Source organism: Pseudomonas sp. DE0157, assembly GCF_007678615.1.
Lineage (GTDB): Bacteria > Pseudomonadota > Gammaproteobacteria > Pseudomonadales > Pseudomonadaceae > Aquipseudomonas > Aquipseudomonas parafulva_B.
On sequence record NZ_VEJN01000002.1, the window covers coordinates 230,687 to 287,752 of the forward strand.

Below are 57,066 nucleotides of genomic sequence, written 5' to 3' on the forward strand. Positions count from 1 at the left end.
TGTGGCGTGCCACCGGCATGAAGGACGAAGACTTCAAGAAGCCGATCATCGCCATTGCCAACTCCTTCACCCAGTTCGTGCCGGGCCATGTGCACCTCAAGGACCTGGGCCAGCTGGTCGCTCGCGAGATCGAGCGCGCCGGTGGCGTGGCCAAGGAATTCAACACCATCGCGGTCGATGACGGCATCGCCATGGGTCACGACGGCATGCTGTACTCGCTGCCCAGCCGTGAAATCATCGCCGACGCGGTGGAGTACATGGTCAACGCGCACTGTGCCGATGCCATCGTCTGCATCTCCAACTGCGACAAGATCACCCCCGGCATGCTGATGGCTGCCTTGCGCCTGAACATTCCGGTGATCTTCGTCTCCGGCGGCCCTATGGAAGCCGGCAAGACCAAGCTGGCAAGCCATGGCCTGGACCTGGTCGACGCCATGGTCATCGCCGCCGACAGCACGGCCTCCGATGAAAAGGTCGCCGAATACGAGCGCAGCGCCTGCCCTACCTGCGGCTCGTGCTCTGGCATGTTCACCGCCAACTCGATGAACTGCCTGACCGAGGCGTTGGGCCTGGCCCTGCCGGGCAACGGTTCCACCCTGGCCACCCACTCGGACCGCGAGCAGTTGTTCCTGACGGCCGGCCGCACCATCGTCGAGCTGTGCAAACGTTACTACGGCGAGAACGACGCATCGGTCCTGCCGCGCAGCATCGCCAACTTCAAGGCGTTCGAGAACGCCATGATGCTGGACATCGCCATGGGGGGGTCGACCAACACCATCCTGCACCTGCTGGCTGCGGCGCAGGAAGGCGAAGTGGCATTCGACCTGCGCGACATCGATCGTCTGTCGCGCAAGGTGCCGCAGCTGTGCAAGGTGGCGCCCAACATCCAGAAGTACCACATGGAGGACGTGCACCGCGCCGGCGGTATCTTCAGCATCCTGGGCTCGCTGGCCCGTGGCGGCCTGCTGCACACCGACCTGCCCACCGTGCATAGCCGCAGCATGGAAGAAGCCATCGCCAAGTGGGACATCACCCAGACCGACGACGAGGCAGTGCACACCTTCTTCAAGGCTGGCCCAGCTGGCATCCCGACCCAGACCGCGTTCAGCCAGTCGACGCGTTGGGAAACCCTGGATAACGACCGCGAGAACGGCTGCATCCGCAGCTTCGAGCACGCGTATTCACAAGAGGGTGGTTTGGCCGTGCTGTACGGCAACATCGCCCTGGACGGCTGCGTGGTGAAAACCGCCGGTGTCGACGAATCGATCCATGTGTTCGAAGGCACGGCCAAGATCTTCGAAAGCCAGGACAGCGCCGTGCGTGGCATCCTCGCCGACGAAGTGAAGGCCGGCGACATCGTGATCATCCGCTACGAAGGCCCGAAAGGTGGCCCGGGCATGCAGGAAATGCTGTATCCCACGTCGTACCTCAAGTCCAAAGGCCTGGGCAAGGCGTGCGCCCTGCTCACCGACGGCCGCTTCTCGGGAGGCACCTCGGGCCTGTCCATCGGTCATGCCTCGCCGGAAGCCGCAGCAGGCGGCGCCATCGGCCTGGTGCGTGACGGCGACAAAGTCCTGATCGATATCCCCAACCGCTCGATCAACCTGCTGGTGAGCGATGACGAGCTGGCCGAGCGCCGCGCCGAGCAGGACAAGAAGGGCTGGAAACCGGCTGAGGTACGCCCGCGCAAGGTGACGACAGCCTTGAAGGCCTACGCCCTGTTGGCGACCAGTGCCGACAAAGGTGCCGTGCGCAACAAGGCGATGCTCGAAGGGCTGTGATACCCATCCAGCATGACGAGAACCGGCGCTTCGAGCGCCGGTTTTTTATTGCCAAGACAGCGGCCTCGCGCATCCATCACGGATGCAACCTGCTCACTGAATCTGTTCAGGCGTCACGATCACCCAGTTCTTGTCTGCCGTCACCGGCAACCCTTCCTTGGCCTGGGCCGCTGCCTGCCTGGCGATCATTCCTTCGAGCTGCTCCAGGTACTTGGGCTTGCGGTTTATCCACAGGTGGATCCCGCCCTTGCCGACATCCACGCCATGAAACTGCATGTAGCCATCGCTGGTCGGGGTATCGCCGCCCACCAGCACGGGCTTCTTCCATTCATCGATGTAGGTCAGGATCGCCGCTTGCTTGCCCGCCATCCACGTGGCGGGCGTCCACAGGTAAGGGGTCAGTTCGAGCCCTTCATTAGCCTTGGCATCGTAGTGCCCAGCGCTGATCTGCTTGCGTGCCGTGGTCAATTGCCCCGTGGCACGATCCTTGAGCAGCAGGCTGACCCCGATGACGTTCTGCGGCTTCACGTTGTAGCCGTACTTGGGGTCGGAGGCGACCATGCGCACCAGCTCTTCGGAAGCGGCTGACACCACGTAGACTTCAATGCCGTTCTCCATCAACTTGTTGTACAGCTCGGCCTGGCCCTTGAAGACCTTGGGCGGCTGCACTTCGATGGCCTTGACCTGATCCCCGTCGTAGTAGGTGCTGGGCACAGGCTTGCCGGATGCCATGAGCGCGTCTACCTGTTCTTTCAGTTCCTTGAGGGTGAAGCCGGAAAACACTTGCGCCACCCAGGGGTAGCAGACCATGTCGTCGATCTCACACAGCCGGTAGTAGTAGCTGAACAGGCTTTCCTTGTGCTCGGCGCTGTCCTTGAAGGGGATGAGTTTCAGCGAAGGGTCCAGCTTGTCACGGCTCAGCAGCCCTTTGTTCTCCATGAATGGCAACAACGCTTCTTCAAGGTCGTAGCGGTAACTGGTGTTGTCCATGTCGAACACCGCGTAGTTACCTTTATGGGCGTTGGCGGTGATCATGCGGTCGAGCTGTGTGGCGGCTTCGGCTGGCCAGTGGTCAAGCTCGGTAGCGGAGGTTTGCCAGCTGAACAGCAGGGACAGGCCGATGGCGGCGGTTTTGAGCGCAACGTTCATGTACGAATCTCCTGAAACGACTGACAGACGCTATTCGAGTGAGCCCTGTCAGCACCGCTCGATTGCGACCTTTACACCCCAGTAAACGCCTCGCTCATTACAATCCACGACGCCTCTTTATTCCATTTGCGACTATATAAATTCGATTTGGATATAAATTCGTTTGTTTTCAGGCTGTTAGCATTTCCGTTCGCAATCGCACATAGAGGCGGCGCCTCATCTTCTCGTTTTCGGAGCTTCAATGAACCTGCCACTGCTGCTAAACCTGCTGGCGTTCCTGGCCTTGTTGCTAGGACTGGCGCAGACCCGCCGTACCGACTGGAGCCTGGCCAAGAAAGTGCTGCTGGGCCTGGCACTTGGCGTGGGCTTCGGCTTGGCCCTGCATACGATCTATGGCGCAGGGCACCCTGTGCTCAAGACCACCATCACCTGGCTGGACCTGGTCGGCAACGGCTACGTGGGCCTGTTGCAGATGATCGTCATGCCGCTGATCTTCGCCTCCATCCTCAGCGCCGTGGCGCGTCTGCACAATGCCTCTTCCCTGGGACGCATCAGCGTCCTGAGCATCGGCACGCTGCTGCTGACCACGGCTATCGCTGCCCTGATCGGCATCCTGCTGACCAACCTCTTTGGCCTCAGTGCCGAAGGCCTGGTGGCAGGCGCCCAGGAGAGCGCACGCATGCAGGTGATCCACAGCGACTATGCAGGCAAGGTCGCCGATCTCAACATCCCGCAACTGCTGCTTTCGTTCATCCCCAGCAATCCGGTTGGTGATCTGGCGCGGGCCAAGCCGACATCGATCATCAGCGTGGTCATCTTTGCCGTCTTCGTCGGCCTGGCCGCCTTGCAGTTGATCAGGGACGACGCCGAAAAGGGTCAGCGTGCACTCTCGGCCATCGATACCCTGCAAGCCTGGGTGATGCGCCTGGTGCGCGTGGTCATGAAGCTCACGCCTTATGGCGTGCTGGCATTGATGACCAAGGTGGTGGCCAGCTCGAACATGGAAGACATCCTCAAGTTAGGCAGCTTCGTAGTGGTGTCCTACCTGGGCCTGGCGCTGATGTTCGTGGTCCACGCCATCATCCTGGCGGCGATCGGGGTCAGCCCGCTGCGCTTCTTCCGCAAGGTATGGCCCGTGCTGACCTTCGCCTTCACCAGCCGTTCGAGCGCTGCCAGCATCCCGCTGAACATCGAGGCCCAGACGCGTCGCCTGGGCGTGCCGCAGTCTATCGCCAGCTTCAGCGCCTCATTCGGGACCACCATCGGTCAGAATGGCTGTGCCGGGCTTTACCCTGCCATGTTGGCGGTGATGGTCGCGCCAGCGGTTGGCATCGACACCTTCGATCCGCTATGGATCGCCACGTTGGTGGCCATCGTCACGCTCAGTTCGGCCGGTGTGGCCGGAGTTGGCGGCGGCGCTACCTTCGCCGCGCTGATCGTGCTGCCGGCCATGGGCTTGCCGGTGGAGCTGGTGGCCCTGCTGATTTCGGTGGAGCCGCTGATCGACATGGGCCGTACGGCGTTGAACGTGAACGGTTCGATGACGGCTGGCGTGGTAACCAGCCAGCTGCTCAAGGAAACCGACAAGCAGGTACTGGCCGATGATGAACACGCAGCATTAAGCCATACCTGAGTTCACGGGGGGCCGCACGGCGCGGCCCTTTCCTCGCGCAACAGGCGTCAGGCCTTGTCCCACACCTCGAAGTGATACAACGGCTTACCTTCCTCAGCCTGCGCCTGACTGGACAGCAGCGTCCACTGCTTGCGATCGAAATCCGGGAACCAGGCATCGCCCTTGGGCGACAGCTCGACCCGCGTCACGTACATCCGGCTGACGAGTCCTTGCTCCAGCGCCTGCCCGTAGAGCTGCGCACCACCGATCAGCATCAGCTCGTCGACACCTTGCTCGCGCGCCCACTGATCAGCCCGCACCAGCGCGTCTTCCAGCGAAGCGAAAACTTCGGCACCGGCCAGTTCTAGCCCGGGCTGCCTGCTGACCACGATATTCAACCGCCCAGGCAGCGGCCGTCCCAGCGAGTCCCAGGTCTTGCGGCCCATGATGATGGGCTTGCCCAAGGTGGTGGCCTTGAAATACTTGAAGTCCCCCGGCAAATGCCAGGGCATGGAATTGTCGATGCCTATCACGCGGTTGTCGGCGCAGGCCACGATCAGGCTTAAGGGCAGTAATGTCTTCATGCCGGCGAGAATAGCACCGCGCGGGTGAGTTATGCTGCTGCCACGACCTGTGCAATGGAACACCCTGTGACTGCACCTTCTTTGCTGGACAAGCGCTGGCTCACCGAGGCGATACGCCTGCGCGAAGAACATGCCGGCCCTCTCGAGGACCAGGAAGCGAACCGCCGTGCCCGCCAGCAAGGCGGCAGCCTGGCCCTGCGCATCGAGACCCGCGCGCTGCTGCTGGCCGAACGCGACGGCTTGACCGCCGCGTTGCGGCGTTGGAAGCAAGGGGCACGCCTGGCGCTGGTGGCGATGGTGTTGATGGCCGTGCTCAGTGGCGGCGGCCTGGCGTTGGCCGCACTGGGTGACGGGCAGCGGCCGGTGAATGTGTTCTGGGCGCTGGGCAGCCTGCTGGGGCTGAACCTGGTCATGTTGCTGGGCTGGTTGATCGGCTTGTTCCTGAGCGGTGAGCACGGCGCGCTGCTGGGGCGGCTTTGGCTGTGGTTGAGCGAACGCTTTGCCCGCGACGCCCGTGCCGCCCACCTGGCGCCGGCCCTGCTGGTGCTGCTGCAACGCCAACGCCTGGGCCGTTGGTTGCTGGGTTTGCTGGTCCACAGCCTGTGGGTGGCGGCCATGCTGAGCGCGGTGGGTGTGCTGCTGACATTGCTGGCCACCCGGCGCTATGGATTCGTCTGGGAAACCACGTTGCTGGCGGCCGAGCCTTTCATCGCCATGACCCAGGCCCTGGGCGCCCTGCCCGCGCTGCTGGGCTTTGCGGTACCTGACCCGGCCATGATTCGGGCCAGCGGTGACACCGCACCGGCCCTGGCCATGACGCGCCAGGCATGGGCCAGCTGGCTGCTGGGCGTGGTAGTGGTCTATGGCGTGCTGCCGCGTCTGCTCCTGGCTGGCGTGTGCCTGTGGCGCTGGCAGCAAGGGCGCCAACGCCTGGCGCTGGACACGGACCTGCCAGGCTACATGCCGCTGCGCGACAGGCTGATGCCCAACAGCGAGCGCCTGGGCGTGCAGGACGATGCGCCCGACACACTGCCGCAATTCAAGGCTCAGCCGTCACTCATTGAAAATGCCGGCGCACTGCTGGTCGGCGTCGAGCTGGATGATCAGCGCCCCTGGCCGCCGTCATTGCCCGACAATGTCGCCGATGCTGGTGTGCTGGACAGCCGGGAGTCGCGGCATCGTCTGCTTGAGCAACTGGGGCGTTTTCCACCCGCGCGCCTGACCATTGCCCTCGATCCTGAGCGCTCGCCGGACCGCGGTAGCCTGGCCTTGCTAGCCGAGCTGGCGCGCAATGCAGGCAGTACGCGTATCTGGCTGTTGCCTGCTGTCGCTGATCAGCTTCGCGACGAACGGCGCCTGAATGACTGGCGTGAAGCCCTGGATCGCCTGGGGCTCCCTCATGCTGACACTTTACCGTTGGCTTGGTTGGAGCACGGTCATGACTGAGCCCTTGAAGCTGGCCGTGGTAGGCCACACCAACGTGGGCAAGACCTCGCTGCTACGCACCCTCACGCGTGACGTCGGTTTCGGGGAGGTCTCGCATCGCCCCAGCACCACACGCCATGTGGAAGGGGCTCGCTTGTCCGTGGACGGGGAGCCTCTGCTGGAGCTCTACGACACACCGGGCCTGGAAGACGCCATCGCCCTGCTCGACTACCTCGAACGTCTCGAACGCCCTGGCGAGCGCCTGGATGGCCCGGCGCGGCTGGAGCGCTTTCTGCAGGGCAGCGAGGCGCGCCAGCGCTTCGAGCAGGAGGCCAAGGTGCTGCGCCAGCTGCTGGCAAGCGATGCCGGGCTCTATGTCATCGACGCCCGCGAGCCGGTGCTGGCCAAGTACCGTGACGAACTCGACGTGCTGGCCAGCTGTGGCAAGCCACTTCTGCCGGTGCTCAACTTTGTCTCCAGCCCCCAGCATCGCGAACCGCAGTGGCGTCAAGCCCTCGCCCGGCTTGGGCTTCATGCATTAGTGAGATTCGACACCGTAGCCCCACCAGAAGATGGCGAGCGCCGCCTGTATGAGAGCCTCGCCCTGCTGCTGGAAGATGCACGCCCTAGCTTGCAGCGCCTGATCGACGATCAGCAGGCCCAACGGGTGGCCCGCCAGCAAGGTGGCAAACGCCTGATCGCCGAATTGCTGCTGGACTGCGCCGCCTGTCGTCGCAGCGTGGAAGGTGATCCTTCTGCCCAGGCACAGGCCATCGAGGCGCTCCACCAGGCCGTGCGCCAGCGCGAACAGCGCTGCGTGGAGGCTCTGCTCAAGCTCTATGCGTTCCGGCGCGACGACGCGCATGCCAGCGACCTGCCGTTGCTGGACGGGCGCTGGGGGGACGATCTGTTCAATCCTGAAACCCTGAGGCAGCTTGGAGTGCGTGTAGGCGGCGGTGTAGCGGCAGGCGCGGCGGCCGGGGCCGGCGTGGACCTGCTGGCAGGTGGGCTTACCCTGGGCGTCGCCGCCTTGGCCGGGGCCATCGCCGGCGGCGCCCTGCAGACGGCACGCGGCTATGGCGCGCGCCTGATGGGCAAGCTCAAGGGCAAACGCGAGCTGACCGTCGACGATACCGTCCTGCGCTTGCTAGCCTTGCGTCAGCAACAGCTGATGGTGGCACTGGACCACCGTGGGCACGCCGCTCAGGACAGTATTCGCCTGGGCCCCTTGGATGAAAAGACCTGGCGTCAGGGCAAGCTGCCCGAACCGCTGGTGCGGGCTCGCGCACACCCGCAATGGTCCACGCTCAACCCAGGTGCTAAACCGAACCAGGCCCAGCGTCAGGAGCAGCTCGAAGCGCTGGTGCAGCAACTCTAGGCCTGGCCTTTCAGGCGGTGGTCACTTGCGCAACAAGCGCAGACCGTTGAACACCACCAGCAGGCTCACGCCCATATCGGCGAATACGGCCATCCACATGGTGGCCAGCCCGGCGAAGGTAATGCCCAGGAAAATCGCCTTGATCGCCAAGGCCAGCACGATATTTTGCTTGAGGATCGCTGCGGTGTGCCGCGACAGCCTGATGAACGCAGGGATCTTGCGCAGGTCATCGTCCATCAGCGCCACATCGGCCGTTTCGATGGCAGTGTCGGTGCCAGCCGCCGCCATGGCGAAGCCGATTTCGGCCCTGGCCAGCGCCGGCGCGTCGTTGATGCCGTCCCCGACCATGCCGACGCGATGACCTTGGTCGTACAGCGCCTGGATGCTACTGAGCTTGTCGGCTGGCAGAAGGTTACCTTCGGCCCGATCAATGCCTACCGTACGCGCGATGGCCGCGGCGGTGTGCGGGTTGTCACCGGTCAGCATGGCTGTCTGGATGCCCAGTGCATGAAGCTCGGCAATGGCTTGCCGGCTGCTTTGCTTGACGGTATCGGCCACCGCAAACAATGCCAGGGGGCCTGATGCGTTGAGCAGCAACACCACCGTCTTGCCCTGCTGTTCCAAGGCATCGAGCTGGACTTCCAGTTCGGGTGAACACAGCCCCAGCTCCTCGACCAGGCGATGGTTGCCCAGGTGCAACACCTCACCCTCGATGGTGCCACGCACGCCACGGCCCGCGAGCGCGGTGAAATCCCGGACCTCACTGTGGGGCAGGTCGTTGTCCTGGCCGAACTGGGCTATCGCTCGCGACACGGGGTGATCGGAGCGTGCAGCCAAGCTCGATGCCAGGGCCTGCGCACGATGCTCGAACGCCGGTTGCAGGGCCTTGAAGTCTGTCTGGACCGGCTTGCCGTGGGTGATCGTGCCGGTCTTGTCCAGGGCCAGAAAGTCCAGGTGGCGCCCGCCTTCGAGGTACACCCCGCCCTTGATCAGGATGCCTTTGCGCGCCGCAGCCGCCAGGCCACTGACGATGGTGACGGGGGTCGAGATCACCAGTGCACAGGGACATGCCACTACCAGCAGCACAAGCGCACGATACACCCAGTCGAACCAGGTGCCGTCCAGCAGAAGCGGCGGGACGATCGCCACGGCCAGCGCAAGGGCCAGCACCGCCGGCGTATAGATCCGCGAAAACCGGTCGACGAAGCGCTGGGTTGGCGCCCGCGCCCCTTGCGCCTGCTCGACGGCCTTGATGATGCGAGCCAGTGTGGACTGACCGGCCACGGCGGTGGCTTTGATTTCCAGGGCACCTGCCTGGTTGATGGTGCCGGCGAAGACCTTGTCGCCCAGGCCCTTCTCCACCGGCAGGCTTTCACCGGTTATCGGGGACTGATCGACGCTGGACTGCCCGCTGATCACCTGGCCATCGAGCCCGATACGCTCGCCTGGCCGTACGCGCATCGTCGCGCCGACAACGACTTCACGTACGTCCATTTCGCGCCATTGGCCGTCGGCCTGTTGCACGGTCGCCATGTCCGGTGCCAACTGCATGAGCCCGCCAATGGCATTGCGTGCACGGTCCAGCGAGCGGGCTTCGATCAGTTCGGCCACGGTAAAGAGCACCATCACCATGGCTGCTTCCGGCCATTGGCCGATCAGCAACGCACCGGTGACCGCGATGCTCATGAGGGCGTTGATGTTGAGGTTGCGGTTTTTTAGCGCAATCCAGCCCTTCTTGTAGGTACCCAGACCACAACCCAGGATCGCCGCCAGTGCCAGCGCGGCCACCAGCCATTGCGGCGCGAGCTGGGCGAAGTGCACGATTTCGGCGCCCAGGGCTGCCAGGCCGGACAGCGCCAGCGGCCACCAACCCTGCTGGCGCGGCGGCGCTGGCACGGTAGCGCTGTCCGCATCACCCACGAGCGGCTCGGCTTTCATCCCCAGGCTGTCGATGGCCCGTTCGATGTCGGACGTGCCATCGAGCGTGTGCCTGACCCCCAGGATGCGACTGATGAGGTTGAATTCCAGCGCCTCGATGCCAGCCATCTTGCCCAGTTTGTCCTGGATCAGCGTCTGCTCGGTCGGACAATCCATGGCATCGATACGGAAACGGCTGAGCTGGGCCTGCTCGCTGGGAATGGACGTCAACTGCACGTGGGCAGGCGCGGCCTGCGTGCTGCAACAGGTATGACCCTGATCGCCATGGCGCACGTCGTCATGGGCATGGTCATGATTGTGCTCATGATGATGCGTGTGTTCAGGGCTGACAGACTTGTTCATGGGTCATCCTTAATTGAGTCTGTTGCCAAGTGAACACCCTGTAGCCACTATAGGGTCAAGCGAATGCCAGGAGTTTTCAACATGAAGATCGGCGACCTTGCCAAGGCGACGGACTGCGCTGTGGAGACCATTCGTTACTACGAACGCGAAAAGCTCCTGCCTGAGCCTGCGCGCAGCGAGGGCAATTACCGGATGTATACCCAAGAGCATGTCGAGCGCCTGACATTCATACGCAACTGCCGCACGCTGGACATGACGCTCGATGAAATCCGCAGCCTGCTGCAGCTGCGTGACAGCCCTCAGGCCTCGTGCGGCAGCGTGAATGCCTTGATCGACGAGCATATCGAGCACGTCCAGGCCCGGCTCGATGGGTTGGTGGCATTACAGGCGCAACTGATGGATTTGCGAAGACGGTGTAACGAGGAAGGCGCGCAATGCGCCATTTTGCAGCAGCTAGAAACCAACGGCGCTGTGACGGTGCCAGACATCGAGCATTCACATGTTGGGCGTAGCCATGGGCATTAGTGGGCGTGACTAGCCTGCCGGAACAATGGTCTTGCGCCGCATCCAAGGGCTAGCGGATTTCGGGTAGGAGCGTCCCGGCTAGGCCGCTCCTGTGGGGATCGTACACTGGGGGTATGAAAGGGATCCCTCAGACCGCCATCGGCGCCGTCATCGGGGCATGATGCTCATACCCTTCGAGCCAGAAATCACTCGGCTCGATCTGCTCAAGCCACTGCGGCTCGTACTTGCCTGTGTCGGCGAACGCCGGGACCCGATCGCTTATCACCAGTTTGGGCGCTTCCAGCGGCTCGCGCTTGAGCTGCTCGTTGAGCATGTCCAGGTGGTTCTCGTACACATGGGCGTCGCCGATGAAATAGGTGAACCAGCGCGGCGTGTAGCCGGTCAGCCGGCCGAACAGCGCCAGCAATGCCGCTCCTTCGGTGAGGTTGAATGGTGTACCCAGGCCAAGGTCGTTGGAGCGGATGTAAAGCGTCAGTGAAAGCTCGCGCGTTTCCACGTTGGGGTGGAACTGGTAGAGCAAGTGACAAGGCGGCAGGGCCATTTCATCCAGCTGGGCGCAGTTCCAGCCGTGGAACAGGATGCGTCGGCTGCCAGGATCGTTGGCGATGGTGTCCAGGCACTGGCGGACCTGATCGATGGCCTTGTAGAGGATGACAAACGCCACGCCACCCTCTTCATCCTGGGCAATCTGCCGGAAGCCGGCCTTTTCCGCCATCTCGATCGCGGCCTGATTGCTCAGGGCGATGCGCTTGTAGCCCGGCCATTGCCGCCACTGTACCCCGTAGATCTCGCCCAGGTCGTCATGGCCCTGGCGGAACGGGTTGGCCAACCACTGGGCATTTTCGTTGGCGTTCTGGTCCCAGACCTTGCAACCCAACTCACGGAATTGGCCGGCATTGCGAACCCCGCGCAGGAAGCCCACCATTTCGCCGATGGCCGACTTGAACGCGAGCTTGCGCGTGGTGATAGCGGGGAAACCCTTCTGCAGGTCGAAGCGCAGCATCGCCCCTGGCAGGCTGATGGTGCGGATGCCGGTACGGTTTTCCTGCAACGTGCCGTTTTCGATAACGTCGCGGACCAGGTCCAGATACTGTTTCATGGCTTACCTGTAGCTAGACGGCAGGGGATCGCCCCTGCCGGGAGAGTGATCAGGCGGGTGTCGCCGTAGGCTTGCGATTATAAGCCCACCAGATGAGCCCAAGGCCAGCCACGATCATGGGGATGCACAGAATCTGACCCATGGTCAGCCATCCCCACGCCAGGTAACCGAGCTGGGCATCCGGCACCCGCACGAACTCGACGATGAAACGGAAAATACCGTAGAACAACGCGAACATTCCGGAAACTGCCATGGTTGGCCGGGGTTTGCGCGAGTACAGCCAGAGAATCACGAACAGTGCCACGCCTTCGAGGGCGAACTGATACAGCTGCGAAGGGTGGCGCGGCAACTGCGCCGGGTCGCTGAACGGCGGGAAGATCATCGCCCATGGCACATCGGTCGGTTTGCCCCACAGTTCAGCATTGATGAAATTGCCGATACGCCCGGCACCCAGGCCGATCGGCACCAGCGGGGCGACGAAGTCCATGAGTTCGAAGAACGACTTGTTGTTGCGCTTGCCGAACCACAGTGCAGCCAGCATCACGCCAATGAAACCGCCGTGGAACGACATGCCGCCTTTCCAGACCTCGAAGATCAACGTCGGGTTGGCCAGGTACGCGTGCAGGTCGTAGAACAGCACATAGCCCAAACGTCCCCCTACGATCACGCCCATCGACAGCCAGAAGACCAGGTCGGAAAGCTTTTCGCGGCTCCAGGTAGGGTCGAACCGGTTGAGGCGGCGGGTGGCCAGTAACCAGGCCCCGCCAATGCCGATCAGGTACATCAGGCCGTACCAATGGATTTTCAGCGGTCCGATGGCCAGTGCCACGGGGTCTATCTGCGGGTAAGGCAGCATTTAACATCCTCTCGATTCAAATCAGAAAGCTCAGGCCTACACAGAACAACAGGGCCGCAAACAGGCGCTTCAACAGGCGCGGTGACAGTCTGTGAGCCAGCCGCGCCCCGTAACGTGCGAAAAACATGCTGGTCACGGCGATGCCGACCATCGCCGGCAGGTAGATGTAACCGACGCTGTGCGGCGGCAGCTGGGGTTCATGCCAGCCCAGCACCATGAAACCCGCTGCACTGGCGATCGCAATGGGCAGGCCACACGCTGACGACGTCGCCACGGCCTGCTGCATGGGCAGGCTGCGCCAGGTCAGGAAGGGTACAGTCAGCGAGCCGCCACCGATGCCGAAAATGGCCGACGCCCAGCCGATTACGCCACCCGCTGCCACCCGTGCAGCCTTGCCGGGCACACCGCGGCTGGCCTTGGGCTTGAGGTCCAGTGCCATCTGCGCGGCAATCACCAAGGCGAAGACGCCAATGATCTTCTGCAGCATGGGCCCCTGGATCAGCGACGCCGTCTTGGCCCCGACACCAGCACCCAGCAGGATCCCCAAGGTCATCCAGGCAAAGATCGGCCATTGCACCGCGCCTTTGCGGTGATGCTCGAGCACGGCGTTGATGGAGGTGAAGACGATGGAGGCCAGGGATGTGCCTACCGCTAGGTGCGTCAACACCGAGGCGTCAAAGCCCTGCAATGTGAAGCTGAACACGAGCACAGGCACGATGATGATGCCCCCGCCCACGCCGAACAGGCCGGCCAGCACCCCCGCACATGCACCTAATACCAGATAGAGCACGAATTCCATTCGGCTTCCCCGAGAAATCAATCCGGCATGGTAACGGAAGCTGGGTTCGCGGCTCTAGTGAAGTCTGTGTCAGGTTGGATCTGTCCCGCTGCCTGGGTACAGTGGAAGAAAACACAGGACCCGAAGAATGTGCCTGATCGTATTCGCGTGGCGGCCAGGGCATGCCCTGCCCCTGATCGTGGCGGCCAACCGTGATGAGTTCTACGCCCGCCCTACCCTGGCGTTGGCACCGTGGGAAGAGGCGCCGCAGGTGTACGCCGGTAGGGACCTGGAGGCTGGCGGGACTTGGCTGGGGATCGGCCCGCAGGGACGTTTCGCCGCGTTGACCAATATCCGCGACCCCAGGCAGGCACTGGGATCGCGTTCGCGTGGCGAGTTGGTGGCCGCTTTTCTGAAGGGAGAGCAAACCGTGGAGGCGTATCTGGCTCAGGTGGCCAGCCAAGCCGACCAGTATTCAGGGTTCAACCTGCTCATCGGCAATGACCATGCCCTGGGTTACGTCAACGCCAGGGAAGCAGCGCCACGCCTGCTTGAGGCAGGGGTGTACGGGCTTTCCAATGCGCAGCTTGATACCCCATGGCCAAAACTGGTCAAGGCGCGCAGCCGCCTGGAGGGGTTATTGGAAAAGCCCGATCCAGAGCAACTGCTGGCACTGCTGGCCGATGACGAGCCTGTAGCCGACGCCCAGTTGCCGGAAACGGGTGTTGGCCTGGCAACCGAAAAACTGTTGTCGAGCGCGTTCATCGCCAGTCAGAACTACGGCACACGCGCCAGTACCGTGCTGATCGTCGATGATCGAGGACAAAGGCAGTTCATCGAACGCAGCTTCGGCCCGTTCGGGTCCCTTGTCGGGGAGGTGAAACGCTTGGTTTGATCACCCAAGCCGGCCTTGTGCGCAGGTCAACTACCAAGGCGCCAGCACACGCGGCGCTCAGAGCGGCTTGTTGGCCCCAGGCCCGATCATCCGTGCAAGCCCGAGGTTCTTCAGCGCCAGCTGCAGCGAGCTGTGGATGACCTGCGGGTTGTCATGGCTCAGCGCCTCTTGCAGCAGCTCCTTGGCCTTGCTCATGTTCACCTGGCGCAGCATCCACTTCACCTTCGGCAGGTTAGTGGCGTTCATCGACAGGCTGTCGAAGCCCATGGCCATGAGCAGGATGGCAGCGGCCGGGTCGCCCGCCATTTCGCCGCAGATACTTACCGGCTTGCCTTCGGCATGGGCATCACGGACCACAGTGTTGACCGCCTGCAGTACGGCTGGATGCAGGTAGTCGTAGAGGTCGGCCACCCGTGGGTTGTTACGGTCCACAGCCAGCAGGTACTGGGTAAGGTCGTTGGAACCCACCGACAGGAAGTCCACTTGCCGCGCCAGTTCTCGGGTCTGGTACACCGCGGCCGGGATTTCCACCATGACGCCCACCGGCGGCATTGGCACATCGGTGCCCTCGTCACGCACCTCGCCCCAGGCGCGGTGAATCAGGTGCAGCGCTTCCTCGAGTTCGTGAATGCCGGAAATCATCGGCAGCAGAATCCGCAGGTTGTTCAAGCCCTCGCTGGCCTTGAGCATGGCGCGCGTCTGCACCAGGAAGATCTCGGGGTGGTCGAGTGTGACGCGAATGCCACGCCAACCCAGGAAGGGGTTTTCTTCCTTGATCGGAAAGTAGGACAGCGCCTTGTCGCCCCCGATGTCCAGCGTGCGCATGGTCACGGGCAGTGGATGAAAAGCCGCCAGTTGTTCGCGGTAAATCGCCAACTGCTCTTTTTCGCTGGGGAAGCGCTGGTTGATCATGAACGGCACTTCAGTGCGGTACAGGCCTACCCCTTCGGCGCCACGCTGCTGGGCGCGGGCCACGTCGGCCAACAGGCCGGTATTGACCCACAGCGGCATGCGGTGCCCGTCAGGGGTAACGCAGGGCAGCTCGCGCAAGGCGTCCAGGCCCTGGGCCAGCTGGCGCTCTTCCTCGACCACGTCGCTGTACTGCTTGCGCAGCACCTCGCTGGGGTTGGTAAAGACCTCCCCTTTGTAGCCATCGACGATCAGCTCGATGCCATCGACCTTCGAATAGGGCAGGTCGACCAGGCCCATGACGGTCGGAATGCCCATGGCGCGGGCCAGAATGGCCACGTGCGAGTTGCCCGAGCCTAATACCGAGACCAGGCCCACCAGCTTGCCTTCGGGCACTTCGCCCAACATGGCCGGGGTCAGCTCTTCGCTGACCAGAATAGTGTTGTCGGCATAGACCAAAGACTGCGAGCGTGCCTGTTGCAGGTAGGCGAGCAAGCGTCGGCCCAGGTCCTTGACGTCGGAGGCCCGCTCGCGCAGGTAATCGTCATCCATCAGTTCGAAGCGGTTGACGTGCTCGCCCACCACCTGGCGCAGTGCGCCCTGCGCCCATTGACCCGTCTTGATGACCTCGCGCACCTCGCCGCCCAGGGCAGCGTCCTCGAGCATCATCAGGTAGACATCGAATAACGCCCGCTCTTCGGGACGCAGTTGAGTGGCCAGCTTGGCCGACAACTTGCGCATGTCGGCGCGCACCCCTTCGAGGGCCGCATGGAACAGGTGCAGTTCGGCGTCGATGTCCTCGACCGTCTTGTCCGGGACCACTTCCAGGTCGGCCGGTGGCAGCATCACCACGGCCCGCCCTACGGCAGCGCCAGGGGAGCCAGGCACACCGACGAATCGCGCTTCCTGGATGCCTTTGCCCTGGCGACCCAAACCGCGAATCGAGCCAGTGGCCTCGGCGTGGGCGATCACCCCAGCCAGTTGCGCACTCATGGTCACCAGAAACGCTTCTTCGCCCTCATCGAACTGGCGACGCTCGCGCTGCTGAATGACCAGCACACCCACCACGCGGCGGTGGTGAATGATCGGGGCGCCCAGGAAGGAGGCGAAGCGCTCCTCGCCGGTCTCGGCGAAGTACCTGTAGCGCGGGTGCGCGGCGGCATCTTCGAGGTTAAGAGGTTCTTCGCGGGTGCCTACCAGTCCCACCAGGCCTTCGTTGGGGGCCATGCTGACTTTGCCGATCGAGCGCTTGTTCAACCCTTCGGTGGCCATCAACACGAACCGGTTGGTTTCCGGGTCCAGTAGGTAGACCGAGCAGACCTGGCTGGCCATGGCCTCTTTGACACGCAAGACAATGATCCCCAACGCCGACTTGAGATCTTTGGCGGAGTTTACTTCCTGGACGATCTTGCGCAGCGTATTGAGCATGGCTCGGGGTCGAACTCCGTCGTCAGTCGCGCGTCAGAAGACGCGGTGCTAGCTCTTTCAGGGCGCGCCGATAGACCTCGCGCTTGAATGTCACAACCTGGCCCAGCGGGTACCAGTAGCTCACCCAGCGCCAGCCATCGAACTCCGGCTTGCCGGTCAGGTCCATGCGCACCCGTTGCTCATTGCTGATCAGACGCAACAGGAACCACTTCTGTTTCTGGCCGATGCACAATGGTTGGCTGTGGGTGCGCACCAGTCGCTGGGGTAAACGATAACGCAACCAACCACGGGTGCAGGCAAGAATTTCCACATCGTCGCGTTCAAGGCCAACTTCTTCGTTCAGCTCGCGGTACAGGGCATCTTCTGGCGTCTCGTCAGGGTTGATACCGCCCTGTGGAAATTGCCAGGCATCCTGGTTGATCCGTCGAGCCCATAGCACCTGCCCAGCATCATTCGTGAGAATGATCCCGACATTGGGGCGAAAACCATCCGGGTCGATCACGGCAGCAACCTCGCAAACGCATGTCACCGCATTGTTCCACAAAGCCTGCGAGCGCAGCAACGCGCCTGCGGTGCTTATATACCGTCAGCGCTATGCAAGTGTGTGAACCAGGCTTTGCCGGCAGGCAATCAGTGGATGTCTTGGCGAAGATCAGACGGGCTTGGCGCCCATCAGCCCGGTGATGGACAGCAGGCACACGGCACTGAATACGGCCAATGCCAGCGTTAGCCGCATACTCTGTGCAGGCGTCCTGCGCAGCCGGTTCAGGCGCACGACTAGCCATACCCAGGCCAACGCGCTCATGGTATACAGCGCAGTCGACGCCAGTAGCCAGGTCTGACCCAGCGGCCAACCTACTAGGTGCACCAGCCACCAGCCGGTAAACGGCAGGCTGAACAGGCTGATACCCATCACCAGCCAGACGAAGACCAAGGGCCGTTGCATCAGCCTGCCATACACCGCCCTGTCGCCCTGCCGGCGGGCACGCATCGTCCAGATCGCCACGCCCAGCGCACCGAGCAACAACAGTGCGGTGCCGATCACGTGCAAGGCTTTGAGGGTGTTGAGGTGTTCCATGTCACTCGTCCTGGGCCGGTGGCGTTACAAGGGCTGCGAGCGGAAAAGCCCGCCAGGCTGCGCCGCCTGTTCATTGCAAAGCGGCGCGCCCCCTGGGCAAGAGCTTAGCCGTTCAGCCAAGGAACAGCGTGTAGGCCGGGTTTTGGGTTTCATCCCAGTAGGGGTAGCCAATCTGGGCCAGCGCGGCCGGCACCAGGTGGCGCTCGTCCTCAGGCACCTGCAACCCCGCCACCACACGGCCATCTGCCGCACCATGGTTACGGTAGTGGAACATCGAGATGTTCCAGCGCCCGCCCAGTTTGTCGAGGAAGTTGAACAGGGCCCCTGGCCGCTCGGGGAATTCGAAGCGCAGCACCATTTCATCGCTCGCCCCGGCCGAGTGCCCACCCACCATGTGGCGAATGTGCAATTTGGCCAGCTCATTGTCGGTCAGGTCCGTGACCGGGAAGCCCTGGTCGATCAACTGTTGCACCAGTGCCGCGCGGGGGTCGTTTTCCGGATGGGTCTGCACGCCCACGAAGATGTGCGCCTCATCGGAGGTGTGCTTGCGGTAGTTGAATTCGGTGATCTGGCGCTTGCCCACCGCCTCGCAGAAGGCCTTGAAGCTACCGGGACGCTCCGGGATGGTGACCGCGATGATGGCTTCGCGCTTTTCACCCAGTTCTGCCCGCTCCGCGACATGGCGCAGGCGGTCGAAATTGACGTTCGCCCCGGAATCGATGGCGACCAGTGTCTGGCCGCTGACCCCGTACATCTCCACGTATCGCTTGATGCCCGCCACGCCCAGTGCCCCCGCAGGCTCGGTGATCGAACGGGTATCGTCGTAGATGTCCTTGATCGCCGCGCAGATTTCGTCGGTGCTGACGGTGATGACTTCGTCCACGTGATGGCGGCAGATGTCGAAGGTGTGCTGGCCAATCTGAGCCACCGCCACGCCATCGGCAAACAACCCTACCTGCGGCAGCACCACCCGCTCACCAGCGGCCATGGCGGCCTGCAGGCAGTTGGAGTCGTCCGGCTCAACGCCAATGACCTTGATTTCCGGGCGCAGGTACTTCACGTAGGCGGCGATGCCGGCGATCAGGCCGCCGCCGCCGACCGGCACGAAAATCGCGTCCAGCCGACCGGGGTGCTGGCGCAGGATTTCCATGGCCACGGTGCCCTGGCCAGCAATGGTATGAGGATCATCGTAGGGGTGGATGTAGACGAAGCCTTTTTCATCGACCAGTTTCAGCGAATAGGCCAATGCCTCGGGGAACGAATCACCGTGAAGGACCACTTTGCCGCCGCGCGAGCGCACGCCTTCGATCTTGATTTCAGGCGTGGTCTTGGGCATCACGATGGTGGCCTTGATGCCCATTTCCCGTGCGGCGAGGGCCAGCCCCTGGGCATGGTTGCCAGCCGAGGCGGTGACCACGCCGCGAGCCAGCTCTTCTGCGGTCAACTGCGCCAGCTTGTTGTAGGCCCCGCGGATCTTGAACGAGAACACCGGCTGCAGGTCTTCGCGCTTGAGCAGGATCTGGTTGCCCAGGCGTTTGCTCAACTGCCCGGCGCTGTGCAAGGGGGTTTCGACGGCAACGTCATAGACGCGCGAGGTGAGGATCTTCTTGACGTACTGTTCGAGCATCGGGAAAGCATCACTGGCCGCGGGACAAGGGCTCGGAGTCTACCCCAGCGTTACGTCGGACGACCACAGCCAAGCCGCGCTTGCCGTTATACTGGTCGCCTTTACATCCGCCCTGCCCCATCTCGGAGCCCGCATGACCCAGGACCAACTCAAACAGGCCGTTGCCCAGGCTGCCGTCGACTTCATTCTGCCCAAGCTCGATGACAAAAGCGTCGTTGGCGTGGGCACCGGTTCGACCGCCAATTTCTTCATCGACGCCCTGGCGCAGCACAAGACGGCCTTCGACGGCGCGGTCGCCAGCTCCGAAGCCACGGCCCAGCGCCTCAAGGGCCATGGCATCCCGGTTTACGAGCTCAACAGCGTCAGCGAGCTGGAGTTCTATGTGGACGGCGCCGATGAAAGCGACGAACACCTGAACCTGATCAAAGGCGGTGGCGCGGCCCTGACCCGGGAAAAGATCGTTGCTGCCGTGGCCAAGACGTTCATCTGCATCGCCGATGGCAGCAAGCTGGTACCGGTTCTGGGCAACTTCCCGCTGCCGGTGGAGGTCATCCCGATGGCCCGCAGCCATGTTGCTCGTCAGCTGGTGAAGCTTGGCGGCGACCCGGTTTACCGTGAAGGCGTGATCACGGACAACGGCAACGTGATCCTCGACGTGTACAACCTGCAGATCACCGACCCGGTAGCGCTGGAAGCCCAGATCAATGCCATCGTGGGCGTGGTTACCAATGGCCTGTTCGCCGCACGGCCTGCCGACCTGCTGCTGCTGGGCACTGCCGAGGGCGTGAAGAGCCTGAAGGCCGAGTAACCATGCAAGCCGGCAAGCCCGGGTACGGTTGCGCCGACCGGGGCTTGCCGAACGCCGACAAGGTCACGGCGCCGGCTGCTTGAATACGTAGAACAGGTTCGGCTCACTGACCATATAGATTGTCCCGGCCTCGTCCATCGCAATGCCCTCCGCCTGCGGGACTGTCGCTTTGAGCCCCTGGAACCCTTTGCGCAATGACAAGGTGCTCAGTGGCAGCCCCTGCACATCAAGCTCCAGCACCAGGCGCGATTCATCCGACAGCGCCAGCAGGTGCCCACTGCGCTCGTCGAACTGCAGGCTCGACAGATCGCGCACGAACAGGCGCGAATCGCGCTTGCGGTCCTGGACCACGTTCACGGCATAGGGTTGTTGCGGATCGTCATGAGGAAACCCGTGCACTTCGTAGATGAGCATCGGGTCGCGCTCCTTGGCCACGAACAGCCGCTTGCCCACCGAATCGAAGGCCAGCCCTTCGAAACCCTTGTTACCGTTAAGGCCGATGCCCAAGGTCAATTGCTCTGCCTGGGCAGCGTCCAGTGACAAGGTGTCGTCGGTGAGCCGCACACGGATCAGCCGCTGTTGGCGCTCGTCGGTGATCACGTAGCTATTCGGACCGATGTACTCCACCGCCTCGGGGTCACCGAAACCGTGCAGCGCGATGCGTCGCAGGATTCGCCCATCCAGCGACAGCTCGATCAGCTCAGAGCGGGCGTTGGTCACGGTGAACAGGCTCTTGCGGTCAGGGTCGTAGGTCAGCGCCGAGACATCGTCATCCAGCCCTTCGATTGGCCGCCCCTCGACCACCACCTGGTAGCGATTCAGGCCAATGCTTTGCTCGGCCGGTTGCCACCACGTGGTGAGGTTGAACCAGGCACGTTCGAACAGACGAAATTCCTGCCCGATCCAGCCCAGCAACAGCAGGCATAGGACGACAGGGACCAGTGACAGACGCAAATAACGGTGCATGAAGGCAGACTCGACGGAGGATGGCGAATCTAACCACAAACAACTGAAATAAAGCTTAATGCCATCATGCAAATAGCAGGAAAAACCTACCCTTTGGTGAAGCGATAGAACAATGCCGGTTCGCTGACCATGTACAGGGTGCCCTGGTCATCCATTGCCACGCCTTCGGCCCTAGGAATGGTGTGCTGCAGACCATTAAAGCCCCCCAGCAAGGTCATGAAGCTGACCTGTTCACCCTGCTCATCTAGTTCCAGCAGCATGTTGGAATCGGCAGACAGCGCCAGCAGGTGCCCCGTTCGCGGATCAATGCCCAATGCCGACAGGTTTCGCAGGTCGAGTGAATCACTGGGCAGCGGTGTTTTTTCGCCCGTCAGTTGGCCTTGCCCATTGGACTTCCATTCATACAGGCGCGGCGGCCGTTCCTCGCCGATGACCAGCCGCTGTTTCGACGCGTCCCAGACCACGGCTTCGTAGCCCTTGTTGCCATTTTGCGACGCCCCCAGGTCGTGGCTGGGGAAGTCCGCATGGTTGAGCGCGGTGGTGGTGGCATCGACTTTCACCACGGTCAGGTCATGCAGCCGCTCGTCCGTGATTGCTAGGTAGCCGTCATCCATGACGGTGACGCCTTCCGGGTTTGCCCAGCCATTGAGGGGAATATTGCGCAGCACGTCGCCGTCCAGGTTCAGCTCGGTGAGGAAGGGTTGCTTGCCCATGACGGCGAATAGCGTGCGGGTACTGGGGTTGTACGTGAGGTCCGATGCTTCGTAGTCGGCCATTTCCGGCAAGGGCTTGGCGTCGATATCCACCGTGTAGTCCGGCAGCCACACGCTTTCACTGCGCTCGGCCGTGCTTTCGAAGCCTTCCTTGACCCACAGCGCTGCCCGATCGTCCCAATGCATGGCGAAGGCCACGCCATAGGCAATCATCACTGCCACGGCCAGGCCGAACGGCCAGCGCAGGTAGAACGGGCGCTTGAAGGAGGCAGGGGCGTTTGATTGCATCGAGACGTCCTGGGGAGAAAGGCGAAGGTCTGCGCATTATCCAGAAGACGTGTGAAAAAACAGTCAACCCGCTAGGGCCATTCGCAGATGACGCGGGGATGGGCCGCCTGACCGGAGCCTTGGCCAAGGCGGATCATCTGCGAAAAATCAGGTGGGTACTGGTTTAGAGCACCCGGCTCTCGAACCGGCTAACCCCTGGCAGCTCCAGGACCACGTCATCGCCCACGTTGAAGGGGCCTACGCCTGCTGGTGTGCCGGTCAGGATGACGTCGCCGGCCTGCAGCGAAAACTGCGCAGCCATGTGCTGGATCATCGGCACGATCGGGTTGAGCATCATTGCACTGGAGCCGTCCTGGCGGACTTCGCCGTTGACCGTCAGGCGCACCGGGATGGCCGTGATGTCTTCGAAGCTGGCGGCAGACACAAAGGGCGGCAACACGCAGGCGCCGTCGAAACACTTGGCCAACTCCCAAGGCAAGCCCTTTTCCTTGAGCTTGGCCTGCACGTCCCGCAGGGTCAGGTCCAAGGCCGGCGCAAACCCGGAAATGGCATCGAGCACCTCCTCCTGGCTCGGCCGCGTGGACAGCGACTTGCCCAGCAACACCGCGATTTCCACCTCGTAATGCACCGACCCACGTTCGGCAGGAATCTTGAAACCGCCCTCGGCCGGCACCACGCAACTGCCCGGTTTGATGAACAGGAGGGGTTCGGTCGGTATGGGATTATCCAGCTCCTTGGCATGTTCGGCGTAGTTACGCCCGATGCATACCACCTTGCCCAGTGGAAAATGAATGCGCGTGCCGTCTGCATACTGGTGCTGGTAGTTCATGGCCACTCCTCTGGATACCGCTTTTTATTCAGGTGCGAAGATCTTACCCGGATTCATGATGCCCGCAGGGTCGAACACGGCCTTGATTGCTTTCATGCAGGCGATTTCTTCACGGGACCTGCTGTAGCCCAGGTAATCGCGCTTGGTCATGCCCACACCGTGCTCGGCGGAGATCGAACCCTCGTAGCGCTGGACGATCTCGAACACCCACTGGTTGACCTCGGTGCAGGACGCGAAGAAGTCATCCTTGCTCATGTGCTCGGGCTTGAGGATGTTCAGGTGCAGGTTGCCGTCGCCGATGTGCCCGTACCAGATCACCTCATAGTGGGGGTAATGCGCCTGGACGACGGCATCGATGTCGCGCAGGAATGCCGGCACTTTCGAGACGGTCACGGAGATGTCGTTCTTGTACGGTGTCCAGTGCGAAATGGTTTCGGACAGGTATTCGCGCAGCTTCCACAAATTCTTCAGCTGCGTCTGGCTCTGGCTCATCACGCCATCGAGCACCCAACCTTGCTCGACACAGTGTTCGAAGGTAGCCAAGGCTTCGTTGGCCACCGCATCGGTGCCGGCCTCGAACTCCAGCAAGGCGTAGAACGGGCATGGCGTTTCGAAGGGCGCAGGCACATCACCACGTGCCAGGATCTTGGCCAGGCCCTTGTCGGAGAAAAACTCGAACGCCGTCAGGTCCAACCTGCCCTGAAAAGCGTGCAGTACAGGCATGATCGAGTCGAAATCAGGCGTGCCCAACACCATGGCGGTGAGGTTGCGCGGTGCGCGGTCCAGGCGCAGGGTGGCCTCGACCACGAAACCCAGCGTACCTTCGGCGCCAATGAACAGCTGGCGCAGGTCGTAGCCGGTGGCGTTCTTGATCAGGCCCTTGTTCAATTCCAGCAACTCGCCGCTGCCGGTGACCACCTTGAGGCCCGCGACCCAGTTGCGGGTCATGCCGTAGCGGATCACCTTGATGCCACCGGCATTGGTGCCGATGTTGCCGCCTATCTGGCTGGAGCCACTGGAGGCGAAGTCCACCGGGTAATACAGGCCCTGCTCCTCGGCGAACGCCTGCACCTGCTGGGTAATGACCCCTGGCTGGCAGACCACGGTACGGTCGAAGGCGTTGAAATCCAGGATGCGATTCATGTAATCGAAGGCGACCACCACCTCCCCGTTGGCGGCCACGGCGCCCGCGGACAACCCGGTACGCCCGCCGGAAGGCACGAGCGCCACACGATGGGCATTGGCCCAGCGCACGATGGCCTGCACCTGCTCGATTGTCCGGGGCAGGACGATGGCGCTGGGCGCAGGCGGGTAATGGCGTGTCCAGTCCTTGCCATAGGCTTGCAGGGATTCGGGGTCGGTCAACACCTTGCCGGGGTCGACCAGGGTCTTCAACTCATCCAATACAGCGGGCTGGGTCATCGCCTGAACTCTCGCTTTATTCATGGTCACCCTGAGCACGCTTCACCTGTCGGGATAAGCTCAGATTGTGTCGCGTATGCTAGCATAGCGCCCCCGCTGTTCATGCTAGAGCTGCCCACGGGCACCTGGCATCACCCTCGCCACTTTTCTCCGGGATACAGGTTTACGCAGATGAGCAAGACTTCTCTCGACAAGAGCAAGATCCGGTTCCTTCTTCTTGAAGGTGTACACCAGAACGCAGTCGATACCCTGACGGCTGCCGGCTACACCAACATCGAATACCTCACTGGTTCGTTGCCCGAAGCAGAGTTGAAGGAAAAGATCGCCGACGCGCACTTCATCGGCATCCGCTCACGTACCCAATTGACCGAAGAAATCTTCGACTGCGCCAAGAAACTGGTCGCCGTCGGTTGCTTCTGCATCGGTACCAACCAGGTCGACCTGGAAGCTGCCCGTCAGCGCGGTATCGCAGTGTTCAACGCACCGTACTCCAACACCCGTTCGGTAGCCGAACTGGTGCTGGCCGAGGCCATCCTGCTGCTGCGCGGCATTCCGGAAAAGAACGCCTCGTGCCATCGTGGCGGCTGGATCAAGAGCGCAGCCAACTCCTTCGAGATTCGCGGCAAGAAGCTGGGCATCGTCGGTTACGGCTCCATTGGTACCCAACTGTCTGTACTGGCCGAAAGCCTGGGCATGCAGGTGTACTTCTTCGATCCGCTGACCAAGCTGCCGCTGGGCAATGCTGTCCAGGTGACCAGCCTGCACGAATTGCTCGGCCTGGCCGATATCGTCTCGCTGCACGTGCCTGAGCTGCCCTCCACCCAGTGGATGATCGGCGAGAAGGAAATCCGCGCGATGAAAAAAGGCGCCATCCTGATCAACGCTGCCCGCGGCACCGTGGTCGAACTCGATCACCTGGCCGCGGCCATCAAGGACAAGCACCTGATCGGCGCTGCCATCGACGTGTTCCCGGTCGAGCCACGTTCCAACGAAGAAGAGTTCGAAAGCCCGCTGCGTGGCCTGGATAACGTGATCCTCACGCCGCACATCGGCGGCTCCACTGCCGAGGCCCAGGCCAATATCGGCCTGGAAGTGGCCGAGAAGCTGGTCAAGTACAGCGACAACGGCACCTCGGTATCGTCGGTCAACTTCCCGGAAGTGGCCCTGCCTGCTCACCCTGGCAAGCACCGCCTGCTGCACATCCACGAAAACATCCCGGGTGTGCTCAGCGAAATCAACAAGGTGTTTGCCGAAAACGGCATCAACATCTCGGGTCAGTTCCTGCAGACCAACGAGAAAGTGGGCTATGTGGTGATCGACGTCGACGCCGAATACTCGGACCTGGCGCAGGAGAAGCTGCAACAGGTCAAGGGCACCATCCGCTCGCGCGTACTGTTCTAATACGCAGCAAGCGTGGATCGAGGGAGGCCCAGGTGGCCTCCCTTTTCGTTATGGCCCACCACGGCGGCGGGCGGCGAGCACGAAAAAATCCAGGCTGCACATCAAACAATGCCGCGACTTCAGGGTCATAGGCTGCGCTCGACCATGGCGAGGAAGAAAGCCATGGCGACGGTTATTCATGGGTAAACGAAAAGGGGCATTCATGCGTTCGACCATAGGGGTACTGCTGGCGGTACTGATCAGCCCATTGGCTCAGGCAGAGCTGCTGGACGAAATCGCCGATCGCGGTGAACTGCGTATCGCCGTCCAGGGCGACAACGCGCCATACGCTTTCAAGCAGGATGATCACCTGACAGGGTTCGATGTGGAGTTCGGCCAGGCCCTGGCCTCAGAGCTCGACCTGCGCGTGGAATTCGTCGAAACACCCGAGGCGCAAACCCTGCCCGGCGTCGAAAGTGGCAAATACGACATCGCGTTGCTGCCTGTCACGGCAATAGCGCAAGGTGATAGCCCGCTCGACACCAGCCTGCCCTTTGGCAAGCACCAGCTTGTGGTGCCGTTCCAAAAGGACAACCCCGCCTTCGAAAGCGCCGTGAACAATGCGCTGCAACGCCTGAAGGACAGCGGTCGTACGGCCGAACTGGAACACAAGTGGCTTGCCGACGAGCAGCAGGCCGCAGCGACTCAGTAGCGTGCCGCAGTCAAACGAGGCACGCGCTGATCAGCACGCACGGCCGTTCAGAACGGGTCATTGCCGCGGCGTCTGAACCAGCCAGTCAAGGACAGGCGTTCACGACCGGCCGGCAGCACCTCGTGAGGGACTTCGCCGGACAGGAAGACCACCAGGCACCCTGCGACGGGCTGAACATCGTGCTCCACCCCATCGGCCAGGAACATGCGCAACTGCCCACCGTCTGCGGGCGTCCAGTCTTCGTTCAGGTAGAACACGGCCGACACCATGCGCCGGTCGTCATCGCGAAAACGGTCCAGATGCCGTTTGTAGAAAGCGCCGGGTGGATAAAGGGCAAAGTGGCATTCGAAGTCTTCCAGGCCCAGGAAAAGCCCTTGGTTGATTGCCAGGCGCAGTTGATCCATGGCTGCCAGGTACTGGTCGCAGGCGTGTGCCTGGCCTGGATCGATCCACTGAATCTGATCCCCACGGATGGCCTCGCGCACCTCTTGGGACGGCCCCCGTCCAATACCTGCGGGGTTAAGCTCCCCTTGGGCATAACGGCGTCGGCATTCGTTCGCCAGCGCGCCGACCAGGTCCGCCGGCAGGAACAGTGCCTGTTGGGACCAGCCATGGGTTGCCAGATCGTCGACGACGGCCGCAAGCATCGGGTGTGGGGGGGAAATGTGCATGGCGCATCATATCCATTCGCCCTCTCGGCGCCCAGCGCCACTTGGCTGAGAAGCGCGTGGATATCTCGACAAACCGACGCCGCCCCACAGACAATAGCCATCTGCCGACAGGAGTCCTGAATGCGCCGTCTGTTTTCCCTGATTCTGCTGATGAGCTGTACGTTGCCTGTCTGGGCAGACAACCTGGATCAGCTGTACAAGACCGCTGGCTGGCCCGAGCAACGCGCTCATTTCACCGACGCCTTGAACGCCGCCCAGCAGCGCTACCGCAACAGCTTGCCGCCTGCCGTCTACCAGGCACTGGTGAGCAACAGCAACCAGCGTTTTCAGGCTCAGGCCGTGGACCGTCGTGCGCTTGCACAACTGCGCGCCGCATTACCCAACCCATCGCCGGCGCTGGCCTTTTTCCAGTCGCCATTAGGCCGCAAGATCGTCGCGGCCGAACTGCGGGCGACCCGCAAGGATGAATTGGCCAAAAATGCCGATGGCCTGCCCAAGATTCAGGCCAGCGACGATCGCGTGTTGATCATTGGCCACCTGGCCCAGGCCCTGCCTGCCCGGGAAGCGGGGGCGGAGGTAAGCCTGGCCATTGCCGGTATGGCCGCCGACAGCCTGAGCGCCATGATTCCGGGGCTGTTGGGCGGTGGCCAGGCGCAAGGCCTGCTCGACGGCCAGCGCCAACGCCTGATGAACCAGATAGGCCAGGACCTGAACAACACCTTGCTGTACGTGTACCGTGACCTCACGGACGCAGAACTCGAAGAATTCGCGACCTTTGCCGAATCCAACGACGGCAAAGCCTACTACCGCGCAGCGCTGGCGGCCATTCGCGCCGGCCTGGCGGTCGGCCAGAGCACGGGCGAGCTGAAGTGATCAGCCCAGGTGCTGGTCGATGAAGTCGAAATAGCGCTGTCGAATGGCAGGCAGTTCGTTGGCCAGGTGATGACGGGCCCCTGGTAGCATGAGCACCTGCGGTTCGGCGAACTTGGCCTTCAACACGCGAAGGTTGTAAGGCCAGTCGACCGTGCCATCCGCCTCTCCCTGCACGATCACTGGACGCCGAGTGCTGACAGGCGCCTCCTCGATGCGTCTGATCCAGTCGATCAGCGCCCCGACCCATGCCGTGGGGAGCCGCCGCGGCTGAAGCGGGTCAGCTTCAAGAAACGGCAGAAATGCAGGGTCCGTGCTGTTTTCAGTGAACCGCCGCTCGATGCCGTTCACGAAATGGCGCAACACGTGATAGCTGAGCTTCGACCAGTGCCAGGCACAAGGCCGCACCAGCGGGGCGAGCAGCAGTACCTGCCCATCGACGGGGCTGGTCCCTTCACTGTGCAGCAAGTGGTCCACGGCAATCGCCCCGCCCGTACTCTGCCCGCACAGGTGCCAAGGGTGCGGCAGTTGCAGGCTGTGCGCCTGTTCGAACAAGCCTTGGAGCACCTGCTGGTACACGGCGAAGTCATCAATGCTGGCACGCTCACCGCTGGACAGGCCGTGACCCGGCAAATCGCAGCTGACAACGGCGTAACCGCGCTTCAAAGCCCAGGCCACCAGGTGCCTGTACAGCCCCATGTGGTCGTAGTAGCCGTGCAGCAGGAGCAAAGTCGCCGTAGGCTGTAGCGGAGCCCACACCTGCGCGACCACCTCGAACCCGGCGACGGCAAACCGTCCAAGCCAGCTGTGGACCGGGAGGTCGAGGCCATAGAAGCGTTGATAAGCCTGCGCGTGGGTGGATAGGCGTTCGCGCGCGCTCAACGGGGCCAGGCTGGTGCGCAGGAGGTCTGGATGAAAGCTTGCGGGCATTGGCTGGATCCGGCGTGAAGCAAGTATTGACTTGGGATATTCAGCTGATCGACGCGCCGTGGCAAGCTGGCCGCATCAGCCACCACCTTCGAACTGCTTACGGGAGCTGCCATCGGCCCTTCATGAACCTGCCAACCCTCAAATTATTGGGCACCCTACTCGGCCTGGTGGCCGGAGCGGTCTTTAGCTGGCAGGCCTACACAACCTTCCAGGCTCGCTATGTGCGCCCGTTCGACAACCAGGCGACATTCTTCGACGGTGCCCGGTTACAGCTACCCCGCGAACTGGCCGGCCCTGGGCCGGTCCGGGTCGTGCACTTCTGGGACCCGGCCTGCCCGTGCAACGTCGGCAACCAGCAGCACCTGGCTGACCTGATGCAGCGCTTCAAAGACCGGGGTGTCACCTTCCACGTCCTGCAAAAACGCGGAACGCGCGGCTACCTGCCCGATGACCTCGCCGGGCTCAAGCCACTGGGCAACCTACCGGGCAGCGAGCACCTGCCCGCCTCGCCTGCGGTAGCCATCTGGGATCGCCAGGGGCAGCTGGCGTATTTCGGCCCCTACAGCGAAGGTGCGGTGTGCAACGCCGCCAACAGTTTCATCGAACCGATACTCAACGCGCTACTCGAAGGCCGCCCAGTCAGCGCCTCCAACACCCTGGCAGTCGGCTGTTATTGCCCCTGGGCAGGTTGACGTATGCGGGCCGGGTTGCCCACCACCGTCGCGCCAGGTGGCACATCGCGGGTGACGACACTGCCCGCGCCAACCACGGCGTCATCACCGATACGCACCCCCGGCAGGATGATGGCCCCGCCCCCGATCCACACGTTATTGCCGATGCTGACCGGTCGCCCGCTTTCCAGGCCCGTACGCCGCACCTGTGGATCGAGCGGGTGATCGGCCGTGTAGATCTGCACGTTCGGGCCGATCTGGCAGTCCTCGCCGATCTGCACAGGCAGCACATCCAGGATCACGCAATTGAAGTTCATGAAGGTATTGCGGCCCACATGGATGTTGTAGCCGTAGTCGCAATAGAAAGGCGCACGCAGCGTGACACCTTCGCCTGCATGGCCAAAGTGCTCGGCCAGCAACGCATGCCGCGCCTCGGCCGTCAGCTCGACGCTGTTGTTATAGCGGTGCATCCACCGTTTGTTGGCGGCCTGTTCGGCTTGTAATTCAGGGCAGGTGGCGAGGTAGAGCTCGCCTGCGAGCATCTTCTGTTTTTCGCTCAGGGACATGGCAACTCCTCATGAGAACTATGCGCGTAGCGGGGATAGGCTGATCATCGGACCACACACAGGGCTCAATCTCTCAGCCGCAGGCAGCATTGTCTTGGGGTATACCTGAAACGAAAACGCCGACACACAAGGCGTCGGCGTTTGGGCAGCGGTGCGCTGGTCAGAATGCAGGCAGCACGGCACCCTGATACTTCTTGGCGATGAATGCCTTCACTTCCGGGCTGGTCAGCGCCTTGGCCAGCTTCTGGATGGCATCGCTGTCCTTGTTGTCAGGACGTGCGACGAGGAAGTTGACGTAAGGCGAGTCGCTGCCTTCGATGACCAGGGCGTCCTTGGCAGGGTTCAGGCCCGCTTCCAGCGCATAGTTGGTGTTGATCATGTCCAGGTCGACCTGATCCAGCACGCGGGGCAACATTGCCGATTCCAGCTCGCGGAACTTCAGCTTCTTAGGGTTCTCGGCGATGTCCTTCGGCGTGGCCAGGGCATTTTTCGGATCCTTCAGGGTAATCAGCCCTGCCTTCTGCAACAGCAGCAGAGCACGCCCGCTGTTGCTGCCCTCGTTAGGGATGGCGACGGTCGCGCCTTCCTTGAGCTCATCCAGGCTCTTGACCTTCTTCGAGTAGCCACCGAAGGGCTCGACGTGGACGCCGACAACGGTCTCCAGGTGGGTGCCTTTGCCCTCGTTGAAGCTCTGCAGGTACGGGAGGGTCTGGAAGTAGTTGGCATCCAGACGCTTCTGGTCAACCTGCACGTTGGGTTGCACGTAGTCGGTGAACACTTTGATCTGCAGATCGACACCTTCCTTGGCCAGGGTCGGCTTGATCAGCTCGAGGATCTCGGCGTGCGGGATGGGCGTTGCGGCAACCAACAGCTTCTCGGCGGCGCCGGCCAGGCCAGCGAAGGACAGGGCAGCAGCCAGGGCGGTGGTCAGCAGGGTCTTCTTCATGGTGATCCTTGTTCTGCATCTGAGCCATCGACGATGGCGAACGGGGTGGCCGAGGCACTGCGGTCCTGGGCGTGGAGCGGACAATACCGATAATTTTTATGCCGGAACAATATCTTTTATTTCGCTGCTTATTCCAAAAGCAAAATGCCACCAGCGCGTTTGCTTATGAGCGCCTCTACTGTGGAGTATTGGGCAGGTCCAGGTCTTCGGGCAGGAGTTCGGGCCCGTCATTGACCAGCAAGGCGAAGTGGATGACGTTTTCCAGCTCGCGGGTATTGCCGGTCCAAGGGTGGTGCTCGAGCAGGCGCTGTGCAGCCTCGCTTATCAACGGCACGGGCCGCTGCAAACGCCCGCTGTAGATGCCAACGAAGTATTCCGCCAATGCCAGGATGTCCCCCGGGCGCTCGCGCAGCGGCGGCAGTTCAAGGGCGCCCTCGCGCAAGTATTGATACAACCGCTCGCTGAAGCGTCCTGCCTTCACCACCCGCCCCAGGTCAATGCTCGTGGCTGCCACCAGTCGCACATCCACCGGCTGCGCCTGGTGTGCGCCTACGCGGGTGACTTCGCGGTTTTCCAGTGCCGCCAGCAGCTTGGCCTGAATGGCCGAGGGCAAGTCGGCGATTTCGTCCAGATAAAGCGTGCCGCCGTTGGCCGATCCGAACCAGCCAGCGCGGCTGCTGGCGGTGCCGCCATGGCTACCGGCGCTATAGCCGAACAGCTCTGCATCGGCATAGGTTGGGCTGATGGCGGCGCAATTGACCGACACGAACAGGCCGGGGCGGTCGCTGGCGCGGTGAATCTGGCGGGCCAGCAACTCCTTGCCGGTGCCGGTTTCACCGCGGATCAGCACCGGCAGCGGCAGCGGCGCCAAGTGCTCCAGCTCCGTGCGCAATCGCTGGGAGCGCGGATCGATGAAGACCAGCGCCTTGGCGCGAATGCTCAGCGGGCTCTTGTCGAGTTCGGGGAATGTCAGCAATGGCTGGCCGAAGGGATTCTGATACGTCATGACGAGCTCCCGCCCCTGGCCTGCGGCGGCTGGGCGTGTGACGGATGGAAACGGACGCCGTTCAGGCGCGGCGCAGCGCGCGTTGTTCGATGCGGCCTTGCAGGCGATACAGGTAGGCGAATCCCTGCTCCCAGCACTCATGCCCGGATTTCACGTTGATGTGACCGGCGCCGGTCAAGAGCCCTGCTTCTGCTCCCCACTGCTGGGCCATGTGCAAAGCGCGCGGGACGCTGACAGCGGGATCGTTGTCCGAGCTGACCACCTGGCTTGGAAAGGGAAGCGCCGACTGCGGGATGGGCGAAAAATTGCGCAGCGCCGGCGCACACCCTGGTCGCTCGACATCCGCTGGCGCTACCAACAAGGCGCCGCGCACGCGACCGAGCAGACCGGCTGCGGCCTGTTCGGCCCAATGCGCCACCGTGATGCAGCCCAGGCTATGGGCAATGAGGATAACCGGGTCGGGCTCGGCAGCAATGGCAGTATCCAGCGCCTTTACCCAGTCCTGGCAGAGCGGTGTCAGCCAATCGCGCTGCTCCACGCGTGCGCTGTTGGGCAGGGTGCGCTGCCAGTGGCTTTGCCAATGATTGTCCGGCGATCCCTGCCAGCCTGGGATGATCAGGTAGCGAACTGATTCGTTACGCATGAAGTGGGTCTCCAGTAGCTTGCGTGCTTGGAAACCCAGTATAAAGCGGCCTATATATACTTAAAGGAATAAAAAGAAATTTGTTTATAACCTTTAAGCAGCTAACCGGCGGATGTTTCCTGGCGACACCGCTTTATCCGCCCCAAACCCATCGCCTTAAATGGCTGGCAGTTTCTGCCAGACCTTCGGTCGGAAGAACAACGTCTCGCCCCGGGCCAGCCCTGTCAGGCTGTCGTGGTCCTTGACCACCTCGGCTTCGATCAGCTCACTTTGGCCCTCGACTTTCAAAGTCACCCGCGTGGTGGCCCCCAGCGGGCGAATGTCCCGGACTTCGGCGGCATGGTGGCCCTCGGTTTCGTGACGTGACAACGATACTTCGTGGGGACGGAACAGCACATGCTGACCCTCGCTCAAGGCCAGGCGGTTGGAATCACCCAGGAAGTGGTAGACGAAATCGTTGGCGGGTTGTTCGTACACTTCGCCCGGCGAGCCAATCTGCTCGATCACGCCCTTGTTCATGACCACGATACGGTCAGCCACTTCCATGGCCTCTTCCTGGTCATGGGTCACGAATACCGAGGTCAGGTTGATATCTTCGTGCAAGCGGGCCAGCCAGCGGCGCAGCTCTTTGCGCACCTTGGCGTCCAGCGCACCGAAGGGCTCGTCCAGCAGCAACACCTTGGGCTCTACTGCCAGGGCGCGGGCCAGGGCGATACGCTGGCGCTGACCGCCGGACAACTGCTCCGGATAACGATCGGACAGCCAATCGAGCTGCACCATGTTCAGCAGCTCGTGCACTTTCTGGGCAATGCTGCTTTCGCTCGGGCGTTCACCCTTGGGCTTCATGCGCAAGCCGAAGGCGACGTTGTCGAATACGGTCATGTGCCTGAACAGCGCATAGTGCTGAAACACGAACCCGACGTTGCGATCGCGTACATCGTGCCCGGAGACGTCCTCGCCATGAAAAACGATGTTGCCCTGATCCGGCGTCTCCAGGCCGGCGATGATCCGCAGCAGTGTGGTCTTGCCGCAGCCCGACGGGCCCAGCAGCGCCACCAGCTCACCACTGTTGATGTCCAGGTTGATACCATCGAGCGCCTGGAAACTGTTGAAACGCTTGCTGACGTTACGAACTTCGATCGACATGAATCATTCCTCCGCAGCGCTATGGCGCAGACGGTTAATACGGTTCTCGCTCCACTGCTTGAGCAGCAGGATGAAGAGCGCCAGGATCAGCAACAGGCTGGCCACGCTGAAGGCCGCCACGTGGTTGTACTCGTTGTAGAGAATTTCCACATGCAGCGGCAAGGTATTGGTCACACCGCGAATATGCCCGGAAACGACCGACACTGCGCCAAACTCCCCCATCGCCCGTGCCGTGCACAACACCACGCCATAGATCAGGCCCCACTTGATGTTGGGCAGCGTCACATGCCAGAACATCTGCCAGCCATTGGCACCAAGCAGTCGGGCGGCTTCTTCTTCCTGGGTGCCTTGCTCCTGCATCAGCGGAATCAGCTCGCGGGCCACGAACGGCACCGTCACGAAGATGGTGGCCAGGACGATGCCCGGCAGGGCGAAGACGATCTGGATGTCGTGATCCTGCAGCCACGGCCCGAACAGGCCCTGGGCGCCGAACATGAGCACGTAGACCAGGCCGGCGATCACGGGCGACACTGAAAACGGCAGGTCGATCAGGGTGACCAGAATACTTTTGCCGCGGAAGTTGTACTTGCTCACGCACCATGCCGCGCTGACGCCGAACACCAGGTTCAGCGGCACCGAAATGGCAACGGCAAGCAGGGTGAGCTTCAGGGCCGACAACGCGTCGGGTTCGAAGATGGCTTCGAAGAAGGTACCGAACCCATTCTTCAGGGCCTGGGAAACCACGATGACCAACGGCAACAGCAGAAACAGTGCAAACACCAGCCAGCCAAGGCCGATAAGCAGCCGCCGCGATGTGGCGCTGCCGCGACGGGCGGCGTTGGCGGCGGCGGTTGCATTCAGGGAAGAACTGGACATGCCGACCTCCTTCAAGGGGTTTCGATGCGGCGCTGCAACAAGTTGATCAGCAGCAGCAGGATGAAGGAAACCACCAGCATCAACACGCCGATGGCGGTAGCGCCGGTGTAGTCGTACTGGTCGAGCTTGACCATGATCAGCAAGGGCAGGATCTCGGTTTTCATCGGCATGTTGCCGGCGATGAAAATGACCGATCCGTATTCACCCACCCCACGGGCGAACGCCAGGGCAAAGCCGGTGAGCCAGGCCGGCAGCAGGGCCGGGGCCAGCACATGGCGAAACACCTGCAGCGGTCTGGCGCCCAGGCAGGCAGCGGCTTCTTCGACCTCGCGTGGGATGTCTGCCAGCACTGGCTGTACCGTGCGCACTACGAACGGCAGGGTGACGAACGTCAATGCCAGGGTAATGCCCAGAGGGGTATAGGCGATCTTGAAGCCCAGGTCGGTCGCGAACTGGCCGACCCAGCCCGCCGGCGCGTACAGCGCAGTGAGCGCAATGCCGGCCACTGCCGTTGGAAGGGCGAAGGGCAAATCGATCATCGCGTCGATGATCTTGCGTCCGGGGAAGGTGTAGCGCACCAGCACCCAGGCCAGCAGCGTCCCGATCACACCATTGATGATCGCGGCAAACAGGGCGGTGCCAAAGCTCAGCTTCAGCGCGGCGATGACCCGCGGCGCGCTGATGATGGTCCAGAACTGTTCGAAGGTCAGCTGTGAGGCATGGATGAACATGGCCGCCAGCGGTATCAGCACAATCAGGCTGAGGTACACCAAGGTGTATCCCAGCGTCAGCCCGAAGCCGGGTATGACGGGGGAAATGCGACGTGACATAGAGATCCCTGGTTGAATGCACGTGGCCCGGGAACCATCCCGGGCCGTGATAGGCGTCCGAATTTCGGGTTATTCCTTGGCCCTTACTGTGCCTGATAGATCTGGTCGAACACACCGCCGTCGTTGAAGAATTTTGGCTGTGCGCTCTTCCAGCCGCCGAAGTCCTTGTCGATGGTCACCAGGTCCAGCTTGGGGAACTGCTTGCCAAATTCAGCCGCCACCTTCTCGTCACGCGGGCGGTAGAAGTTCTCGGCAGCAATCTTCTGCCCAGCCGGGCTGTAAAGGTGTTTCAGGTACTCGGTAGCGATTTCGGTATTGCCCTTTTTCTCGGCATTCTTGTCGACTACCGCCACAGGCGGCTCGGCCAGAATCGACAGCGATGGCACGACGATGTCGAACTTGTCAGCCCCACCGTCCTCCTTCAACGCCAGGAAGGCTTCGTTTTCCCAGGCCAGCAGCACATCGCCCTGACCGTTGTTGACGAAGGTGATGGTCGAGCCGCGGGCGCCGGTGTCCAGTACTGGCACGTGCTTGAACAGCTCCTGCACGTAGGCTTTTGCCTTGTCCTCGCTACCGCCGGTTTTCAGGCCATAGGCCCAAGCGGCGAGGAAGTTCCAGCGCGCGCCCCCGGAAGTCTTGGGGTTTGGGGTAATGACCGAGACGTCCTTCTTGATCAGGTCGCCCCAGTCCTTGATGCCCTTGGGGTTGCCCTTGCGTACCAGGAATACGATGGTCGAGGTGTAGGGGGTGCTGGCGTCCGGCAGGCGAGTCTGCCAGTTTTCCGGCAGAGTCTTGCCGAGCTTGGCGATTTCGTCGATGTCCCCGGCCAAGGCCAGGGTCACCACGTCGGCGCGCAGACCGTCAATCACCGCACGGCCCTGTTTGCCCGAGCCGCCATGGGACTGCTGGATCTTCACCTTGTCGCCCGGATGGGCCTGCTGCCAGTGCTTGATGAACTCGGCGTTGTATTGCTGGTACAGCTCGCGGGTCGGGTCGTAGGACACGTTCAGCAGTTCGTAATCCTTGGCGATGGCGGAACCGGCAAAAACAGCACTGGCCAGAGCGGCAAGCGCATAACGGCGGATGGACATGGTGAAGCTCCCGATGGCATTTTTTAGTTCTGGAAGGTGGGGCGTGTTCAGCCGGGCTTGTTGCCAGGCTGCTGCAGACGGAACTTCTCCTTGCGCTCGATCTGTACCACCTGGGCGTTGTGCACGGTGATTTCCACGGCGCCAAAGCGCAGATCGCGCAGCGCGCTCTGGATCTCACGCAAGATGGTGGCTTCGTCCTGACCGTCGATACTGCGCAGCGATGCACTCATGCTCGTTCTCCTTGGAGTGAGATTGCCGGGCAGAGGTTTGAATGAGAGTTTGCGCCTGGCGTGAGGGCAATAGTAGTGGGGGCGAATTATTCTTAAAAATACTATTTAAGAATGCTTATATAACTTTTTTTAAGATTATTTGATGCCCTTTCTGCATGGATTCATTAGCGCTGCGCACGCGCTCAGTGGCGTACTCGCGTCTAGCAACCCCTCGCCTGAAAGCGGGCTATGACACGGAGAGTCGCTGGCCTCGGGATCGTGGCTCACGGCAGCGACCTGCCAAAGCCTACAGCTGCGGGTGCAGGTCCCCATTGTAGATACAAGGAGCGACCTCTCCGGGTCGCCAGACCGGCGAGGCCGCACACATGGGGGATCGGCTAGCCTTCCAGGGGCGGTGCAAGGCAGTTGCTTCGGCATGGCCCCCAGGCACGGTAATTCAGTCATCACACGGTCAAGGTAGGAGCAACTATCTTTCACCGCATCTAAGGGCCAGCATCTCTGGGGCTGCTGCGCAGCCCATCGCGGCACTAGGCCGCTCCTACCGTGATCGTGGGATGGCTGAAGTAGTGCGATTGCGGAAGCAACTGCCTTTCACCGCATCTAGGGTCCAGCGCCCCCCCGTGTGGGAGCGGCCTTGCGCCGCGATGGGCTGCGCAGCAGCCCCAGGGTTTCAGCTTCGTAGCGCGCAATATCGGGGCCGCTTTGCGGCCCAGCTGGCAAGCGACGCGTATCGCGCCTCAACCTTCCTGACGAGGCTCCCGAATCTTGTAGGACGCTACATACAGCGCCGGCAAGAACAGCAGCGTGAGCAAGGTCGCCACGATGATGCCGCCGATCATGGCGTAGGCCATCGGGCCCCAGAACACCTCGCGGGCAATCGGGATCATGCCCAGGCTGGCGGCGGCAGCAGTCAGCAGAATCGGCCGGCGACGATGGTTGGTCGCCTCGACCACGGCGTCCCAAGGCGAGTATCCCTGGGCTTCGAACTCATCGATTTGGGTCACCAGAATCACCGAGTTGCGAATGATGATGCCGGCCAGCGCCAAAATACCCAGAATCGCCACGAAGCCCATTGGCGTGCCGGTCGGCACCAGCGCCAACACCACGCCGATGAGCCCCAATGGCGCCACGCTGATCACCAGGAACAGCTTCTTCACACTGTGCAATTGGATCATCAGGAACGTGGCCATGAGGAACAGCATCAGCGGGATCACCTTAGCGATGGGCCCCTGGGCCTTGCCGCTCTCTTCCACCGTACCGCCGGTTGCAATCTCATAGCCGGTGGGCAACTGGCTAGCGAATTTGTCGATATCCGGCTTGAGCTGGGCCACCAGGTCCGTGGGTTGGATATCGCCGTTGACCGAGGCCTTGAGTGTGATCGTCGGCTTGCGATCGCGGCGCCAGACCAGGGGCTGCTCCTGTTCGTAGCGCACGGTGGCAAACGCCAGCAGCGGGATCGAGGTGCCATTGGGCGTTAGGATCTGCAGGTTTTGCAGCGTATCGGGGGAGCCCCGCTCGCTGTCCACGGCGCGGGCCACCACATCGATCAGATAGATATCGTCGTTGACTTGGGTGACGGGTACGCCGGTGACGATGCTGTTCATCACATTGGCCACGTCTTCCGACGACAACCCCAGCTGACGGGCCTTGTCCTGGGCGATATCGATGCGCAGCACTTTGCCCGGCTCGTTCCAGTCGTAGATCATTTCGCCGATGTTGGGGTTCTTGTCCAGCAGCGTCGCCAGCTCGATGGCATGCTTGCGCACCTGGTCGATGTCCTTGCCGCTGACCCGGTACTGGATCGGCCGCCCCACCGGAGGCCCCATTTCCAGCGACTGGACGTTCGAGCCGATACCCACAAAATCCTCGCGCAGGCGCTTCTGCAGGCGGGCGATGAGTTCACCGCGCTCCTCCAGGCCTTTGCTCACGATGACCAACTGCGCGTAGTAGGGGTTCTGCAACTGCTGGTCCAATGGCAGGTAGAAGCGCACCGCACCCTGGCCGATGTAGGTGCTCCAGTGGTCGATGCTCTCATCGTCCTTGAGCGTTGCCTCCAGCTGGTCGACCACCTTGCGGGTTTCCTGGATCGACGCATTCTGTGGCAGGTTCAGATCGACCAGGATTTCCGGACGGTCCGATGCAGGGAAGAACTGGTTCTGTACGAAGCGCATGCAGAACACTGCCAGGGCGAACAGCACCACGGTGCCGATGATGGTCAACCAGCGGTGGCGCATGCTCCACAACAAACCCTGTTCGAACGCCCGGGCCACCTTGCCCGGCTTGTCATCATGGGACTTCACCTTCCGGGCGTTGAGAATGTGCACACCCAGCACGGGGGCGAAGAACACGGCGACCACCCACGACACCAACAGCGCCACGGCAATGACTGCGAACAGCGTAAAGGTGTATTCGCCGGCCGAACTGGCGTTCAGGCCGATCGGCACGAAACCGGCCACGGTCACCAGCGTACCGGTGAGCATGGGAAAGGCCGTGGAGGTATAGGCGAACGTCGCGGCATCCTGCTTGCTCTCGCCCATCTCAAGGCGTGTGACCATGACCTCCACCGTGATCATGGCGTCATCGACCAGCAGCCCCAGCGCAATGATCAACGCACCCAGCGAGATACGCTGCATGGTGATGCCGCTGTATTCCATGAACACGAACACCATGGCCAGCACCAGCGGGATCGAGCACGCCACCACCAGGCCTGCACGTACGCCAAGGCTGACGAAGCTGACGGCCAATACGATGATCACCGCCTCGAACAGCGCGCTAGTGAAGCCACCGACGGCCTTCTCCACCACTGTGGCCTGGTTGGACACCGTGTGCACATCGACGCCTACCGGAAGCTCGTTGGTAATGCGCTGCATGGTCTGCTTCAGGGCCTTGCCAAACTCCTGGATGTTGCCGCCCTTCTGCATGCCGATGGCAAGGCCCAGGGCCGTCTTGCCGTTGTAGCGGAACATTGGCGCAGGCGGATCGGCATAGCCGCGCTCGACCTGAGCAACATCTGCCAGGCGGTAGAAGCGGTTGTTGATGCGCAGGTTGACGTTCTCAAGGTCCTTTTCCGAGGCGAACTGCCCGCTGGTCCGTACGGAGATACGCTCCGGCCCGGCCTCGATCACGCCCGCTGGCGTCACGCTGTTCTGCGTCTGCAAAGCCTGCATCACCTGACGCTGGTCGATACCCAAGGCAGCGAGCTTGCGGGTGGAGAAGTTCAGGTAGAGCACTTCGTCCTGGATACCGACCATTTCGATTTTGCCGATATTGGGCACTTCACGGACCTCGGCCCGCACCCGCTCCACATAATCACGCAACTGACGCAGGCTCAGCCCGTCGGCGGTGAAAGCGTAGATGGAACCGAATACGTCGCCGAATTCATCGTTGAAGCCAGGGCCCTGCAAGCCCTCGGGGAAATCGCCGCGAATGTCCTGGATCTTCTTGCGTACCTGGTACCAGATCTGCGGTATTTCGTCTGCCTTGGTGGTGTCGCGCAGGTAGACGAACACCGTTGATTCACCTGGCCGGGTATAGCTCTTGGTGTAGTCGAGCGAATCGAGCTCCTCGAGCTTCTTCTCGATCCGGTCGGTGACCTGCAGCAGCGTCTCCTCCTGGGTAGCGCCAGGCCAGCGAGTCTGGATCACCATGGTCTTGATGGTGAAGGACGGGTCTTCTTCGCGGCCGAGGTTGAAGTACGAAAAGATGCCCATGAGCAGGCCGACGAACATCAGGTACCACACGAACGACTGATGCTTGAGCGCCCATTCGGACAGGTTGAAGCTTCCTTTCATTGCGCATCCTCGTCGAAGGTGACCTGCTGGCCAGGCTTGAGGCTATTGACGCCGGCGATCACCACCCGCTCCCCAGGCTGTACGCCTGATGAGACGACGATGCGGTCTTCGTTTCGGTCGATCAGGGTCACGTCGCGCAAAGCGACAGTTTTCTGTTGAGGTTCGACGACCCACACCTGGGTCTTGCCATCGCGCTCGAGCAGAGCGCTAGCCGGCAGTTCGCTGCGCGGAGAAACCTGCGAGCTGAGGGTGACGCTGACGGCAGTCCCCAGATGGAAGGTTTCAGGGGTACTGGCCAAGGTCAGCCGCGCACGCCGGGTGCGGGTGGTGGCATCGGCCTTGGGCTCGAGCTCGCGCAAGGTGGCGGTGGTGTTGACGGCAGGGTTGAGCTGCGAGGCAACGGTGAAGGTCAGGTCCGGGGCCAACTGCTCGGCAATGCCAATGGGCAGGTCGATCACGGCTTCCTTCACGTCTGGCCTGGCCAGCTTGACCACCGCCTGCCCAGCGGTGACGGTTTGCCCAGCCTCGGCCTGCCAAGCGGTGATCACCGCCGCATGATCGCTGCGCAGCGTGGTGTAGCCGAGCTGATCACGGGCCTGACTGACCGAGGACCTGGCCTGCTCCAACGTGGCGCCGGCGGTTTTCAGGTTGGTCTGGGCAATGTCCAGCTGGGCCTGAGCACCCACGCCGCGGTCGTACAACTGTTGTTGCCGGCGGGCGTCGGACTGCGCGTTGATCCACTGCGCCTGCACCCTGGCTAGGTCGCCTTCAGCTGCACGCAGTTGGTTTTGCTGGTCGGTCGGATCCAGCGTGGCCAGCGTATCGCCCGCTTTGACCTGGGCACCGACGTCCAGCCAACGGCGTGCGATGCGACCGCCTACGCGAAAGCCCAAGGTACTTTCGTAGCGCGCTTCGATGACGCCTGCAAAGCGGCCCAGGCGGGCCTGCAACTGAGGTTGCACCACTACCGACAGCACGGGGCGAACCGGCTCTGGCGGCTGCTCTTGCTTGCCGCACCCGACAAGCAACACACCGGCACACATCAGTGTTAGCCAAGGCTTCATAGCGGGCTCTCCGGCGCTTTGGCGGGGACTTTTTCAACTTTCATGCCGGGGTGCAGCAGCTGCCCGCCGGTCACCACGACGACTTCGCCACCGTCGAGGCCCTTACCGATGACCACGGTGCCGGTCAGGTAGCGGCTCACTTCGACTTCCCGCAACTGCACCTTGTCGCCCTCACCCACGATCCATACGGCGGGTTTCTTCAGGCCTTTGGTCAGTGCCGACCAAGGCAGCTCGACACTCGGCTTGCCCCGCCCCTGCGTGGTCACGGTGACGGGCGCGCCCAACTGCATGGCAGGCGGAACGTCCTGCAGACCGACCTTGACCTGTACCGTACCGCTCTGGGCCGAGACGGTGGGCGTGATTTCCCTCACCGCCCCACGGGCTTGTACCTTGGGATCGTCCAGCAGGCTGACCACCACGCTGGCATCGCTCGGGGTGCCTGCCAACAGGGACTCATAGACGTTGAACACCGCATCACGCTCGCCATCCCGGGCCAGGCTGAAGATCGGCATGGTCGCTTGCACCACTTGGCCTACCTCGGCCTGGCGCTCGGTGATCACACCATCGGCCTCTGATACCAGCGCGGTATAGCTCAACTGCTCGTTGGCGTTCGCCAGCTGAGCCTGTGCGGCCTTCAGGGCGCTCTGGTTGCTGCGCAGCGAGGCCTGGGCAGCATCGTATTCGCTTTGGCTGGTATAGCCCTTGGGCAGCAGTTTCTGCTGGCGGACGAAGGCGGCTTGGGTCTGGGTTACACGCGCCTGGGCGGCGAACACCTCGGCCTTGGCCGAGGCGACGTTGTTCTGCAGGTCCTTGGGGTCAAGCCGCGCCAGCACCTGCTTGGCCTTGACGTGATCGCCCACATCCACCGCGCGCGAGATGATCTTGCCGCCTACGCGGAAAGAAAGGTCGGTTTGCACACGCGCCTGGATATCACCGGTCAGGGTCACCCTGGCAGCGAAATCAGCAGATTGGACAGTCTGCACCCCCACGCGAGGCAGGGTTCCTTCGGGCTCACTCTTGCTGCAGCCCGTGAGCAAGCCCAGCACCCCCAAGCCGGTGACCAGCAGCACACGCGACAACGTCATGGAGGCTCCTTTCTTGCGCGCAAAAGATTCATGCATGCGATTCGCCAGGTAAGCCGGGGTTCCATAATTCTTATTGGAGTACTAGAGGCCCTGCCTACTTCAGGCCCCTGGGCGGCTTTGTTAGGTCAGGTATAGCGAGCTCCAGCAATTGTGTCAGTACCGCATTCTCTCAAGATCACGGGCGCTGGGTCGGGCGTAGCTGATCGTCTGCAAGCGAGCAGCTACGCCTCAATCAGATCGGCGCCACCGGCGCCGGGCGCCGTACCTGTGGCTGCGAGGCGTTGGCCGCCGCGCCCTCTTCGATGGCTTGCTGTATGGCCTTGCGGCGGCGCTCCTCGGCACGGCGGCTGAAGTACCAGACGAAGAACGTAACCAACGAGACGGACAGCAGAATCAGGCTGGCCACGGCGTTGATCTCCGGCTTCACGCCCAGGCGCACCGCCGAGAACACTTCCATGGGCAACGTGGTCGAGCCTGGCCCGGACACGAAGCTTGCCAGCACCAGGTCATCGAGCGACAGCGCGAACGACATCATGCCGCCGGCCGCCAGCGATGGCGCAATCATGGGGATGGTGATCAGGAAGAACACCTTCCACGGCTTGGCTCCCAGGTCCATGGCCGCTTCCTCGATCGACAGGTCCAGTTCACGCAACCGCGCCGACACGACAACCGCCACATAGGCTGCACAGAAGGTGGTGTGGGCGATCCAGATGGTGACCACGCCACGCTCCTGCGGCCAACCGATCAATTGCGCCATGGCCACGAACAGCAGCAACAGCGACAGACCGGTGATGACTTCAGGCATCACCAGCGGCGCAGTGACCAGGCCGCCGAACAAGGTGCGCCCGCGGAAGCGGGTGACCCGGGTCAGCACGAAAGCGGCCATGGTGCCCAACGCAACCGCTGCCACCGCCGTGTAGCAGGCAATTTCCAGCGAGCGCATCACCGAGCCGATCAGCTGGGTGTTGTCCAGCAGGCCGACGTACCACTTCACCGACCACCCACCCCACACCGTCACCAACTTGGAGGCGTTGAACGAGTAGATGACCAGAATCACCATCGGCAAGTAAATGAACAGCAAGCCGAACACCAGCATCAGCTTGGAAAAACCGAAGCGCTTCATGCCCTGCCCTCCATTTCCTTGGCCTGGCTGCGGTTGAACAGCAGAATCGGCACGATCAGGATCGCCAGCATCACCACCGCCAGCGCGGAGGCCACCGGCCAGTCACGGTTGTTGAAGAACTCCTGCCACAACACCTTGCCGATCATCAGGGTTTCCGGACCGCCGAGCAGCTCGGGGATCACGAATTCGCCCACCACGGGGATGAATACCAGCATACAACCGGCGATGATGCCGTTTTTCGACAGCGGCACGGTGATTTTCCAGAAACTGTTGAAGGTGCTCGAGCCCAGGTCAGATGCCGCTTCGAGCAGGCTTGGGTCATGCTTCACCAGGTTGGCGAACAAGGGCAGGATCATGAACGGCAGGTAGGAATAGACCACGCCGATATACACCGCCAGGTTGGTGTTCAGGATCTGCAGCGGCTGGTCGATCAGCCCGGTCCACATCAGAAAGCCGTTGAGCAAACCGTTGTTGCTGAGAATGCCCATCCAGGCATACACGCGGATCAGGATCGCGGTCCAGGTCGGCATCATGATCAGCAGCAGCAGGACGGTCTGGGTTTCCTTCTTGGCATTGGCGATGGCGTAGGCCATCGGGTAGCCGATCAGCAGGCAAAGCAGCGTGCTGATGAACGCCATCTTAAGCGAACCCAGGTAGGCCGAGATATACAGGTCGTCCTCGGTCAGCAAACCGTAGTTGGCCAGGTTGAGCACCAACTGGATCTTGTCCTCGACGTAGCTGTAGATCTCGGTATAAGGCGGGATCGCCACGTCAGCTTCGGCGAAGCTGATCTTCAGGACGATGAAGAACGGCAGCATGAAGAACAGGAACAGCCACACGAAAGGAACACCGATCACCAGGTGCCGCCCCTCAGGGGTGATGCGCCGGAACGCTCGCTTGAGCTTGCGCAGCTTCATGACCGCAGTACCACGCCGCTGTCGTCTTCCCACCATACGTAGACTTCATCGTCCCACGTAGGGCGCGCGCCTTGGCGCTCGGCGTTGGCGACGAACGACTGCACCACCTTGCCACTGGGTAGCTTGACGTAGAACACCGAATGACCGCCCAGGTAGGCGATGTCATGGATCTTGCCGCGCGACCAGTTGTACTCGAAGTCAGGCTGGACAGTGGTGACCAGCATCTTTTCCGGGCGCAGCGCATAGGTGATGTGCTTGTCTTCCACGGAGGTGGAAACACCATGCCCGACGTAGATCTTGCGCTCAAGTTCAGGCGAGGCGATCAGGGCATGACCTTCGGCATCGTCGATCACCTCGGCATCGAACAGGTTGACGTTGCCGATGAATTCGCAGACCAGGCGGCTGGTCGGGGTTTCGTAGATATCCACCGGCGAGCCGATCTGAGCGATCCAGCCCAGGTGCATGATGGCAATGCGCTGGGCCATGGTCATGGCCTCTTCCTGGTCGTGGGTCACCATCACGCAGGTCACACCGACGCGCTCGATGATTTCCACCAGCTCCAGTTGCATCTGCGAACGCAGCTTCTTGTCCAGGGCGCCCATCGGCTCGTCCAGCAGCAACAGCTTGGGGCGCTTGGCCAGGGAGCGAGCCAAGGCCACGCGCTGGCGCTGGCCACCGGAGAGCTGATGCGGTTTGCGCTTGGCGTACTGGGTCATGTGCACCAGCTTGAGCATCTCGGCCACGCGGGCGTCGACCTCGGCCTTGGGCAAGCGGTCCTGCTGCAGGCCGAAGGCGATGTTCTGCGCCACGGTCATGTGCGGGAACAGGGCGTAGGACTGGAACATCATGTTGATCGGCCGCTCGTAGGGCGGCATGTCGGTGATGTCCACACCGTCCAGGAAGATGCGCCCTTCGGTGGGGCGTTCGAAGCCTGCCAGCATGCGCAGCAAGGTCGACTTACCGGAGCCGGAACCGCCGAGCAAGGCGAAGATTTCGCCCTTGCGGATTTCCAGGGACACATCGTCCACCGCTACCGTTTCGTCGAATTTTTTCGTGACCCGGTCGATCTTGACCAGCACCTGCTTGGGTTGCTGGCCACCCTCGAGGGCTTTCTTATAGGCGCCGGAGGCAACTGCCATGAGTGAAACTCCCAACAAGATTTTTGTGCCCGCGCGGCCTGCCAGGCAGGTCGCGGGGTGAGGTGGATTACTTGCCCGACTTGACCTTGGTCCAGCTGCGGGTCATCAGGCGCTGCACCTTGGGCGGCAGCTCTGAGTTCACGAACATCTTGTCCAGCACATCCTGCGGTGGATAGACCGCAGCGTCAGTCCTCACGGCCTGGTCCATCAGGTCGCCAGCCTTCGAGTTAGGGTTGGCATAACCGACGTAATCACTGACCTGGGCGATAACCTCAGGTTTCAGCAAATAGTTGATCAAGGCATGCGCCTGCTCCACGTTCCTGGCGTCCTTGGGGATCGCCAGCACGTCGAACCAGAGGTTGCCGCCTTCTTTAGGAATGGCATAAGCCAGGTTCACGCCCTTCTTCGCCTCTTCGGCGCGGGCCTTGGCCTGGAACACATCACCCGAGAAACCCGCCGCGACACAGATGTTGCCGTTGGCAAGGTCGGTGATGTACTTGGACGAATGGAAGTAGGTCACGTAGGGACGCACCGCCAGCAGCTTCTGCTCGGCCTTGGCGTAATCCTTGGGGTTGGTGCTGTTGGGATCCAGGCCCATGTAGTTGAGGACGGCCGGTAGCATTTCGTCCGCCGAGTCGAGGAAGGCCACACCGCACTTGGACAACTTCTTCATGTTCTCGGGTTCGAACAGCACCGCCCAGGAATCGATGGTATCGACGCCAAGCGCCTCCTTGACCTTGTCGACGTTATACCCGATACCATTGGTGCCCCACAGGTAAGGCACGGCATACAGGTTGCCCGGATCGTTCTTCTCCAGACGCTTCATCAGCGCAGGATCAAGGTTCGCGTAATTGGGTAGCAGTGTCTTGTCGAGCTTCTGGAAAGCGCCCGCCTTGATCTGCTTGCCCAGGAAATGGTTGGAAGGCACGACCACGTCATAGCCGGTCCTGCCGGCCAGCAGCTTACCTTCCAGGGTCTCGTTGGAATCGAAGACATCCTGCACCGGCTTGATGCCCGTGGCTTTCTCGAAGCCCGCGAGGGTATCAGGGCCGATATAGTCGGACCAGTTGTAGAAATGCACCGTAGGCGCCGCTTGGACGCTGCATGCCAGCGTCAGGCTCGCTGCAGCCATCATGGCCTTGCGTAATACAGAATTGGACAAGTGGGTGGTCCTCACAATCAGTGTCTGGGTAGCGACAATGCTGCCGCACACGCAAAACCGGCGCGCAACTTACCTTCGCAGCTTCGATGCCGCAATGTTCAATTGCCTTTCACTGGTTTCGGACCGGGAATACCCGGCCCGAAAATGCTACATCAGGCTTATTTGCCCGATTTGATCTTGGTCCAGCTGCGGGTAATCACCCGTTGCACTGCTGCCTCAGGGGCGGCAATGGCGTACAGCTGCTTTTTCACTTCAGCGGACGGATAGATGCTTGGGTCGCTGGTGATTTCCTTGTCCACGAAGGCGGTCGCGGCCTTGTTGCCGTTGGGGAAGCGCACGGCATTGGTGATTTCGGCCATGACTTGCGGCTGCATCAGGAAGTCCATGAACTTGTAGGCCGCTTCCTTGTGCTCGGCATCCTTGGGCATGGCAACCATGTCATAGAAGGTGCCGGCGCCTTCTTTCGGAATCACGTAGTCCAGCTTGACCTTGTCCCCCGCCTCGTGGGCGCGGGTCTTGGACTGTTCCAGGTCACCCGAGTAGCCGACTGCCAGGCAGATGTTGCCGTTGGCCAGGTCGCCAATGTACTTGGAGGAATGGAAGTAGGTGATCGAAGGACGGATCTTGAGGAACAGGTCCTCGGCAGCCTTGAGGTCTTCCTTCTTGGTGCTGTTGGTCGGCAGGCCCAGGTAATGCAGGGCAGCTGGCAGCATTTCGGTTGGGGCATCAAGGAAGCTCACGCCACAGCTCTTGAGCTTGGCGATGTTCTCTGGCTTGAAGACCACGTCCCAGGAGTCGATCTTGTCCACGCCCAGCGCGGCCTTGACCTTCTCGGGGTTGTAGCCGATGCCGATCGAGCCCCACATGTAGGGGAAGGCGTATTTGTTGCCCGGGTCACTGGCATCGCCCACGGCCTTGAGCAGGTCCTCGTCGAGGTTCTTCCAGTTGGGCAGCTTGGTGCGATCGAGTTCCTGGTAGACGCCAGCTTTGATCTGCTTGGCCAGGAAGTTGTTGGAAGGCACCACGATGTCATAGCCGGACTTGCCGGCCAGCAACTTGGCCTCCAGGGTTTCGTTGCTGTCGAACACGTCGTACTTGACCTTTATGCCCGACTCTTTCTCGAACTTGGCGATGGTGTCCGGAGCGATGTAGTCCGACCAGTTGTAGACGTTCAGTACCTTGTCTTCAGCCTGTACAGCCCCGACCACTGCGCCCATCAGCGCGGCGGCCAACAACGTCTTGCCCATATTCTTCATGCGTCATGCTCCAGAGTGTTCGATTAGCTATCCGTTCAGAAGCCGGGTCCCGCAGTACACGCGTGTGGGCGACTGAAGCAGCCGCTAGTCTGGCAAGTTACAAGGCCCGGTTTCAAGGAAACCTGGCCCTTGTAACGACTTAATGTCACATCGCTAGCTGTCAGCGAATCGCTTCGAGCGTCAGGTCCAGGCATTTACGTGCCTTTTCCACCAGTTCGTCGATCTCGGCCGGGCTGATGACCAGAGGTGGCGCGATGATCATCGTGTCGCCAACAGCCCGCATGATCAGACCATTGTCGAAGCAGAAATTACGGCAGATCATGCCCGCGCCCTTGCCTTCGAAACGGCTGCGGGTCGCCTTGTCCTTGACCAGCTCGATCGCGCCGAGCAGGCCAACACCGCGCACCTCGCCCACCAGCGGGTGGTCCTGCAACTCACGCAGACGCTTTTGCAAATACGGTGCCGCTTCGGTGCGCGCTTTCTCGACGATTTGTTCGTCGCGCAGGATGCGCAGGTTTTCCAGGCCCACTGCGGCAGCCACAGGATGCCCCGAATAGGTGAAGCCGTGATTGAAATCCCCACCTTCGCTGAGCACCTTGGCCACCTTGTCACGCACGATCACACCGCCCATGGGGATGTAACCGGAGGTAAGGCCTTTGGCGATGGTCATCAGATCGGGCTTGAGGTCATAGAAATCCGAGCCGAACCACTGCCCTGTTCGCCCGAAGCCGCAAATGACTTCGTCGGCCACAAAGAGGATGTCGTAACGGGCCAGAATTTCCTTGATCTTCGGCCAGTAGGTGTCTGGCGGGATGATCACGCCACCTGCGCCCTGGATGGGCTCGGCGATGAACGCTGCGACGTTGTCCTCGCCGACTTCGAGAATTTTCTTTTCCAGTTGCTCCGCAGCCCAGACCCCGAACGCCTCCGGTGTCATGTCACCGCCCTCGCCATACCAGTACGGCTGGGGGATGTGCACCACGCCCGGGATGGGCAGGCCGCCTTGCTCGTGCATGCCACTCATGCCGCCCAGGCTGGCGCCGGCCACGGTGGAGCCGTGATAACCGTTGACCCGGCCGATCAGGGTCTGCTTGCTCGGTTTGCCCTTGAGTGCCCAGTAATGGCGAACCATGCGCAGCACCGTGTCGTTGCCTTCGGAGCCTGAACTGGTGAAGAACACATGGCTCATGCCCTCGGGCGCCACTTGGGTGATCGCCTTGGCCAACTCCAGCGCCGGAGGATGGGCGGTCTGGAAGAACAGGTTGTAGTAGGGCAGCTCACGCATCTGCCGCTCTGCCGCCTGAACCAGCTCCTCACGCCCATACCCCACGGCCACGCACCACAGGCCAGCCATGCCGTCGAGAATCTTGTGCCCCTCGCTGTCCCACAAATGCACGCCCTGCGCCTTGGTGATAATGCGCGGCCCCTTGTCCTTGAGCTGCTTGTAGTCGCTGAAAGGCGCGAGGTGATGCTCGCCACTGAGGGCTTGCCATTCACGGGTTTGCGGGTTGTTCAGGCTCATGTGCTTCTCCGTTGACGGACGGCCGCGCGCCTGCGGGGCCGAGGTTGATCAAACTGCGAACAGCAGGAATTCACGCTCCCAGGAACTGATGACGCGCTTGAAGTTCTCGTGCTCGGCACGCTTGGTGGCCACGTAGCCGGCGATGAATTTCTTGCCCAGGTACTGCTCCAGGGCGCGGCTGTTTTCCATGCGCTCCAGGGCGTCCTCGATGGTCAGCGGCAGGCGCAGGTTGCGGCGCTCGTAACCCCGCCCTTGGACCGGGGCGCTGGCCTCGATACCTTCGACCATGCCGATGTAGCCACACAGCAGGCTCGCGGCGATGGCCAAGTACGGGTTGGCATCCGCACCCGGCAGGCGGTTTTCGACGCGCCGGCTTTGCGGGCCGGCGTCAGGCACGCGCAGGCCTACCGTACGATTTTCCTCGCCCCACTCCACGTTCACCGGTGCCGAGGTATCCGGAAGGAAGCGGCGGAACGAGTTCACGTTCGGCGCGAACAGCGGCAGCGCTTCGGGAATGAATTTCTGCAGGCCGCCAATGTGGTTCAGAAACAGCGTGCTCATGCTGCCGTCTTCATTGCTGAAGATATTCTTGCCGGTGGTTACGTCGACCACGCTCTGGTGCAGGTGCATCGCGCTGCCAGGCTCGCCGGTCATGGGCTTGGCCATGAAGGTGGCTGCCACGTTGTGCTTGAGCGCCGCTTCGCGCATGGTGCGCTTGAACACCAGGATCTGGTCGGCCAGGTGCAGGGCATCGCCGTGACGGAAGTTGATTTCCATCTGCGCCGTGCCGTCTTCGTGGATCAGCGTGTCGAGGTCCAACTGCTGCAATTCGCACCAGTCATAGACATCCTCGAACAGCGGGTCGAATTCGTTCGCAGCTTCGATGGAGAAGGACTGGCGCCCGGTTTCGGGCCGCCCCGAACGGCCCACCGGCGGTTGCAGCGGGAAGTCAGGGTCTTCGCTGCGCTTGGTCAGGTAGAACTCCATCTCGGGCGCGACGATGGGCTGCCAACCCTTGTCAGCGTACAGCTTGAGCACCTTCTTGAGCACGTTGCGCGGCGACAGCTCTACGGGGTTGCCCTTCTTGTCGTATGTATCGTGGATGACCTGTGCGGTCGGCTCGATGGCCCATGGCACCAGGAACACGGCATTCTCGTCAGGCCGGCAGATCATGTCGATGTCTGCAGGGTCCAGCAGCTCGTAATAGATGTCGTCGTCGACATAGTCGCCGGTCACTGTCTGCAGCAACACGCTCTCGGGCAGGCGCATGCCCTTCTCGGCGATGAACTTGTTGGTAGGCGAAATCTTGCCGCGCGTGATGCCGGTCAAGTCGCTGATCAGGCATTCGACTTCGGTGATCTTGTGCTCTTTCAACCAATCGGTGAGCTGGTCGAGGTTGTTACTCATAAATACCTCAGGAGGTAAGGTGGTCCGCGCCTTGATTCTGGATGCAGTGGATGGCTAAAGCAAAACCCCCGCGCAGGCGTACGGTGGATACACTGAAACCACGTGTGCCCGAGGCGATTTGTAACGGCAGAAAGAAGCGAAGCGTAGAGATGGGGTGCCATGAAGGCGGGGCCGGGCATGCCAGACGTCAATTATTGCGAGCACTGCCCCCACGCGGTTGGCAGGCCTGGCAAACATGACTGAACAGCCTGACTGCACTGCATTGGCAGCGCTTCCAGGTCGCGGCAGGCGGACCATGAGACCCTCGTATTATTCTGTTTTGGGTTGAATCGGAGCTTAGCGCCGTTCATTTTTTTACACAACACCTGCGTAAAAAATAAACGACGCAGTGCTCGCGATAGCGCTTTTCCAGAAAAATAGCGGATAATGCCGTGCCCCGATATGCAGCAAATCTGCCGTAGATGTGCCATTTCAGGGCATCATGGGGTTGGCTTGACATCAGTATGGCTTTTCGATTGACTGGTCCTGCAAGCCCCCCTTGATTGATATTTTTAACAACAAAGGTGTTGCATCATGTCGGTACCCCCGCGTGCCGTTCAGCTTAACGAAGCGAACGCGTTCCTTAAGGAACATCCTGAGGTTCTCTACGTTGACCTTCTGATTGCAGATATGAATGGTGTGGTGCGCGGCAAGCGCATAGAGCGCACCAGCCTCCACAAGGTTTACGAGAAAGGCATCAACCTGCCGGCCTCCCTGTTTGCACTGGATATCAATGGCTCCACCGTCGAAAGCACCGGGCTGGGCCTGGACATCGGCGATGCAGACCGCATCTGCTATCCGATCCCTGACACTCTCTCCAACGAGCCGTGGCAAAAACGCCCTACTGCCCAGCTGCTGATGACCATGCACGAGCTCGAAGGCGAACCTTTCTTCGCTGACCCGCGTGAAGTGCTGCGCCAGGTGGTGAGCAAGTTCGACGACATGGGTCTGACCATCTGCGCCGCGTTCGAGCTGGAGTTCTACCTGATCGACCAGGAGAACGTGAACGGCCGTCCGCAGCCGCCGCGCTCGCCCATTTCCGGCAAGCGTCCGCAATCGACCCAGGTCTACCTGATCGATGACCTGGACGAGTATGCCGACTGCCTGCAGGACATCCTCGAAGGGGCCAAGGAACAGGGTATTCCTGCCGATGCCATCGTCAAGGAAAGCGCCCCGGCTCAGTTCGAAGTCAACCTGCACCATGTGCCGGACCCGCTCAAGGCGTGCGACTACGCCGTGCTGCTCAAGCGCCTGATCAAGAACATCGCCTACGACCATGAAATGGACACCACCTTCATGGCCAAGCCCTACCCAGGGCAGGCAGGCAATGGTCTGCATGTACACATTTCCGTGCTGGACAAAGATGGCAACAACATCTTCACCAGCGAGGATCCCGAGCAGAACGCCGCGCTACGTCACGCTGTCGGCGGTGTGCTCGAGACCCTGCCTGCGTCCATGGCGTTCCTGTGCCCGAACGTCAACTCCTATCGCCGCTTTGGCGCGCAGTTCTACGTGCCCAATGCGCCAAGCTGGGGTCTGGACAACCGCACCGTGGCGCTGCGCGTACCGACCGGCTCGCCCGATGCTGTGCGCCTTGAGCACCGCGTGGCTGGCGCCGATGCCAACCCGTACCTGATGATGGCGGCCGTGCTGGCAGGCGTTCACCATGGCCTGACCAACAAGGTCGAGCCTGGGGAGCCTATCGAAGGCAACTCGTACGAGCAGCTGGAACAGAGCCTGCCGAACAACCTGCGTGATGCGCTGCGCGAGTTGGATGACAGCGAAATCCTGAACAAGTACATCGATCCGAAGTACATCGATATCTTCGTCGCGTGCAAGGAAAGCGAGCTGGAGGAGTTCGAACATTCGATCTCCGACCTCGAGTACAACTGGTATCTGCACACCGTGTAAACCAGAACGCCGCCCATCAAGGCGGCGTTTTCATTTAAGGCACGCAGGCGCAGAGCGCCTCAGCCCAGCGGCTTTTCGAAGATCTTCGAATTGCGCTGGAAGTTGTACAGCGAAGCCCGTGCCGCCGGCAGCCGCTCGACGCCACTGGGCGAGAAGCCGCGTTCGCGGAACCAATGCGCCGTGCGTGTTGTGAGCACGAACAGGGTGCTCAACCCCATCTCCCGTGCCCGGCTTTCGATACGCGCCAGCAGCTCATCCCCGCGCCCGCCATGGCGGTACTCCGGATTCACCGCCAGGCATGCCAGCTCACCCGCATCGGACTCTGCAATCGGATACAACGCTGCGCACGCGATGATCATGCCTTCGCGCTCCACCACGCTGAACTGCTCGATTTCCCGCTCCAGCACTTCACGTGAACGGCGAACCAGGATGCCTTGTTCTTCCAGCGGGCTGATCAGGTCGAGCAGGCCGCCGACGTCTTCGATGGTGGCCTCTCGTACGATCTCGAACTGCTCCTGGGACACCAGCGTACCGCCACCGCCCCGGGTGAACAGTTCGGTCAGCAGCGCGCCGTCCTCGGCATAGCTGACGATGTGGCTGCGTGCCACGCCGCCCTTGCACGCCTGGGCAGCGGCATCGAGCAGCTCGGCCTGGTAGTCGCTGCCCAGGCGCTGCAAGTGCGGCGCAACCTGTTGGGGGCGCAGTTCGCGCACCAGGCGGCCATGTTCATCCAACAGGCCAGGTTCTGCGCCGAACAGCACCAACTTCTCAGCGCCCAGTTCGATGGCCGCACGGGTGGCTACGTCTTCGCAGGCAAGGTTGAAGATCTCGCCGGTTGGCGAATAGCCCAGCGGCGAGAGCAACACGATGGAGCGCTCGTCGAGCAGGCGGCTGATGCCCTTGCGGTCTACCCGACGCACTTCGCCGGTGTGATGAAAATCCACGCCTTCGAGCACGCCGATCGGCCGCGCGGTGACTAGGTTGCCGGAGGCCACCCGCAGGCGCGAGCCCTGCATGGGCGAGGCGGCAATGTCCATTGACAACCGCGCCTCGATAGCCAGGCGCAGCGCACCTACCGCGTCGATCACGCAATCCAGGGTAGCGGCATCGGTGATACGCAAGCCGTGGTGGTAGTGCGCTGCCAGGCCACGTTCAGCCAGGCGGGTCTCGATCTGAGGGCGAGAGCCGTGTACCAGGACCAGACGCACCCCAAGGCTGTGCAGCAGCACCAGGTCGTGGACGATATTGCCGAAGTTGGGGTGTTCAACCCCATCGCCGGGAAGCATCACCACAAAGGTGCAGTCGCGGTGGGCGTTGATGTAAGGAGAAGCGTGGCGTAGCCAGTTGACGTAATCGTGCATGACAGGGCCTGTGGATAAGTGGACGGAGAACGGCGTTACAGGGGCGTTCAGGATCATCGTCGGAACAGGCTTGCGGTCACGCGCGGTCTCCTCTAGGCAGAAACGAATGAAAGGGGTGGACGTTTAATGCAGGCAATAGTGCCCGATCAGGTCACGCAATAGACGCACGGTCGGCTCGATACGTGACATGTCCAGGTATTCGCCAGGCTGGTGTGCGCAGGCGATGTCACCAGGGCCGAGCACGATGGTCTGGCAGCCAAGCTGCTGAAGATAAGGTGCTTCGGTGCCGAATGCCACCGCTTCGGCGCGGTGGCCGGTGAGCCGCTCTGCCACCTGGACGAGTTCACTGTCGGCCGCCTGTTCGAACGGCGGCACTTCGGGGAACAGCGGCGCATAGTCGATACGCACGTCATGGCGCTCGGCCACCGGAACCAGTTTTTCACGGATGGCGGCGCGCAGCTGGTCCACGTCCATGCCCGGCAATGGGCGCAGGTCGAACTCAAGCGCGCACTGGCCGCAGATCCGGTTGGGGTTGTCGCCACCGTGAATGCAACCGAAGTTCATGGTCGGCGCAGGCACCGTGAATTGTGGATTGTTGTAGACCTTCTGCCATTGCTGGCGCAGGCCCATCAGTTCGCCCATTACCGCATGCATGGCATCCATGGCGCTGCGGCCAAGGCTTGGGTCCGATGAATGACCACTGCGCCCGAGGATGTCGATCCGATCCATGAGGATGCCTTTGTGCATGCGGATCGGCCGCAGCCCGGTCGGCTCGCCGATGATCGCCGCGCGGCCCAGCGGCTGGCCAGCATCGGCCAGGGCACGGGCGCCAGACATGGAGCTTTCCTCGTCGCAGGTGGCCAGAATCAGCAGCGGCTGCTTGAAGTCGTGCTGCAGCAAGGGAATGACGGCCTCGATCACCAGTGCGAAAAAACCCTTCATGTCGCAACTGCCGAGCCCCACCCAGCGACCCTCGACTTCGGTCAGCTTCAAGGGGTCGCTGCTCCAGAGCTGCTCGTCGTAGGGCACGGTGTCGCTGTGGCCGGCCAGCACCAGGCCGCCAGGGCCGCTGCCGCGGCTGGCCAGCAGGTTGAACTTGCCGGGAGTCACCTGCTGAATGTCGCAGGAAAAACCCAGATCACCCAGCCAGGTAGCCAGCAGGTCGATGACCTGACGATTGGACTGGTCGAGCGAGGGCTGGGTGCAACTGACCGAAGGCGCGGCGATCAAGGCGGCAAATTGGTCTTTCAGCGTCGGCAACGGCATGCGTGTACTCCTCGGAAGCATTGCCCATCATAGGACCATCCGCCGTCTGGAATAAACCGTTGACGGCCTACTGCTGTAGACTCTGCATCGACCACGCCCCCTTTCGAGCCTGTAATGCCCAAAGAAACCGAACTCAAGCTGCGCGCCAGCCCCGAGACCCTCGCCGCCCTGCGCGAGCACCCGCTGCTGAAAAAGCGCAACAAGTCTGGCTGGCAGACCCGCGAACTGCTGAACCAGTATTTCGACACGCCTGAGCGCGCGCTGGCCGAGGCACGCGTTGCCCTTCGCCTGCGCCGTGACGGCGATACCGTCATTCAGACCCTCAAGTGTCGCGGCACCAGCGTGGCTGGCCTGTCCGAGCGCAACGAGCACGAATGGCAACTGGACAAGGTGAAGCTGGACCTCAAGAAGCTGGATGACAGCTGCTGGCCCGTGCAACTGGCCGACCTGGACAAGAAGACCATCAAGCCGTTGTTCACCACCGACTTCACCCGCGAATACGCCGAAATCGCCTGGGGCCGTGGCAAGGCCAAGGTGGTGATCGAGGCTGCGCTGGACCAGGGCTTCGTGATTGCCGGCAAGCGCAAGGAAGCGATTTGCGAGTTGGAACTGGAGCTGCGTGAAGGTGAGCCTGCGGCGCTGCTGGAGCTGGCCGCCGAGCTGGCCGCAAGCGTTGCGCTGATGCCCTGCGATATCAGCAAGGCTGAGCGCGGCTACCGCCTGCTGGAGCCCGAGCGTTTCGAGCTGGATCTGAGCGTCGCCGACCTCGAAGCGGACATGGCCTTGGACGATGCCTACGCTGCGTTGGCGTGGCAACTGCTGGGCAACAGCCAGCGCCTGGCCGAGCAATACCGCCACAGCGGCCACTGGCGGTCGCTGCAGGACTGGGTGCAGAACCTCATCGAGCTGCGCGCCATCACTGCCAGCCTGGGCCAGGCCGCCCCCCGCGCTGCCACCCGTGACCTGCGCGCGCGCCTGGATGCCCTGCTCGAAGACTGGCGTCCACTGGTGCAAGCCGGCAACGG

At 61.9% G+C, this 57,066-nt stretch carries 50 protein-coding genes (2 of these 50 only partly in view); 13 read left to right on the plus strand and 37 right to left on the minus strand.

From position 1 onward, the window contains the following. On the plus strand, positions 1-1,781 hold the 3' portion of the coding sequence (gene ilvD, locus FS777_RS03785) for a dihydroxy-acid dehydratase (RefSeq protein ID WP_058638145.1). The gene continues 61 nt to the left of window position 1, outside the view; 1,781 of the gene's 1,842 nt are visible here — the last part of the coding sequence; its start codon lies beyond the left edge, outside the window; its stop codon occupies positions 1,779-1,781. A 93-nt stretch (positions 1,782-1,874) separates the two neighbouring features. Here ilvD and FS777_RS03790 read toward each other — a convergent pair whose 3' ends face one another. After that, positions 1,875-2,930, minus strand: a complete 1,056-nt coding sequence (locus tag FS777_RS03790) for a phosphorylcholine phosphatase (protein ID WP_058638146.1) — start codon at positions 2,928-2,930, stop codon at positions 1,875-1,877. Between the two features lie 241 nt (positions 2,931-3,171). Here FS777_RS03790 and FS777_RS03795 point away from each other — a divergent pair, with 241 nt between their 5' ends. Next, positions 3,172-4,563, plus strand: a complete 1,392-nt coding sequence (locus tag FS777_RS03795) for an L-cystine transporter (RefSeq protein WP_058638147.1) — start codon at positions 3,172-3,174, stop codon at positions 4,561-4,563. A 47-nt stretch (positions 4,564-4,610) separates the two neighbouring features. On the opposite strand, the gene FS777_RS03800 is transcribed toward FS777_RS03795, so the two are convergent. Next, positions 4,611-5,126 carry a dihydrofolate reductase gene (locus tag FS777_RS03800; RefSeq protein ID WP_058638148.1) on the minus strand — a complete coding sequence of 172 codons (516 nt, stop codon included), beginning with the start codon at positions 5,124-5,126 and terminating at the stop codon, positions 4,611-4,613. Between the two features lie 54 nt (positions 5,127-5,180). Here FS777_RS03800 and FS777_RS03805 point away from each other — a divergent pair, with 54 nt between their 5' ends. Then, positions 5,181-6,572, plus strand: a complete 1,392-nt coding sequence (locus FS777_RS03805; protein WP_145254070.1) for a DUF2868 domain-containing protein — start codon at positions 5,181-5,183, stop codon at positions 6,570-6,572. Then, the gene (locus FS777_RS03810; RefSeq protein ID WP_058638150.1) at positions 6,565-7,929 is read left to right on the plus strand and encodes a GTPase/DUF3482 domain-containing protein; all 1,365 of its coding nucleotides are present in this window, start codon (positions 6,565-6,567) and stop codon (positions 7,927-7,929) included. The genes FS777_RS03805 and FS777_RS03810 overlap by 8 nt, the downstream gene beginning before the upstream one ends. Positions 7,930-7,950: 21 nt before the next feature. On the opposite strand, the gene FS777_RS03815 is transcribed toward FS777_RS03810, so the two are convergent. Then, positions 7,951-10,209, minus strand: a complete 2,259-nt coding sequence (locus FS777_RS03815) for a heavy metal translocating P-type ATPase (RefSeq protein ID WP_078479287.1) — start codon at positions 10,207-10,209, stop codon at positions 7,951-7,953. Positions 10,210-10,290: 81 nt separating this feature from the next. On the opposite strand from FS777_RS03815, the gene cadR reads away from it, so the two are divergent. Continuing rightward, positions 10,291-10,734: a Cd(II)/Pb(II)-responsive transcriptional regulator gene (gene cadR / locus FS777_RS03820; protein ID WP_058638152.1), complete on the plus strand. Its 444-nt coding sequence runs from the start codon at positions 10,291-10,293 to the stop codon at positions 10,732-10,734. 127 nt (positions 10,735-10,861) lie between these two features. On the opposite strand, the gene FS777_RS03825 is transcribed toward cadR, so the two are convergent. The 3 genes from FS777_RS03825 to FS777_RS03835 are packed head-to-tail and all read right to left on the minus strand — an operon-like array spanning position 10,862 to position 13,488. Beyond that, positions 10,862-11,833, minus strand: a complete 972-nt coding sequence (locus tag FS777_RS03825) for a thymidylate synthase (protein WP_058638153.1) — start codon at positions 11,831-11,833, stop codon at positions 10,862-10,864. Positions 11,834-11,882: 49 nt separating this feature from the next. Further along, positions 11,883-12,689, minus strand: a complete 807-nt coding sequence (lgt, locus tag FS777_RS03830) for a prolipoprotein diacylglyceryl transferase (RefSeq protein ID WP_058602872.1) — start codon at positions 12,687-12,689, stop codon at positions 11,883-11,885. Between the two features lie 16 nt (positions 12,690-12,705). Continuing rightward, complete coding sequence (locus tag FS777_RS03835) at positions 12,706-13,488, minus strand: sulfite exporter TauE/SafE family protein (protein ID WP_058638154.1); 783 nt, start codon at positions 13,486-13,488, stop codon at positions 12,706-12,708. A 127-nt stretch (positions 13,489-13,615) separates the two neighbouring features. Here FS777_RS03835 and FS777_RS03840 point away from each other — a divergent pair, with 127 nt between their 5' ends. Next, entirely contained in the window at positions 13,616-14,362 is a 747-nt protein-coding gene (locus FS777_RS03840) for an NRDE family protein (RefSeq protein ID WP_145254073.1), read from the plus strand. A gap of 57 nt (positions 14,363-14,419) precedes the next feature. Here the strand turns inward: FS777_RS03840 and ptsP are convergent, their stop codons facing one another. From ptsP to ilvA, 4 genes are all read right to left on the minus strand, one after another. Next, entirely contained in the window at positions 14,420-16,699 is a 2,280-nt protein-coding gene (gene ptsP, locus FS777_RS03845) for a phosphoenolpyruvate--protein phosphotransferase (protein ID WP_023532652.1), read from the minus strand. A gap of 22 nt (positions 16,700-16,721) precedes the next feature. Next, a complete protein-coding gene (locus tag FS777_RS03850) occupies positions 16,722-17,201 on the minus strand; it encodes an RNA pyrophosphohydrolase (protein WP_023532670.1) in 480 nt (159 codons plus the stop codon). Between the two features lie 150 nt (positions 17,202-17,351). Beyond that, positions 17,352-17,777, minus strand: a complete 426-nt coding sequence (locus FS777_RS03855; protein ID WP_145254076.1) for a DUF2269 family protein — start codon at positions 17,775-17,777, stop codon at positions 17,352-17,354. 112 nt (positions 17,778-17,889) lie between these two features. After that, complete coding sequence (ilvA, locus tag FS777_RS03860) at positions 17,890-19,404, minus strand: threonine ammonia-lyase, biosynthetic (RefSeq protein WP_058638157.1); 1,515 nt, start codon at positions 19,402-19,404, stop codon at positions 17,890-17,892. Positions 19,405-19,537: 133 nt separating this feature from the next. Here ilvA and rpiA point away from each other — a divergent pair, with 133 nt between their 5' ends. Beyond that, positions 19,538-20,212, plus strand: coding sequence for a ribose-5-phosphate isomerase RpiA (gene rpiA / locus FS777_RS03865; protein WP_058638158.1), 675 nt, complete (start codon positions 19,538-19,540; stop codon positions 20,210-20,212). 63 nt (positions 20,213-20,275) lie between these two features. Here the strand turns inward: rpiA and FS777_RS03870 are convergent, their stop codons facing one another. From FS777_RS03870 to FS777_RS03885, 4 genes are all read right to left on the minus strand, one after another. Next, positions 20,276-21,178 carry an SdiA-regulated domain-containing protein gene (locus FS777_RS03870; protein ID WP_145254079.1) on the minus strand — a complete coding sequence of 301 codons (903 nt, stop codon included), beginning with the start codon at positions 21,176-21,178 and terminating at the stop codon, positions 20,276-20,278. A gap of 86 nt (positions 21,179-21,264) precedes the next feature. Beyond that, complete coding sequence (locus FS777_RS03875; RefSeq protein ID WP_058638159.1) at positions 21,265-22,179, minus strand: SdiA-regulated domain-containing protein; 915 nt, start codon at positions 22,177-22,179, stop codon at positions 21,265-21,267. A gap of 163 nt (positions 22,180-22,342) precedes the next feature. Next, entirely contained in the window at positions 22,343-23,008 is a 666-nt protein-coding gene (locus FS777_RS03880) for a fumarylacetoacetate hydrolase family protein (RefSeq protein ID WP_058602864.1), read from the minus strand. Between the two features lie 24 nt (positions 23,009-23,032). Further along, on the minus strand, positions 23,033-24,430 hold the full coding sequence (locus FS777_RS03885) for an FAD-binding oxidoreductase (RefSeq protein ID WP_100852455.1): 1,398 nt from the start codon (positions 24,428-24,430) through the stop codon (positions 23,033-23,035). A 171-nt stretch (positions 24,431-24,601) separates the two neighbouring features. Between FS777_RS03885 and serA the strand changes: the two genes are divergently transcribed. Together serA and FS777_RS03895 are read left to right on the plus strand one after the other, a co-directional pair. After that, on the plus strand, positions 24,602-25,831 hold the full coding sequence (gene serA / locus FS777_RS03890; protein WP_078479322.1) for a phosphoglycerate dehydrogenase: 1,230 nt from the start codon (positions 24,602-24,604) through the stop codon (positions 25,829-25,831). Positions 25,832-26,033: 202 nt separating this feature from the next. After that, positions 26,034-26,522 (plus strand): ABC transporter substrate-binding protein, encoded by a 489-nt coding sequence (locus FS777_RS03895; protein WP_058638162.1) that lies wholly within the window; start codon positions 26,034-26,036, stop codon positions 26,520-26,522. A 47-nt stretch (positions 26,523-26,569) separates the two neighbouring features. On the opposite strand, the gene FS777_RS03900 is transcribed toward FS777_RS03895, so the two are convergent. After that, entirely contained in the window at positions 26,570-27,193 is a 624-nt protein-coding gene (locus tag FS777_RS03900) for a 2OG-Fe(II) oxygenase (protein ID WP_058638163.1), read from the minus strand. A gap of 120 nt (positions 27,194-27,313) precedes the next feature. On the opposite strand from FS777_RS03900, the gene FS777_RS03905 reads away from it, so the two are divergent. After that, positions 27,314-28,066, plus strand: coding sequence for a DUF2059 domain-containing protein (locus FS777_RS03905; RefSeq protein ID WP_058638164.1), 753 nt, complete (start codon positions 27,314-27,316; stop codon positions 28,064-28,066). Here FS777_RS03905 and FS777_RS03910 read toward each other — a convergent pair whose 3' ends face one another. Next, positions 28,067-28,993 (minus strand): alpha/beta hydrolase, encoded by a 927-nt coding sequence (locus FS777_RS03910; protein WP_058638165.1) that lies wholly within the window; start codon positions 28,991-28,993, stop codon positions 28,067-28,069. Positions 28,994-29,115: 122 nt separating this feature from the next. On the opposite strand from FS777_RS03910, the gene FS777_RS03915 reads away from it, so the two are divergent. After that, positions 29,116-29,685 carry a DUF6436 domain-containing protein gene (locus FS777_RS03915; protein ID WP_145254278.1) on the plus strand — a complete coding sequence of 190 codons (570 nt, stop codon included), beginning with the start codon at positions 29,116-29,118 and terminating at the stop codon, positions 29,683-29,685. Here FS777_RS03915 and FS777_RS03920 read toward each other — a convergent pair. From FS777_RS03920 to FS777_RS04010, 19 genes are all read right to left on the minus strand, one after another. Further along, positions 29,664-30,230: a sugar O-acetyltransferase gene (locus FS777_RS03920; RefSeq protein ID WP_078479324.1), complete on the minus strand. Its 567-nt coding sequence runs from the start codon at positions 30,228-30,230 to the stop codon at positions 29,664-29,666. The genes FS777_RS03915 and FS777_RS03920 overlap by 22 nt on opposite strands. Before the next feature lie 160 nt (positions 30,231-30,390). Next, on the minus strand, positions 30,391-31,176 hold the full coding sequence (locus tag FS777_RS03925) for a MetQ/NlpA family ABC transporter substrate-binding protein (protein WP_058638167.1): 786 nt from the start codon (positions 31,174-31,176) through the stop codon (positions 30,391-30,393). Between the two features lie 175 nt (positions 31,177-31,351). Continuing rightward, a complete protein-coding gene (locus FS777_RS03930) occupies positions 31,352-32,182 on the minus strand; it encodes a sigma 54-interacting transcriptional regulator (protein ID WP_058638168.1) in 831 nt (276 codons plus the stop codon). Positions 32,183-32,243: 61 nt separating this feature from the next. After that, on the minus strand, positions 32,244-32,825 hold the full coding sequence (locus FS777_RS03935; protein ID WP_058638169.1) for an alpha/beta hydrolase: 582 nt from the start codon (positions 32,823-32,825) through the stop codon (positions 32,244-32,246). A 156-nt stretch (positions 32,826-32,981) separates the two neighbouring features. Beyond that, a complete protein-coding gene (locus FS777_RS03940) occupies positions 32,982-33,971 on the minus strand; it encodes a sulfate/molybdate ABC transporter ATP-binding protein (protein ID WP_058602853.1) in 990 nt (329 codons plus the stop codon). A 3-nt stretch (positions 33,972-33,974) separates the two neighbouring features. Beyond that, the gene (gene cysW / locus FS777_RS03945; RefSeq protein ID WP_058602852.1) at positions 33,975-34,847 is read right to left on the minus strand and encodes a sulfate ABC transporter permease subunit CysW; all 873 of its coding nucleotides are present in this window, start codon (positions 34,845-34,847) and stop codon (positions 33,975-33,977) included. An 11-nt stretch (positions 34,848-34,858) separates the two neighbouring features. Beyond that, positions 34,859-35,677, minus strand: a complete 819-nt coding sequence (cysT, locus tag FS777_RS03950) for a sulfate ABC transporter permease subunit CysT (protein WP_058602851.1) — start codon at positions 35,675-35,677, stop codon at positions 34,859-34,861. Between the two features lie 83 nt (positions 35,678-35,760). Further along, the gene (locus FS777_RS03955) at positions 35,761-36,768 is read right to left on the minus strand and encodes a sulfate ABC transporter substrate-binding protein (RefSeq protein WP_058602850.1); all 1,008 of its coding nucleotides are present in this window, start codon (positions 36,766-36,768) and stop codon (positions 35,761-35,763) included. 47 nt (positions 36,769-36,815) lie between these two features. Next, entirely contained in the window at positions 36,816-36,998 is a 183-nt protein-coding gene (oscA, locus tag FS777_RS03960) for a sulfur starvation response protein OscA (protein WP_003248957.1), read from the minus strand. Positions 36,999-37,735: 737 nt separating this feature from the next. After that, complete coding sequence (locus tag FS777_RS03965) at positions 37,736-40,789, minus strand: efflux RND transporter permease subunit (protein ID WP_078479325.1); 3,054 nt, start codon at positions 40,787-40,789, stop codon at positions 37,736-37,738. Further along, a complete protein-coding gene (locus FS777_RS03970) occupies positions 40,786-41,853 on the minus strand; it encodes an efflux RND transporter periplasmic adaptor subunit (protein WP_058638173.1) in 1,068 nt (355 codons plus the stop codon). Before FS777_RS03970 ends, FS777_RS03965 begins: the two co-directional genes overlap by 4 nt. Next, complete coding sequence (locus FS777_RS03975; RefSeq protein WP_078479326.1) at positions 41,850-42,938, minus strand: efflux RND transporter periplasmic adaptor subunit; 1,089 nt, start codon at positions 42,936-42,938, stop codon at positions 41,850-41,852. Before FS777_RS03975 ends, FS777_RS03970 begins: the two co-directional genes overlap by 4 nt. Positions 42,939-43,170: 232 nt before the next feature. Continuing rightward, on the minus strand, positions 43,171-44,061 hold the full coding sequence (locus tag FS777_RS03980) for an ABC transporter permease subunit (protein WP_023532426.1): 891 nt from the start codon (positions 44,059-44,061) through the stop codon (positions 43,171-43,173). Beyond that, the gene (locus FS777_RS03985; protein ID WP_058638175.1) at positions 44,058-44,978 is read right to left on the minus strand and encodes an ABC transporter permease subunit; all 921 of its coding nucleotides are present in this window, start codon (positions 44,976-44,978) and stop codon (positions 44,058-44,060) included. The genes FS777_RS03980 and FS777_RS03985 overlap by 4 nt, the downstream gene beginning before the upstream one ends. Beyond that, positions 44,975-46,117, minus strand: a complete 1,143-nt coding sequence (gene potA / locus FS777_RS03990; protein ID WP_058602845.1) for a polyamine ABC transporter ATP-binding protein — start codon at positions 46,115-46,117, stop codon at positions 44,975-44,977. The genes FS777_RS03985 and potA overlap by 4 nt, the downstream gene beginning before the upstream one ends. A gap of 67 nt (positions 46,118-46,184) precedes the next feature. After that, positions 46,185-47,279, minus strand: a complete 1,095-nt coding sequence (locus FS777_RS03995) for a polyamine ABC transporter substrate-binding protein (RefSeq protein WP_078479327.1) — start codon at positions 47,277-47,279, stop codon at positions 46,185-46,187. A 158-nt stretch (positions 47,280-47,437) separates the two neighbouring features. Next, entirely contained in the window at positions 47,438-48,535 is a 1,098-nt protein-coding gene (locus FS777_RS04000; RefSeq protein ID WP_058638177.1) for a polyamine ABC transporter substrate-binding protein, read from the minus strand. A 160-nt stretch (positions 48,536-48,695) separates the two neighbouring features. Beyond that, the gene (locus tag FS777_RS04005; protein WP_058602842.1) at positions 48,696-50,057 is read right to left on the minus strand and encodes an aspartate aminotransferase family protein; all 1,362 of its coding nucleotides are present in this window, start codon (positions 50,055-50,057) and stop codon (positions 48,696-48,698) included. 48 nt (positions 50,058-50,105) lie between these two features. Beyond that, the gene (locus FS777_RS04010; RefSeq protein ID WP_058602841.1) at positions 50,106-51,464 is read right to left on the minus strand and encodes a glutamine synthetase family protein; all 1,359 of its coding nucleotides are present in this window, start codon (positions 51,462-51,464) and stop codon (positions 50,106-50,108) included. 573 nt (positions 51,465-52,037) lie between these two features. Here FS777_RS04010 and FS777_RS04020 point away from each other — a divergent pair. After that, on the plus strand, positions 52,038-53,414 hold the full coding sequence (locus tag FS777_RS04020; protein WP_023532636.1) for a glutamine synthetase family protein: 1,377 nt from the start codon (positions 52,038-52,040) through the stop codon (positions 53,412-53,414). Between the two features lie 59 nt (positions 53,415-53,473). Here the strand turns inward: FS777_RS04020 and argA are convergent, their stop codons facing one another. Both argA and argE read right to left on the minus strand, forming a co-directional pair. Continuing rightward, complete coding sequence (argA, locus tag FS777_RS04025) at positions 53,474-54,775, minus strand: amino-acid N-acetyltransferase (RefSeq protein ID WP_058602839.1); 1,302 nt, start codon at positions 54,773-54,775, stop codon at positions 53,474-53,476. 123 nt (positions 54,776-54,898) lie between these two features. Beyond that, positions 54,899-56,041 (minus strand): acetylornithine deacetylase, encoded by a 1,143-nt coding sequence (gene argE, locus FS777_RS04030; protein ID WP_058638178.1) that lies wholly within the window; start codon positions 56,039-56,041, stop codon positions 54,899-54,901. A gap of 114 nt (positions 56,042-56,155) precedes the next feature. Here argE and FS777_RS04035 point away from each other — a divergent pair, with 114 nt between their 5' ends. Further along, positions 56,156-57,066: the 5' portion of a CYTH domain-containing protein gene (locus FS777_RS04035; RefSeq protein WP_058638179.1), read on the plus strand. It continues 457 nt past the right edge of the window; only the first 911 of its 1,368 coding nucleotides appear in the window; it begins with the start codon at positions 56,156-56,158; its stop codon lies beyond the right edge, outside the window.

Excerpts from the sequence above, each read along its gene's own strand:
- FS777_RS03835 (WP_058638154.1), bottom strand. The coding sequence starts at position 13,488 with ATGGAATTCGTGCTCTATCTGGTATTAGGTGCATGTGCGGGGGTGCTG.
- cysT (WP_058602851.1), bottom strand. The coding sequence starts at position 35,677 with ATGTCACGTCGCATTTCCCCCGTCATACCCGGCTTCGGGCTGACGCTG.
- serA (WP_078479322.1), top strand. The coding sequence starts at position 24,602 with ATGAGCAAGACTTCTCTCGACAAGAGCAAGATCCGGTTCCTTCTTCTT.
- rpiA (WP_058638158.1), top strand. The coding sequence starts at position 19,538 with ATGACCCAGGACCAACTCAAACAGGCCGTTGCCCAGGCTGCCGTCGAC.
- cadR (WP_058638152.1), top strand. The coding sequence starts at position 10,291 with ATGAAGATCGGCGACCTTGCCAAGGCGACGGACTGCGCTGTGGAGACC.
- FS777_RS03885 (WP_100852455.1), bottom strand. The coding sequence starts at position 24,430 with ATGACCCAGCCCGCTGTATTGGATGAGTTGAAGACCCTGGTCGACCCC.
- FS777_RS03905 (WP_058638164.1), top strand. The coding sequence starts at position 27,314 with ATGCGCCGTCTGTTTTCCCTGATTCTGCTGATGAGCTGTACGTTGCCT.
- FS777_RS03940 (WP_058602853.1), bottom strand. The coding sequence starts at position 33,971 with ATGTCGATCGAAGTTCGTAACGTCAGCAAGCGTTTCAACAGTTTCCAG.
- FS777_RS03915 (WP_145254278.1), top strand. The coding sequence starts at position 29,116 with ATGAACCTGCCAACCCTCAAATTATTGGGCACCCTACTCGGCCTGGTG.
- FS777_RS03920 (WP_078479324.1), bottom strand. The coding sequence starts at position 30,230 with ATGTCCCTGAGCGAAAAACAGAAGATGCTCGCAGGCGAGCTCTACCTC.
- FS777_RS03855 (WP_145254076.1), bottom strand. The coding sequence starts at position 17,777 with ATGGAACACCTCAACACCCTCAAAGCCTTGCACGTGATCGGCACCGCA.
- FS777_RS04000 (WP_058638177.1), bottom strand. The coding sequence starts at position 48,535 with ATGAAGAATATGGGCAAGACGTTGTTGGCCGCCGCGCTGATGGGCGCA.
- FS777_RS03895 (WP_058638162.1), top strand. The coding sequence starts at position 26,034 with ATGCGTTCGACCATAGGGGTACTGCTGGCGGTACTGATCAGCCCATTG.
- FS777_RS03805 (WP_145254070.1), top strand. The coding sequence starts at position 5,181 with ATGGAACACCCTGTGACTGCACCTTCTTTGCTGGACAAGCGCTGGCTC.
- FS777_RS03790 (WP_058638146.1), bottom strand. The coding sequence starts at position 2,930 with ATGAACGTTGCGCTCAAAACCGCCGCCATCGGCCTGTCCCTGCTGTTC.
- potA (WP_058602845.1), bottom strand. The coding sequence starts at position 46,117 with ATGGCAGTTGCCTCCGGCGCCTATAAGAAAGCCCTCGAGGGTGGCCAG.
- FS777_RS03925 (WP_058638167.1), bottom strand. The coding sequence starts at position 31,176 with ATGAAGAAGACCCTGCTGACCACCGCCCTGGCTGCTGCCCTGTCCTTC.
- FS777_RS03965 (WP_078479325.1), bottom strand. The coding sequence starts at position 40,789 with ATGAAAGGAAGCTTCAACCTGTCCGAATGGGCGCTCAAGCATCAGTCG.
- FS777_RS03910 (WP_058638165.1), bottom strand. The coding sequence starts at position 28,993 with ATGCCCGCAAGCTTTCATCCAGACCTCCTGCGCACCAGCCTGGCCCCG.
- FS777_RS03840 (WP_145254073.1), top strand. The coding sequence starts at position 13,616 with ATGTGCCTGATCGTATTCGCGTGGCGGCCAGGGCATGCCCTGCCCCTG.
- FS777_RS03980 (WP_023532426.1), bottom strand. The coding sequence starts at position 44,061 with ATGAAGCGCTTCGGTTTTTCCAAGCTGATGCTGGTGTTCGGCTTGCTG.
- FS777_RS03970 (WP_058638173.1), bottom strand. The coding sequence starts at position 41,853 with ATGAAGCCTTGGCTAACACTGATGTGTGCCGGTGTGTTGCTTGTCGGG.
- FS777_RS04020 (WP_023532636.1), top strand. The coding sequence starts at position 52,038 with ATGTCGGTACCCCCGCGTGCCGTTCAGCTTAACGAAGCGAACGCGTTC.
- FS777_RS03985 (WP_058638175.1), bottom strand. The coding sequence starts at position 44,978 with ATGAAGCTGCGCAAGCTCAAGCGAGCGTTCCGGCGCATCACCCCTGAG.
- ptsP (WP_023532652.1), bottom strand. The coding sequence starts at position 16,699 with ATGCTCAATACGCTGCGCAAGATCGTCCAGGAAGTAAACTCCGCCAAA.
- argA (WP_058602839.1), bottom strand. The coding sequence starts at position 54,775 with ATGCACGATTACGTCAACTGGCTACGCCACGCTTCTCCTTACATCAAC.
- FS777_RS03815 (WP_078479287.1), bottom strand. The coding sequence starts at position 10,209 with ATGAACAAGTCTGTCAGCCCTGAACACACGCATCATCATGAGCACAAT.
- FS777_RS03955 (WP_058602850.1), bottom strand. The coding sequence starts at position 36,768 with ATGTCCATCCGCCGTTATGCGCTTGCCGCTCTGGCCAGTGCTGTTTTT.
- FS777_RS03870 (WP_145254079.1), bottom strand. The coding sequence starts at position 21,178 with ATGCACCGTTATTTGCGTCTGTCACTGGTCCCTGTCGTCCTATGCCTG.
- FS777_RS03875 (WP_058638159.1), bottom strand. The coding sequence starts at position 22,179 with ATGCAATCAAACGCCCCTGCCTCCTTCAAGCGCCCGTTCTACCTGCGC.
- FS777_RS03930 (WP_058638168.1), bottom strand. The coding sequence starts at position 32,182 with ATGACGTATCAGAATCCCTTCGGCCAGCCATTGCTGACATTCCCCGAA.
- FS777_RS04010 (WP_058602841.1), bottom strand. The coding sequence starts at position 51,464 with ATGAGTAACAACCTCGACCAGCTCACCGATTGGTTGAAAGAGCACAAG.
- lgt (WP_058602872.1), bottom strand. The coding sequence starts at position 12,689 with ATGCTGCCTTACCCGCAGATAGACCCCGTGGCACTGGCCATCGGACCG.
- FS777_RS03975 (WP_078479326.1), bottom strand. The coding sequence starts at position 42,938 with ATGACGTTGTCGCGTGTGCTGCTGGTCACCGGCTTGGGGGTGCTGGGC.
- FS777_RS04005 (WP_058602842.1), bottom strand. The coding sequence starts at position 50,057 with ATGAGCCTGAACAACCCGCAAACCCGTGAATGGCAAGCCCTCAGTGGC.
- FS777_RS03935 (WP_058638169.1), bottom strand. The coding sequence starts at position 32,825 with ATGCGTAACGAATCAGTTCGCTACCTGATCATCCCAGGCTGGCAGGGA.
- FS777_RS03800 (WP_058638148.1), bottom strand. The coding sequence starts at position 5,126 with ATGAAGACATTACTGCCCTTAAGCCTGATCGTGGCCTGCGCCGACAAC.
- cysW (WP_058602852.1), bottom strand. The coding sequence starts at position 34,847 with ATGTCCAGTTCTTCCCTGAATGCAACCGCCGCCGCCAACGCCGCCCGT.
- FS777_RS03880 (WP_058602864.1), bottom strand. The coding sequence starts at position 23,008 with ATGAACTACCAGCACCAGTATGCAGACGGCACGCGCATTCATTTTCCA.
- FS777_RS03900 (WP_058638163.1), bottom strand. The coding sequence starts at position 27,193 with ATGCACATTTCCCCCCCACACCCGATGCTTGCGGCCGTCGTCGACGAT.
- FS777_RS03825 (WP_058638153.1), bottom strand. The coding sequence starts at position 11,833 with ATGAAACAGTATCTGGACCTGGTCCGCGACGTTATCGAAAACGGCACG.
- FS777_RS03795 (WP_058638147.1), top strand. The coding sequence starts at position 3,172 with ATGAACCTGCCACTGCTGCTAAACCTGCTGGCGTTCCTGGCCTTGTTG.
- argE (WP_058638178.1), bottom strand. The coding sequence starts at position 56,041 with ATGCCGTTGCCGACGCTGAAAGACCAATTTGCCGCCTTGATCGCCGCG.
- FS777_RS03810 (WP_058638150.1), top strand. The coding sequence starts at position 6,565 with ATGACTGAGCCCTTGAAGCTGGCCGTGGTAGGCCACACCAACGTGGGC.
- ilvA (WP_058638157.1), bottom strand. The coding sequence starts at position 19,404 with ATGCTCGAACAGTACGTCAAGAAGATCCTCACCTCGCGCGTCTATGAC.
- oscA (WP_003248957.1), bottom strand. The coding sequence starts at position 36,998 with ATGAGTGCATCGCTGCGCAGTATCGACGGTCAGGACGAAGCCACCATC.